We start from the raw sequence: 55,439 nt of genomic DNA, 5'->3' as shown, positions 1-55,439 counted from the left end.
TACAACGGACGACCATCGAGGGCATACCAGCGGGCGATGCCGTCGGTGCCGCGGGCGCGGACCTTGTTGGAGATCGCGACGTGGGTGTGCAGGCCGGGGTCCGAGGCGCGGGTGTCGCGGTGCAAAAACTCCGCGGTGATGAACCCTTCGGTGTCGACCTGGGCCACGCCCTGGGCGCCGATGCGGGTGTAGGCGGCCTGATCTTGCAGGAAATCCAACGCGTCCTGGACGGCCTTGCTGTGGCACTCCTCGATCTGCTTGGCGATCGGCTCCGGGCACAGCGCATAGAGCGCGGACACGCTTTTGACCGGAGTGAAGGTCATGTCGTAGCCGGCGACCGAGGTGGTTTGGTCGCGGGTGCCGCGGGCGATGAACCCGGTCAGTTCCCGCTCATCCAAGGGGGCGCGGCGGTGCTGTTCTTCGAACATCTCGGTCGCGATGTCGGTACGCATCTGCGCTCGCACCGACTCATCAATCGCGGCGTTCCAGTGCGCACCGATGGACAAGTTATGGTCCCGGTAAGCCAGCGCCAGGCGCTGCTGCAACTCGGTTTCCCCGGCATTGACCCGAAACGGCCGCCCCAGCGAAGTCGCGGTCAGCGCCGAGTTCTTGCGCGCCCCTTGAGCGATGAGCTGCTTGGTCAACGCTGAGGCGTTCGGGTGCACGCCCAGCCCGAACAACGCCTTCATCTGATCCTCGGTGACCTCCGAGCCCTCGGCCACCGACCACAGCCGGTCCCCGGCGTCGGTGCGCGTCCAGTTCTCCGAACCCGCCGACAATCCGGCCAGCCCGCGCCCACCCCAGCGGCCCGGGGTCTCACCCTTCGAGGAGTAGTAGTCGCCCAACGATTCCGGGCCATGAGTGCGGTCATGGGCAGCCACCTGCCGCACCAGGTACAAGTACCCGGAGCCAGCCGTGAGCTTATGGATGCCCGCATTCACCTGCCCAGCGCACCGATTTCTCACGACGAAACCAAGGCCGCTTTCCGCCAGCCCCCGAACGGACCGTTACCCAACCGTGACCTAAGTGCAAGAGGTGTGTGGGACCAAACCAGGCTGGAAAGCAACGATGCAGGTCAACGAGGGTGAGACGGTGGTGAGGGTGAAATGGCGAGTGGGTAGGGCGGTTGTGCGGGAAGCAAGCGTGATTGCGTCGTAAGTGATGGCTAGCATCCGGAAACATGGCAAACGCAACGACAAAACACGCAGTGAAACAACGGGTTCTGGAGGCGCGGCGCGCCGAAAAAGCCGCGCGCGAGGCGCGGGAGGCAGCCATCGTGGATGGCCTGTCGGAGTTTCTCGCCGAAGTGGATCGCGCGGCAGCGGTTGGGGCAAAGCTCGAAGGTCAGGTGGCGGCAGCGCGCGCGAAAGCGCTTGAGCGCGTCGAGCGGATTGAGCAGGAGACCGAGGAACGGATTGCAAAACTGACCGAGGCGGCGCGTGAGGAGACCGTACGATGCGAGCGTGCTGCCGGTGAGGCGGTGATGCGGCTGCGCGAGCAGGGCGAGACAGTAACGGCCATCGCGAGTCAGACTGGGCAGAGCCAAAATCGGGTGCGGGAGCTGGGCAAGCTGGCCACGACCGCCCAGGGCGCTACGGAGGTGGTCCCGATGGGCAGCGCAGATGCCTCGGGCGCGAGCGAGGATGCCGAGTCTGCCGGTGTGAACGCTGAGGAGCCTGACGTGGTGCCCGTGGCGGCCAGCGACGGCGCAGGTGATGGGGTGGGCGCCGAAGAGCCGGCGGTCGACGCAGCCACGAGCCTCAGCGCGTAGCGAGGCTCGTGGTGGGTGCGCTGGCGCGCGAGCTGTCAGTCGATCCGGACCGCGATATCGCTGAGGTGGCAAGGTTCTTCAGCCGAGTGGTCGCGGGTCCAGGTCGGCAGGACTGTTGGCTGTGGACCGGGGCCATCGGTGACGACGCGTACGGCCGGTTCGCGATTCGACGCGAGGGCAGGCTGCGGATGGTGCGGACACCGCGGTATGCCCTTGCGGTGGCCGCAGGCGGTCGAGCGCTCGAAGGGCATCTGCGGGCGCTGCACGAGTGCGATGTGCCGATGTGCGTCCGGGTGATCACGGCCGAAGAGTTGCGCAGCGGTGTCCGACCTCATGTCGTTGCAGGGACGCAACAGGAGAACATGGAGAGAATGGCGAGGGCGCGGCGCGGTGGAGGGACACCAGCAGTGATTGCGCGGCGTGCCGGGGTCAAGGCGCGACGTGAGCAGGCGCTGGCGCTACGCGCGGCCGTGCGCTCTGGGTGGGATGGCGCGGCGGTGGAAGCCGCGCTGCTCGGCGAGCAGCCCCGATTGTGGTGAGGATTGGTTAGCTCTCGTTGAGTGGCCCCCGGTATAACCGCGGCGGGGCGCCGCTCGCAGGGCGAGCTCTGGCTCCTATCGGGCGTGCGGCGAGTTCCTTCGCGATCTCGCCGCACGTCGCGTTAAGCCTGCACCCGCGTTACGTATTCGATCTCGATGACGCGGCTGCCGATTCTGAGGACATCATCACCCGACCCTGGTGACAACTCACCCGTGACGACTTCGCCATGGGAAAGCGTCACCTGAACCGGACCATACGGCCCATCGTCGGTGATGTCGGCGACCAGAGTTCGAACAAGGATGCTGAACGTTCCTACCCATCCCGCGCCGGATGACGCGAGGTCGAGATCGTAGGCGTCGGCGGTGGCGCGGTCGGAGGTCTTCTTCATCGGTGTGGCACCTTTCGGTATGGGCGGTGGGGGTAGGCCCCGGCGAGTGGGGGATGCACGCCGGGGGCCTACTGGCTTAGGTGGTGACGGTGGCGGGCTCGCCGGTGAGGGTTTCCACGACGAGTCCGACGAGATCGCGGGCGGCCGGTGGGGTGACGGCGTTGCCTGCCAGGCGGACTTGCTCGCGGCGGGTGCCGAGCATGCGGTAGTCGGTGGGAAAGTCCATCGCGGCGGTGATTTCGCGGGGCTCTAGCATCCGGAAGAACACGTCGTTGATATCGATGTGTTGCGGTGGCGCGGGGGCGGGTCCGCTGGTGATCAGACTGTGGTGCTCGACGGTGGTGACGGTGGGCAGTGCCTCGTCGGCAGGGATGCTGCCGCCTTTGCCGTAGTAGCTCGTGATCAGCGGTCGCGGCTCGGTGGGGTTCCAGCGGCCGTGGAACACGTCGCCGCGTGTGACGGAGCTGTAGACCAGGCCGTGGTGGTTTCCGGATGCGGTGACCGTCGATAGCGCTTCGGTGGTGCTGCGGGCATCGCTGGAGCCGCCGCGTAGTTCGGCGATGAAGGGTGCGAAGGCGATGCCGTCATTCTCGCGGGTGGTGCGGGTGGCGATGGGTTGGTCGGCGGCGACGGCCTCGGTGCGCCACGTGCCTCCGGTGGGGACCAGCAGCGCGGTCTCGCTGCGCGTGGTCATGGTTCGTGTCGGCTGGTCGACCGGGGCGGCGTTCTTGCCGTCGCGTCCTTCGACGGGCACCAGCATGGGCTGCCAGTAGCGCTGGATTCCGGCGGCGATGCGGGCCATGGTCTTGGCGGCCAGTGGGCGGCTGCGATCACTGATACGAGTGCCGGTCAGCGACCAGTCGATGATGTCGGCGGCCGGGCGGTAGGTCGGCTCGATCACCTGGTTGCGGCACGAGACGTTGGGGCAGCGGTAGACGTACTGGGCGCGGTACTTACCCCACGGTGCGCGGTCGGTGCGCTTGAAGCTCTGCACGGCGCGCACCGGCCCGCAGTCGGGGCACACCGCGTAGGGGGACACGACACGCTTGACGTCGGGCCGGGGGTCGCCCACGCGGGTGAAGATCGCGTAGAACCGGTCGCGTGACTGGGGGGCACCTCGGCCGTAGAGCTGGGCGTGCATGGAGTTGAGGTAGACGAACTGGGCGGTGTATCCGATGGATTCCATTGCCATGCGCCACGCCTGGAACGGTGGCCAGAACACGACGTCGACCACGTTCTCCACGATGACTGCGCGGTACATGTGGTACTCGGAGAACCGCACGACATCCCACATGGTGGCTCGGCTCCGTTCGGCCGCAGCCTCGGGGAGGATCTCGCCGAACAGATCGGGTTGGGCGTCTTGTCGTTTGCGGCCCTGGGCGATGCTGTGTTTGGTGCAGCTCGGGCTTGCCCAGAGCAGGTCGGTGGTGGGGAACAGGCGCGGGTCGATCTGGGAGAGGTCGGCCTGAATGTGGTCGGTGTTCGGGTGGTTGGCGCTGTGGGTTTCGATGGCCCGATCCCAGTGGTTACTGGCGACGGTGGCGACGACGTTGTTGATCATCACAGCGCCAGCGGTGGAGCCTCCGGCGCCGCAGTACAGGTCGCAGATCGTCAGCATGGGGTGGTCCTCTCAACAATGGATGATGGCTATAGCCTACCACATAAGGGGAGGCTATAGCCATCCATATGGGTGGGTTCTTGGGGTGCCCCGTGGCGGCAGCGTCTCACATGGCGGGGCGGTCAGATGAACTGGTCGAACAGGTCGAGCTGGGCACCGGCGTCAAGGTCGAGAACTCGACGCAGGAGGGCATGGGTCTTGTCGCGCATCTCATTGGCGCGGCGGTAGTGCTCGCGGTCTTCTTCATCTGAGGGGTGGTAGCGCGTGCAGGGTCCGCTGTGGGCGTTGCGCGCCTCGTAGGCGTAGGGGCACCGGCACCACTGCCATGTGCGGTCCTGCTCTGCCCGAGTGGCGGTGAGCAGGTCGGCAATCTCGCCGCGCAGTGCAGACGGTAGGGCCTGGCCGAGGCGTTGGATCTGGGTGGCGGTGACGGTGGCGCGTGTGGGGCCGGAACCGGGGCGCGGGCTGACGAACTTCGATCCGACGGTCCAGTAGCTGGTCATCCAGTCGGGTGCACTGTGGGGCGCGGTCGGACCGGACGCGCCACCTGCACGGGCCAGCAGGGATCGCAGAGCGCGTTCCTCGAGGAACGCGTCAAGGAGCGCGGTTCCCGAAGACCGGCCGACGAACGCCAGGAGGTGGCGTTGCTCGGATGTCAGAGTGGAGTGCACGCCTACGCCCCCTGCTCACTGATGGTCTTGAAGTCGGGACTCGCGGAGCTGCGAACCACCGGCTCGTGGGCGCTCATGCGGACAGTCCCGTTGCGTCTGGTGCGAATTCCGCTTCATCGCAGACGGCCTTGATGCGGTCGGGCCGGAAGCCGCTCCAGTGGTCGTCGCCGGCCATCACGACGGGGGCTTGTAGGTAGCCCAGGGCCATCACGTAGTCGCGGGCCTGGTCATCGGCGCTGATGTCGACCTTCACGTAGGTGATGCCTGCTTTGTCGAGCGCCTTGAACGTCGCGTTGCACTGCACGCAGTTGGGCTTGGTGTACACGGTGATGGTGGGCATTGCGCCTGCCTTTCTAAGTGGATGGCCATAGCCTACCATCACGGAGAGGCGGTGTCAACCTGATTATGGCTCTGAGCTGCTGGTTTCTGTGCGTCTAAGGGTGTGGCGGGCTCGGCGTGAGCAGGGGTGCGGTGTCCGTGACCTTCTTCTTATCCAGGCGTAGTTCTGCTGAGGGGTACGCAGGCCGGGACCCCGGTGGATTGTGGGCAAGTGGTGGGTGCGCCAGAGTGCATGACCGCAGCCGCGTCGGCGGTTGGGTGAGGCGGGCCAGGCTCATGCGTAGTCGAGACCGCCCCCTGGCGGGGTGGGTGCAAGAGGGTGAGTCCACGCCAACGGGTAGTCGACAAAGGTCGACTCGGCGCGAAAGGGACGACCCGTGACTCCTGGCTTTCACGCCGCATGTGCTGCGGTGAGTTCGGCTGCGATGTCGCGCGGTCACGCTTGCTACCGTTTCGGGATGGCCGATTCGACAGCGGAGGTGTTCTCAGCGGCCAAGTTCACCCTTCGGGCTGCACAGACCGGTGTGACGTGGAAGGAGTTGGCGTCCCGGCTTGAGGTTCATCGGACGACATTAGGTGCCGTTCGTAGCGGACGCAGTGCACCGTCCACGGAGTTGTTGGTGAAGATGGTTGAGGTCCTTGGGGGGACACCGGAAGACTATCTCGATCTCCCCGAACGTCCGTCATGGACCTTGAAGCTGTTTCGGATGGTGGCCGGCTATACGCAGCACGCGGTCTCGGAAGCTCTTGGAGTGGCTCCGGCTGCGGTGTCGGGTTGGGAAACGGGCCGCTATAAGCCTCCACGTTCGGTCGTGCCGAAGCTTGCGAAGATGTACAGGGCGTCAGAGGCGGAACTGGAGGCGGCAGTGAGCCGCCACGGCGAGGTTGCCCCGACAGAAGCCTTGGTGTTGTGCGCCGAATCTGTGGTGCGGTTCGCCGAAGTCGCCTTGGAGGCGGTCGCGGCTATGCCCGCGGCATCCCGGCGCGCTAGGAGCGCACTGGTTCGTGAACAGTTGGAAGTCTCGATGGAGTCCCTCTCGTCAGCGGTTCGCGAGCTTCCGGACGAGTCCAAGCGGGCCCGCCTCGTTGGCGTGGTGCGACGACTGGCCGAACTACACGCGTCCGCGGAACCGTAGCGACGTGTAACCAATACACTTGATACACTCCGCTGGTCAGACGCCAGCAAGGGGGTGGCCATGTCTGTCGACCTACCCGACCAGGAGGGTGTAGCCAGCCAAACAGCCGGCCGCACCCTCGACCTCGCGGCGGCGGGACTCGCCTTGGCCCGACTCGCGGTTGAGGCCTTCGCCGAAGGGGCATCCGAGGTGTCCAACGCCCAGGCCGAAGCGGTACAGAAGGCTTCCGAGCAGGTCATATCCGCCATTGGCGGCCTACCTGGAATGCCGCCTGGGCAGCGCAATATTGCCGCCGAGATCTCGTGCGAACTGTCCACGCTGGCGACTGATCTGGTGGATGACTCCGACGTAGGGCTGAGCCCGGCCTAGGTTTCGCCGGGCGCGGATGTGAGCGCTTGCCCGATGATGCGTTGCCAACATGTTGAATACACTGCTATCGTCCCCGTCAACAATCACTTTCTGGGCAGGGGACCCGACAATGACCACTCCGATCCCGCTGTTGCGGGCCAAGATCGCCGCAGGCACAGTCGCAGCCGTCACGCTGGCTTCGGTGCTGACCACCGCGCCGGCAACCGCTACCACCACTGACCGAGCCCGCCCAGTCCACGAGGTGGCCATCTCATTGCTGGCGGAAACCAGCAGTGCCGCACCAGTGTTCGGTGTCGCCGACTCGCATCTGTACGACCTCGGTCCTGATGAGCTAGCGGCACGGTTGACCGAGCTGCGCAACTTGGGCGTCACGGATCTGCGGATCGCGGTGCCGTGGGTGTACATGGAGCCCGTCAAGGGCACCTACAACTGGGCGAAGATGGACGCCCTGGTGTCCACGGCAAGCGAGCTGGGTTTCACTCTGACCGGCAGCGTGACGGCGACCCCGACGTGGGCGGGCCTGCCGCTGGCCGGTGCCCCGGATCCGGACACCTACGCCGCGTTCGCCGGAGCGGTCGCCGCCCGGTACGGGTCGCAGATTGCAGCGTACGAGGTGTGGAACGAACCGAACGGCGTAATCTTCTACGCCCCAGTCGATCCCGCGGGATATACCCGGATGCTCAAAGCGGCGTACACCGCGATCAAGACCGCCAACCCGGACGCAATGGTACTCGCAGGATCGCTGGGGGCGACAACCAATGTCGCCGGGATCTCGGTGACCCCGCAGCGATTCCTGGCTGACATGTACGCCGCGGGCGCCGCAGGCTATTTCGATGCTCTGTCGTATCACCCGTATCACTACACACTGCCATTCTCCGCCGGGGCGGGCACAGCCAACACACCGCTGGACCAGGTGCGCAAGCTCTACGAGTTGATGGTCGCCAACGGCGATGGCGACAAGCAGATCTGGGCCACCGAGTACGGCACAGCCACCACACCCGGATGGGGTGTCACCCAGGCCGAGCAGGCCGCGCTGCTGCGCGACTTCCTCACCGCGTGGTCCAAGCTGCCCTATACGGGTCCGGCGTTTGTGTACACCTCTCAAGACGCGCAGACCGGGATTCTCAACCACGAGTACAACTTCGGACTCTTCACCTCCGACGGTAAGCCCAAGCCCGCCGCGCAGGTGCTTGCCGAACTGATCGCGGCCAGCGGTGTCGGTGAACTGCCCGACTACACCGCACCGCGCATGACGGCCGCACGGGACCTGTACTTGCAGCTCGCCTCGGTCGGTTTTGGGCTGGCCAACCAGGCGCTCGTTATTCCCAACGCTGCGATCGCCGTGATCTACAACCTGATGCCAGGTCCGCTGCGGCAGGCGTTCACCGCCGTGGCTAACGCGGTGTCGGCGGTCGTGGCTCAGGTCGCGATCGCGGTGACGCCGGTCATGGAGGCAGCACTCGGGTTGGTGATCCGCGCACTGCCGCAACCCTCAGTGCCCGTCTCAGAGCCCACCGACGATGAAACAGACGAAACGACAACAGGTGTGGCAGAGAATGCCGCCGACCGGGAGGGCACGGGCGAGACGGCCGGCGACCCCGGTGGCGAAACCACTGCGGTGCTAGCCGACGATGCAGACGCCCAGCTCATCAACGTGCCCAATGATGACGGCGGCCACGATCTGGTCAGCACGACGAACCCGGACACCGCACAGGAGACGACAGTCGATCCGGTGGACGTCGGGGAATCCCTGACCGCGCCAGTCGCGGAAACCGAACCCATCGCCGACCCGACTGAACCGAGCGAACCCGATACCGCGACAGACAGCGGCGACTCGACAGGCGAGACCGAAACGGTCAGCACCGATGAACCGGTTGACGACACCGACACCACGACCGAGGCTGAGCCCGATACGGGGCACACGTCAGGCGTCGACAACGCCACGCAGGCAGGCAAGCGCACAGACGAAGCCAGCAGCGAAGACGGTGCCGTGCAGTCTGACCGTTCGCCGCGGCGCGGACCGCGCACGGCCACGTCGCCATCACGGCAGCGGGCTTCCACGGACCGGGCCGACCGCGCCGAGCAACGGTCCACCCCACGGGGATCGGGACGTGACAACAGCCGGACCGGAACCGGCAAATGACGACTCCCCACATCCGCCGAAATACGCACTGGGCCAAGCGGTGGGCAGGGGCCACGGTCTGTGCGGCGCTGATCGCGGCGCCCACGGTGGTCATCAGTCCTACACCCGCGCAGGCCGCTGACTCGGTGTTCTACCTCTCGGGCACACGCAACAATCCCGCACCACAGCAGATGATCGATCTGGCCGACATCGGAGCGGCCTTTACCTATTTCGGTGAGCAGGCATTGCAGATCGGCTACGCAGCGGCACTGTTTCCGTTCCAGGGCGCGACCGCGTTGAACGCCTCGGTAGCCGAGGGGTTGGCGAACCTCGTAGCGGCGTTGGAGGCCGCGCCGCCCGGAGATCGGCTGGTGCTGATCGGGGTCTCGCAGGGCGATATTGTGCTGAGCCTGTTGGAGCAGGCGCTGCTCGCGGCGGGCGAGGCCCGCGACGTGCTGTTCGTGCGGATGGCAGGCCCGTCCGGGGACACCGGGGTGATGGGCCGCAACTGGGGCTTCAACCTGCCTGGACTTTCATTCGTCACCCGGCCAGACGAATCCCCGTTCGATCAGATCGTGCTCAACCACGAATACGACGGGCTCGGCCACTGGCCGGTTAATCAGCTCAACGTGCTCGCTGTCCTCAACGCGGTCCTGGGCACCCTCACCTTTCACAATCCCAACAGCTACGCCGTGGATCTCGCCAACTTTCCCTTGGCCGATATCACCACGACCGTGAATTCGCTCGGCGCAACCACCACGACCTACCTGATCCGGGCGACCGGGCTATTGCCGTTGCTGCGGCCGTTGCAGGCGCTCGGTGTAGACGAAGGCCTGCTCAATGATTGGCACCGGAAGTTGAAACCGATCATTGACTCCGCTTACGAGCCCGGTCGTGCCCCCGTCCTGGCGCGGGTGGTGCAATCGATGGTGCGCGTGGTCGTCAACGGCTTGAGCAGGGTGGCCGAAGGCGTGGGAACGGTTTTGCGCCGCATTGAGGCTGCGCACCGGCCCGGTACGGCGACCGCTGTCGATGCGGTGGGGGACGCCGGCGACCAGGCGGCAGCGAGCCGTGCAGACCATGACCCGGGATCGCCATCACGATCGCAGACCGCGCTGGTGTCCTACTCTCAGGAGCCGGGTCTTGATCCAGTACCAGACACTGATCCCGCAGTGTCGCAGTCGAATACGGAAACACTCGGCGAAACCAGCAGTGAGCCGACCTCCTCCTCCAGCGCACCGGCCACACAGGACCCACTGTCAGAACCCGCCACCGCTCCCGCCGATGATCTCGATGCCGACAGCGACGAGCCAGGCACCACGGGCCCACCCGGCCCGCAGGAAGACGCGACGAGCATTACTCGCGGCAGCGACTTCCCCACAGGCCACGACGACACCGCGGTCACACCCGCCGACGCGCGTGTGACCACCACCAGCACGCGCCCGCACATGCGGACCTCCAGGCAGGCCGCGAGCTCCGAAGCGGTGTCGCGGCCGCGGTCCCCGAAGACGGTCAGTGTGTCGAGTAGGTCCGGATCCCCCGGCAGCGGCAGCGACCGCGCCACTTCCACATCGGCACCGCGCGCGGACACTTCCCGCACCACGAGAGATTCAGGAACCGAATCGTGACCCTCACAGCGCTGGCCTGGCTAGTTGGTGGCGCGGGCGTGCTTTTCCTGTGCTGGGAGGCGCGTCGCCGGGCTCAGGCAGCCTCGGCCCACATCCGCCACTGCATTGACTCCTTCGAGCCCCGCTCACCGACCGGCGCGCAGGCACCCGAAACTCGCCCTGACAGCACTGTGGCGCAAGGGGACACTTCGTGATCGGGCCGGTCACTTTCTTTCTCGCCGTCGCCGCCAGCACAGCGATCCTCACGGTGCTGTGGGCGCGGCATCGAAAGGCGTCGAAGTGAGCGGCGCCGCGTTCATCAGTGGCGTAGGGCCGTGGTGTTCGGTCGTGATTCTGGTCGTGTCAATACTTTCGGCGATGGCGATCCTTGCTCGCTACCGCCAAGGCACCGAGGTGTTGGGGCCCGCGCTTCTCGCTCTTGCGGTTTCCGTCGCGGGGGCGGTGCTGGCACTGCTGGTCGTCTTGGTGCCCTACCTCCTCGCAAGCCCGCCCATCGATGACCGGGCGCTCGCTGCCGCCATCGGAACGCCACATTGGTTGTGGCCGGCCACCTTGGCAATCGTCGCCTGGGTATGGGTGCTCGCCTATTCCACCTGGACTATGCGCCTGTTTCATCGCCAGCAGGGACCCTCATCGGCCACTGTCGGCCGTAAGCGGAGGGTGTCGCATGGCTGACTCCGAACGGCCACCCCGAGAGCAACGACGGTTCAGCGACCGATCTGCGCCCGCCGTCATCATGATTCGAACCCACTTCGCCTACGACGCGCCGTCTGGTCGGGCACCGCGAGTGGCCCGCTACCACAGCCACATCACAAACTGCGGCGAATTCGGCAACGACACAACGCAATACAACCATGTAGGCGATGTCTTTCAGCGCATGGTTGCCGCCTTCGGCGACGACGCAGACCTCGAAGTGGTGATCCGGCGGGCCGCCCCGAACACCGCGGAGACAGATCCCGCATCCCAGTTAGAGAACAGAGGTCCCGAATGACGACAACACAGACCGCTGCGGACGCAGCAGCTCGGTCGGACAGCTTTGCCGCACAGCTGAATCGGCTGTTTTCCAGCATCTACCCTCCTGGTCGGGGGCCGTACACCAGTCAAGAGTTGGTCCGTTGGTTGGGCATGCGCGGTCTGGCTTTGTCGGCGCCGTACTTGTCGCAGCTTCGCACAGGCGAGCGAAAGCGGCCCTCTGAGCAAACGGTCGAGATGATCGCCGAGTTCTTCGGAATCCGAAGCGAGTATTTCACCAGTCCCGAAAGCGGCTACGGGGAATGGTTGGACTCCGAATTGCGCTGGCTAGAGGTCGCGCACGACCCCGATGTGCGGCGGCTCACGACGATGCTGACCGCCTTGGACACCGATACCCGAGAGCAGCTCATGTCCGCTGCCGGTATCTGAACAGCCCCAGCCAAACACCCTCTAGGAGCGTCAATGTCCACCACCTCGCGCCGCTTGGCCGCCACGGTCGTAGCCGCGGCCACCGTCACCGCGCTGACCACCGCGGCAGCCGTCCCCACGCCGCCACCCGCCCCGACACGGCTCGTTGAGGCGCAGGTGAACCTCGCCGCTTCGACTGGCGTCTATCCGATCGGACCCATCCCGCAGGCGTTCCGCACCCTGGGCATGGGTACCGCGCAGGACTTCCTCAACGGGATGGCGGGGCTGGCGCAGATCGTCCCTGGCGAGGCGGGGCAAGGCCTCAAGCAGACGGTGGAAAACCTCGCCGCCCTGGTCGCCGCACTGCAGTCCGGTGTCAATCTGCCGATCTTGGGCAACATCTCCATCCCGGAGATCGCCGTGCCGCCGATGGGGCCGGCCGGGACCGTCGACCAGATCAACACGTTGCAGTGGTCGACCCTGACTCAGGGCACGCTGTCGGCGCTCAAGACCGCGCTGGCCGCCGGTGACGCGGCCGCGGTCATCATCGGGCTGCTCGGCGACATCACCGGCATCGACACCGAGATCATCGAAACCCTCGTGGGAGACCTGCCGCTGAACGTTCCCGGCACTTGGGACGGGCCGTTCTTCTCCGACGCCGGCAAGTTCGCTATCGTCCCGGCAATCGGCTTGGGCGGCACCAACTTCGCGCTCGCCTCACCGACGCTGCTCAACGATCCAGCCTTCGCCAAGACCGCGATCCTGGCGATCGCGTTGCGCAACCCGAGCCGCACCGGCGGCGGGATTCTCTCGCTGCTGGACCCGCTGTCGTCTACGGTCGGGCTGAATCTGTCGAATGCCGACGGAACGGCGTCGCACAAGGACACCAACAACTGGGGTATACCGATCACCGTCATGGACGGCAACGTCACGGTGTGGGACTTCGGGGCCGCATACGACATCATCTCCGATGCCCCGTCCACACTGCTCAACCCGCTGGCGTGGTTCAACAGCGGCGTCGGCCAGGTCGCGCCGACCTATCTGCTGCCCCCGAACGTCGATGCGTTCTTCGAAGTGATCAGCGATCTCACCGGTGGCAACCTGAGCGCCGGGACGATCAATCACCTGCTCGACACGGCGGACCTGATGAGCCTGCTGCACGTCGACGTCGGCGCGGACGGCAACCTGTATGTCACCTACGACTCGGGTCGTCTGCCGCTGCTGGAACCCATCCAATTCATCCCCCGCACACTGAGTTACCTGCCCGGATTCGGATTCTCCACCACTCTGTCGGACTCTTTCGCCGATGTGCTCACCCAACTGGTCGCCCAGGGTTACCAGGACGTCAACATGACCGTGGACGCCGAAGGGGTGGCCACCTTCACCCGCGGCTGGGACATGGCCGGCACCCAGGCGAAGTTCTGGCAGAACCCCATCACCTGGCAGATGGGCCTGGAGACCCCGCAAACCGTCTTCAACTCGATCATCACCGGACTGCAGACCAATCTTCTCGATCCGGACAAAGGCGAGTTCGAGATCTTCGGCAACAAAGAGATCGGAAACCTGGTCTACCGCAACGCAGTCAGCGTCGCCGTCGCGCAGCTCATATCGCAGGCGCTGGAGCAAGTACGCGACACGCTCAATCCGATCATCAACGACGTGCAGGGTGGGCTCACCCCGCTCGCGAAGGCGCTCGATGAGGCCACTGGGCAGGTGAACAAGGTCATCGATGACGGCCTGGGCGCAATGACCGGCCTCGGAGTGGACCTCAACGGGCCGATGCTCGACGCGAACCGACTTGTCAACGAGGTTGGCGATGGCATCAACAACGGCATCCGCAGCATCTTCAATCTCAAGCCGATCGACTCGCCACCAGCCCTGGAATCGACCAGCGACAGCGCACAACATTCGCCAGCGGTGGTGTCCACCGGGACGTCTTTGGATACCTGACTAAAACCTAGCCGGTGGGAGCGCGGGGTGGTTTTCGGCGGTGTTCGTGGCGTCCTGGTGTTGTTCCCGGCGAATTAGCTGGTCGTCGGGGAGTAGCGGGTGTGAGTGTAGCGGGCGCGACGATAGCCACGCGACGCGCTGGCGTCCGTGGCCGGCCTGAGTGAGCCTCGCTGTCGTGGTGGCGGCGTTAGGCAGTTCGCTCTTCGGGGTGTCGTCGGCGGTGCAGGTAAGCCGCTATTGCGTTTCGGCCCAAAGCGAATCCGAGCATCACGGTCAACTGGCGAACCGCAGCAAAAGCGATCATCCGCCCGCCATAGAGGGTGCGGTCGAGGGTGTTGTTGAGGCTTTCGCTGTCTTCGCGCCAGCCATAGCAACGGTCGTAGACGCTGCCGCGGTCGTCGGTCTTGACGTGCTGGCGTAGGTGCTCGGCGCGGTTGTAGCCGCAGCTGCGGTCGGCGTCGGTGGTGTCGATACGCGTACGATGCACCGTGCCGCAGGATGGGGTGGCGAACTCGATGTACCAGCGGTGGCTGTCGTCGGCGTTGCCGCGCGGGTAGATCTTGGCCACCGGGCAGGGCTGCATGTGTCTGTCGCCGGCGTCGAGGATCTGGCGTTCGCAGATCCGTCCATCTTCGGTCCACAGGTCATGAACGTCGCCGCACGAGCACTCGAGTCGGGCGAATGCGGTGGGTACGCGGGTGCTGTCGTGCATCGGTGAGAGCACGGTCAACCCGAGCTTCATGGCGCGGTCGATGTGCTTGCCGCGGAACGCTCCGTCGTAGCAGACGCCGTCACACCGTACGTCGGCGTCGGCGACGACGCGGTCGATCATGTCGAGAGCGACACGAGCTTCACCGCCGTAGCCCTTGCCCGCTGGCACGGCGTCGACGTCGAGGATGACCCTGTTGTTGCGGATGGTGTCGGGGCGGGTACTGAGCATGGCGAACTTGGTGCCGTAGCGGAATTCGGTGTCGCTGTCGCCGTTTTGGGCTTCGATGCCGGCGTGCACGTGGCGTCCGCCTTGTTCGGCCCAGTGGTCGGCGGTGGCCTTGCGCACTGGTGCGGCGACAACGGTGCCATCGCCGACGACGTACTGCCCGCGCGCCGGGCTGGTGTGGGACACCCCAGCGTCTGGGTCGAGACAACCGAGTTCGCGCGCGAGCCGCCGCGCGAGCAGGCGAAACGTGTCAAGCAGCTTGTCGGTGTACTCGTCGAGTAGCCGTTGGGCGTAGTTGTGGTGCCAGCGCTGTGGTGGGCGCCGCGGCGCCCTTGGTGGCTGATGTTTGGCGGCCCGGTGGCGGATGGTGCGCCAGTAGGTGGGGTGGGCCATCGCGCGGGCGGCCTTGCTGTGCGAGCCCAGCACCCCGGCTAGGGCCTTGTGCAGCACGTGCACCCATGGGGGGTAGTGCGGACGCCGGCCCGGGGTTCCCGGCTCGTGGACGGGCAGGACCGCGGCGAGTTGATAGATGACCTCGTGGGAGGCGATCGCCTCGATGGTGTCGATCTCCAGCAGCGTGAGATCCATTGGCGTTTCGACCCGGCGCAGCTCGCGTTGCTTGATGCGTTCGGCGCCGTAGGCGCCGGCCTTTTTACGGGACCGGTCTTTGGGGTTCATAACGGGCCCGCCCGGTCATGCCAGTGGTAGCCGATGAGGGCGGCGGTGGTGTCCAGCGAGGGTGAGCCGATGAGACGCGCGGCGTCTTCGATGCGGCCGGTGCGGTCGAACTCGCGGCGCGCCGCGAAGGCGGTCAGCGATGCCGGCCGCACCCCGGAGTCGTCGGATAGCTCGGCGCGGGAGAGGATTTCGCGCACGGTCACGCACACCCGGGCCTGCTTATGTGCGTCGCTTCCGCCGGCGCCGGTGCACAACACCGGCGAGGGTTTGGGGCTGGGTAGCGGGCGGGTGAGGTGGGCGGCGCGCTCGGAAAGCACTCGCATCGACCAGCGGTCCAGCGTCAGTGTGCGGGGGCGATACTTGCTCGAGCCGTGCATCCACACGGTTGCGGCCTGTGGATCCAGATCGGCGGCGGTGATGTGTCCCAGCTCGGAGGTGTGCGCGCCGGCGAGTAGCAACGCCGCGGTCGCGGCGTGCCGAGTCGGGGCGGTGCGTTCGGAAAACAACCGCACCAGCGCGGCCTCATCCTCGGACAGTGGGCGCTGGCAGGACGACTGTCGGGCGGGGACGGCGATGTCGATAGTCGGGTCGTCCAGCGTCAGCCGCAGCCGGCGCGCGGTGCGAAAGAACGCGCGCAGCGCCGCACGGCGGTTGTGCATGGTCGCCACCGCCGCGTCCGATACGACACCGTGGCGGGTACGGCCTTTGGCCGCAACGAATTTCGCGACCAGCGCGTGATCGACTGCGGCGAGGGTGGTGACGTCGTGCACTGCGGCGAATCGGCTGAATCGGCGGATCAGCAGACCGAACTTGTCCAGCGTCTGCGCGGCCAGCACCCCATCGGCGATCCACGCACCGGTCACCGCCTGCACCGCCGCGGCCAGGCTCCCGTCAGCCATGGCCGGCCCCCACTGCAGCGGCAGCAGCAGCTGCACCCCGGGCCTCAGCATGCGGCGCCGCCGTTGATGACAGCTGGATCATCATGGTGACCCCTTCCCAAGTGGTGCGTGTATGCACCATTGGAGCAGAGGGGTCCGACACGTCGGCCTGCGGCGACGGTGGGGCGGGATATCGTGGGCCTGTGTCGCGCAGCAATGGTGACCGCCCACCGAGCGCATACGTCTTGCGGGGGTTCTGGCCGGACGCCGACCTGGACCCCGACGCGCCACCGTCGGCACCTGCCGCGCAGCAGCTCGCGCGTGCATTGCGCGCAGCCATGACCGAGACCGCCACCGGCCAGCGAGCACTCGCGGCGACCAGCGGAGTGGCCCACACCACCATCGGACGGATCCTGGCCGGCACCGTGCTCTGCGACATCGGCTCCCTGGCCCGCCTGGAACAGGCCCTGGGCCGACGGCTGTGGCCCGAACGTGACGACGTGCAAAGCCGCCCCCGCTCCAAGCACCGAGCGACCACCCGAAAGGCGAGTGGCGTCTGACACGTGAGGCAGGTTACAGGGTTGTAGTTCGATTGCAGGCCCGCCGATGCGGTGTGTTGCGCTTGACTCACGTTACAAGTGGCAGAACACTAGGTGTCGCGCGAACATACAGACGCGTCAACAGACCGAGCTAATGGGCGGTGGGCTGACTATGGGTAAGACCAGCAGATCGCTGATCGATTTGATCGACGTCGCCGCGCAACGTTACGGTGGGGCGTCCGGGCGCAGGCTAGCCGAGCTGGCGCAACACGGCGGGCATGACATTTCGCACGCGACGCTGAACCGGCTGCGGCAGGGCACGTATGCCACCCGGCCCTCGGATGCGTCGATTCGGGCGATCGCCTACCTGGCCGACGTGTCGGAGAATACCGCGTTCGCGGCGGCTGGGGTGAGGGCGCCGGGTGCGGTGGGGTATGAGCCGCCGTCTGAGGCCCAGCGCATGAACACCCGCCAGTGCAAGGCGATCGACGAGCTGATTCGGGCATTCATCGCCGACGACACCGGCGCGGTGGCGACCCGCAGCGACCTGACCAACCTCGTCGATGCGCGGCAACGGCTTGGGGCCGCGTTGAGCGCGGTCGACGTTGCTCAGCCCGCGACGGGCCAACTCGTGGCCGCCGCACAGGATGCGATGCGCTGCATCGACGAGACGCTGGACATTTTGAGCAACACCAGCGCGATGCCTCCGTCCTGGCACGGCAAGCCGCCGGAGGAGATGACCGACGCCGAACTGGACGAGGCCGCCGCGGCCGGGGACCCCTGGCCTGCGTACATTCGCACCAGGACGAAGGAGCGGATCGACGTCGACGGGGGGTAGACATGCTTCCGCGCTGCATGGGCGAGCACGGAACACTACCGCCGGGCATCCATCGGGCGACGTTGGACGAGGTACGCTCTCGATTCGTCGATGACGCTGCCGATCACACGCGCGAGCGGCGTGGCTTGATTCTGGATGCGATCCGGATTCACATCACCCTTGTCAGACAGTTGTTCTATCGTCACGAGATCACGATTTGGCTCAGCGGCGGCTTCTGCACCTATAAAGACGACACGCCCGGCGACGGCGATTTCGCCTGTCTGGTGCCAGCTCACGCGTTGGAGCAGGTACACGGTGATGCCGCACTGCCGCTGTGGACTCTCGGCTCGGTCACCGGCACCCTCGGGCACAGTGACCTGGTTGTGCAGACAGACAAGCTGCATTGCATGGGCGGGCTCACCGACGCCCTGGTGGTGAACCGCGACAACCCATATGCCGTTGAGCGGCAACGCCGGTGGTGGTCACGGGTGATCGGCCCCGATGGTGAGATAATCGACAGTGCGACAAAGGGCTTCGTGGAGGTGATCGATCAATGACCGGTCTCGGCCACCTCTCCGGCCTCAGCGACGACGACCTGCTTCGAGCCGCCATCCGCTATGAATACGAGCATTTCCCCGACACCGCGGATTTCGCACTCGGCCAGCTGTATTCGGGCACGGTACAAGGTGATCCGGCCGCAGAACGCGTCTGGGCCGAAGAAACCGCGCCTGAACAAGTCGAGCTCGACCTGCACTTGGAGGGCGCCGGGGTGCGGGGCCATGCCACCCGCGCGGACAAACTCGCAACCTTCGTCGCCGGAGTCAACGACGCCACCAAAGCGATCGTTCGAGAGAGACTTCAACTGAACGCGCTGAATCGAAACCTTCTCATACACGGGCTCGGTCCCGGCTCGGTGCGGGTTGTGCTGCGCGCCGACGCCCCACTTGACGGAGATGCGAAGCATGTACCACTCGGCGGCACAAGCCAATTCGCCTCAAGCCCCGATTCGGAGGCGCTGCGCACAATCGCCCGGCTGTTCACCAACGCTAGCTCCAGTGCCGCCGGAGTCGGCAGCGACGTGCGTGACCTACCGATCAAAGCGCGACGAGGCCTGCTGCGCTCCACATCCGCAATGAGAACAGCTGGATGGGACATCGCCGGACAGATACGCCAGCGCGGCCTCGGATCTACCGAAGTCGCCTTCACCCAGGCCGGAGCCGCGCTGCTTGGCAGCGAACTGAAAAACTACAACTACGACAGCGAACGCGGATGGGCGATCGGCACCATCGACGGTTTCCGCCGCAGCCTCGGCAGCCTATACCTCACCCCGTCAGGCACCAAAACCCCTCTGGCGGTCAACGTCAGCGACCCCGACACCCTCGCCGCCGCCGCGCGGCTGGCCGCCGAGGAGGGAGTGGTCGTGCAGGTGCAGATCGAAACCGTGCGCGCGCTCAGCAGTGAGGAATCGACTCGCATGACAACCAGCCGCAGCCTGCTGCAGATCGAACGTGCCGCCGAATCACTGCCCTACCCCGAATAACCTTGCTGCTGTCGGGCACGCGACGCGGCGGGCGGCCGCTGCCGTTAAACCACATCGAGCGGTTCATGAGGCACATCAGCAAGTCATGGGGCAGCGCAGCCGCATTGGCCGTTACCGCAACCCTGCTCGCGGGATACGGCGGGGGGCCGCCAGGTGATGTCGCCGGTGGCGACAAGCGGCCGACCGGTGAGACGACGCTACGCGTGGTGCCCACGCCGCGCCGAAGCCCGGCTGGAGCAAGACCATCCACGCCTTCGCCGCCACGCCGGAGGGCAGGGGAGTGGCCGTGACCACGTTCTACTACGGCGCCTCGGGTGATCAGCCGCGCGCCGTTGTCGACCGCAAGCCCGCCGACATCGTCAACTTCTCGGTGGAGCCCGGTGTCACCCGACTGGTCAGGGCCGATGAGGTAGCCAAGGACTGGAACGCCGACAACATCAAGAGCATCCCATTCGGATCAAGAGCATCCCATTCGCGGGTGGGCTCTGGGATTTAACGCTTTACGGTGGCTGGCATACCACGCCCGAGGAGTGTGTGGTGGCAGTGAAGCGCTATGACCGCGACTCAGACAGCTCGAATGCGCGGCCGCGAGGACTGTATGTGCGAGGACGAGGTCTGTGAGCTGGAGCAGGTACGCCGTGCTGTCTGGTGTGTCGAGACCGTCTGACACTATCGGGCTTCGGGCCCGTCGGGCATGTGTTCCCCCTCGGGAGTCGACTCAGGTGGTGTGCCGTCTCCAAACGGCCTACCGCCTAACTCTTCCCGGCCGTGCGGCGTGAGCCAGTTTGACAGGTCAGGACCCTTCGGCACGACTTGTGTCGGATTGATATCCGTGTGCACGATGTAGTAGTGCTGCTTGGTCTGCACGAAGTCGATGGTGTCGCCAAAGCCCGGTGTCTGGAACAGATCCCGCGCGTAGGCCCACAGCGTCGGCATCTCTGTGAGTTTCGACCGATTGCATTTGAAGTGGCCGTGATATACGGAGTCAAATCGGGCCAGTGTGGTGAACAGCCGGATGTCTGCCTCGGTGATGGTGTCGCCTACGAGATAGCGTTGGGTCTGTAGGCGCTCAGAAAGCCAATCGAGTGCGCTGAATAATCGGTCGTAGGCTCTGTCGTATGCATCCTGTGAGCTCGCGAACCCGCATTGGTAGACGCCGTCGTTGACCTCGGTGTAGATGCGCTGAGCGACGTCGTCGATCTCGTCGCGCCGTCGCTCGGGATAGAGCTGGGGGGCGCCCTCGCGATGGAAATGGGTCCACTGCGTCGAGAAGTCCACGGTCATTTGGGCGAAGTCGTTGGTGACCACTGCGCCCGTCGGCGCGTCCACGATCGCGGGCACCGTGACTCCCTTCGGATAGTCCGGTATGCGCTTGTTGTATGCGTCGCGTAAGAAATGGATCTTCAGCACTGGGTCGAGGCCACCTGGGTCGAGGTCGAAGGTCCAGCTGCGTGTATCGTGCGTTGGTCCGCAAAAGCCAATAGACAGAACCTTTTCCAGGCCGAGCAGTCGTCGCACAATGATCGTGCGGTTGGCCCACGGACAGGCCCGCGCGACGATCAGGCGGTAGCGGCCTGGTTCGACGGGATAGCCGTCGCGGCCGTCAGCGGTGATGCGGCTGCTGATGTAGTTGGTGTCGCGATTGAATTCGCCGGCCGCGGCGACATAGCTCATGGTTTACTCGTCCTTTTCAAGGGGTTACCCGATCTGGAATCGTGTGGGATTGATGTGGCCGTAGGTTTAGACGAGGGGTGCCGGTCAGGGTTTCGACCTGCAATCGGTTAGCCACCTCCGGCGTCCAAAGAGCGTCTTCGACCGATTGGGTATTAATGCCCATCAACACATCTCACGTTTTTACCTAGAACATTGGTGTAGCTCGCATGCGCTGCGCTCCACGTCGGATCGATCAGTCACCACCGCGTGGGATGAGCAAGTCCTGCCACGCGCGCGGCCGCCCGTCCCGAGCGAGATCGGTCTGCGTGTACTGCTTACCGTCGGGCCCGGTGTACGTGCCGGTTGCGGGGTCATACTGGGCGACCGCGATGGGTGGCGGTGCGGGGGGACCGGCTGGTGGCGGCGTCCCCGGCGGCTGCTGGGGTACCGACTGGCCGGACAGCGTGGCATTCGGGTCGCCCTTCCAGTTGTAGCCGTCGTTGAGAGGCACATAGTCCTCGTCGCTCTCGCACAACTTGACGGTGGGTGCACGCTTGCCTGGGCGTGTGATGCATGGGGCGTTACGCGCACCGCGCACGTCCAACGCCGAGTCTTGCGGCACCCGGCAGTACATGTCGCCCGCCGGCCGTTCGGGATAGTCCACTTCGCTGGGCGAGCGTACCTGTTGAGCGGGGAGGAAACCGGTGGTGCACGGCGGAGGGAGGTTGGCGTTGAGGTTGAACGACAGGAACAGTCCCTTGTAGTCCTGCTTGGTATCGCGGTTGGCGAGTTGGGCCGCCTGGAGCATTTCGATGTCCTTGGGGAACAGGACAGGGATCTGTTCGAGACTGGGTTGGTAGGTGACTGCCACCTGTTCGAGGTTGACGAGGTTGGCCAGGACCACGGGCAGCGTGGGTTTGAGCCGGTCAATCAGCTGGCGTGCTTCGGTTGTTGCGGCAGGCCCTCTGTCCAGCACGCCTTTCAGCGCGGGATCCTGTTCTTGCAGTTGGCGGGTGACCTCAGCGACGTTGGCCGCCCAGGCCCGGATCGAGTCCGAGGAGTTGATCTGACTGTCCAGCACGGGCTTGGATTGATCGATCACGGTGGTCAGCGAGTCGAGGTTTGCGCGCGCATCGGCGGCAAGGGTAGTTGCCCCCTTGACGATGCGCGCCAGTTCTGGCCCTAATCCTCCTATCGCCGTGTAGGACTCGTCGATCACAGTCTTGAGATCGCCGTGGGGGATGGCTTGCAGTCCGGCGTTGGTCTGAGCCAGCAGGGTGTTGATATCGGGGGGCAGCGTTGCGTGGTCGGCAGGTATGACGTCACCGTCCTTGAGCTTGGGGCCGTCGCCGGAGCGGGGGACGAGCTCGATGAACAACTCGCCGACAGCTGTCTGACTGTGCACATTGGCGTCGACGTTGGCGGGAATCTTGGTGTCAGACTTCAATGACAGCACCGCGTCGACTCCGCCGCCGTTGAGCCGAACGTCCTCAACGCGGCCGACTTCAACCCCGCGGTAGGTGACGTTGCCGTCTTTGTACAGCCCCCCAGACGATGGCAGGTTCACCGTCACCTGGTAGTGGCCGATTCCGAACAGCGCCTTGGGCAGGTCGAGGTATCCGATGGCCATCGTGCCTCCGGCGACGACTGCGACGACGGAGAAGACCGACAGTTGGCGTCTGACCAGCTTGCTGAGATACACGGTTACGGTCCCTGGTTGTAGCGGTAGGGCGCCAGTAGGGGGTTACCGGCGCCGTTGGGCGGCGCACTGTTGGTGCACGGACTGGGCAGCTGGCCAATGGTTCGGCCCCACTGCATCTCCAGCCATGTCAGATCGCATTCCCATCTGGTTCCGGTGAAGATGGAGCTGTCGATCCGGCTCAGCGTCAGGTCGACGACCAGACTCACGTTGGCGTAGTCGCCGCGGAACCACTTGGTCAAGGTGGATTTCGGGAACGGGAACGTGGGTATCAGGTCCAACGCATGTGTCAGCGCCGGGCCGGCGTTGGCCAGTGATTCCAGCACCGGCCCAAGGTCTTTGAGTTCCTGGACCAACGGTGCTTTGGTCTTGTTGACCGAATCGGCAGCCAGCGCGCTGAATTTGCCCAACTGGTCGACCGCGTCGATGAGATTCTCCCGTTCTCGATTGACCACCGCCAGGGCGTCGGGGATTGTGTCAAGGCCCTTGTCGAGAACCGGCTTCTGCTCGGCGAATTGGCCCAGCAGGCGGTTGAGACTGTCGCTGGCCGCGATGATGTCGCCGGTTTGATCGTTGACCCGGGTGACGAATGTGTTCAACTGATCCATCAGGCTGCGGAGGTCTCCCTCCCGCCCGGATAACGCGGTGCTCAGCGCGGTGGTGATGTCCTGTACCTTGGCGATACCTCCGCCATTGAGCAGCAACGAGGCGGTCGCCAGTGTCTGCTCGGTCGATGGGTAGGCCTTTCCCGATGACAGCGGTATCAGCGAGCCCTGATGAAGCCTGCCCTCAGGCGCTTCGTCGGTCGGCGGCGCCAGCTCGATGTGCAGCGATCCCAGCAATGCCGTCTGGCCCAGTGTCACTGTCGAATTGGCGGGTAGCGTGACATCGCCGTTGAGCTTCATGGTCACCAGCGCGTGCCAATCCTGGCGCTCGATTTTGGTGACTGTGCCCACCGTGACGTCACCGACGCGCACGCGTGAATTGGGCTGGATGTTGTTCACATCAGGCATCTGCGCCTGGATGGTGTAAGCCCCGGGCCCACCGCCTTCGGTTCCGGGGAGTGGCAGGGAATTCAGCCCTCGCCACCCACAGCCTGCGACCGCGGTGGCCGCCAGGATGCACGTCAGGACAGCGGCCGGTATCCGTCGCCAGCTGCGCATCGTCATGACCCCGTCCCCGCAGGCAGCATCATTCCCGCCAGCCCGGCTGCCGGGTCGGTGGTCTGCGGCGCCGGCCCGCCGACTATGGCCGCCGCATCTGTGGGTGCTGCCTGTTCGGCGGCCAACGGGGGGCCGGGTGGGGCGGGCGGCGCAGCTGGAGCCGGTTGCGGCGGAACGTAATCCGGGCGCATCCAGTCCTCGCTGTAGGAGATCTCGTTCGGGCGTGCCGTGGCGCCGACGAACGGGTTGAAGCCAAGCGGCGGGAAGTTGTACTGGCGGTTTTTCACGATCGGCGCCAGGTACTGCACGCACAGCTTCGCCGACTGTTCGGCACCCAGGCGTGATGCCGCCTGAATGGCGCCGCACAGGAAATTGATGGGGTCGGCGAAGTTGTTGACCGCGGCGATGCCGGTGAGGCTGCCTTGTGCGGGCTGATAGAGGTTGGCGGCGTTGGCCGCCGTCGTCGGCAGGATATGCAGGAGCTGTTTGATGTCGTCCAGGCTCTCGTTCAGAGCAGTCGAAACCGATGCGAGTTTGTCGGAGGTGGTGCCCAGCGCTTCGCGGTTGTCTGCAACGAAACTGCTGACCTTGCCGACCACATCATTGAGGTCTTTGACGGCGCCGGCGACCTCGCCGGGCTCGTCCGCGAGCAGTCCGGTGACCGAAGCGAGGTTTCCGTTGAGGGTCTCGAGCAGTCCGGCGCTGTCCTTCAGCGCGGTCACCAGCGTTGCGATGTTCTTGACGCTGGTGAAGATGTCGCCGCTGTGATCGCCGAGCGCCGAAAGTGCCTGGGACAGTTTGATGACCGCGTCCCGGATCGCTGGGCCCTGACCGCGGAGATTGTCCGCGGCGGTGTGAACCAACGCTCCCAAGGTGCTGCTGCCGCCAGGCTCGGTGGGCTGCAACGCCTGGGTGAGGCGTTCAAGCTGAACGCGGACGTCGTCCCATTCCACCGGAACCGCGGTGCGCTCCTGGGGGATGACCGCGTCGTTCTGCAGGGTGGCGCCGCCGGTGTAGGGCGGGGTGAGTTGGACGGCACGTGCGGTCACCAACGTCGGCGATACGATCACGGCCTTGGCGTCGGCGGGAACCGCGTACTCGCTGTCCAGCCAGAAGCTGATTTTCACCCGGGTGGGTTCTGGCTCGATCTTGTCGATCTTGCCGACGTTGACACCACGGATGCGGACATCGTCACCGGGGAAGATGCCGTTGCTGTTGTCGAAATAGGCAACGACATGCGTGCGATTCGAAGCTCGAATGAATTGCACGACAACGTATCCCCCGACCACGACGAGGACGACCAGCGCCGCCGTCAGCGCTGCCTTGACTCTGCGGTTATTGATCATTGCCCGCCTCACTGGAGGCCGTCGGTTCGCCGGGTGCGGGTACGAACACCGGGCTTGGCGTCGGCGGCGTTGATGCGTTGGGATCGGGTACCTGCTTCGCCGGTGGACCGGGAGGTGGACCGCCAGGCGCAGGCGCGGGTGACGGCTCCCGGTAGGGATAGCAGCCGGGACCAGGTAGCGCAATTGCGGGCGGACCACATGCCTGGTCGCCGGGGTTTCCGGTGATCGCGTCGGGCAGCGTCATCCGCGGTTCGCCAGCCTGCCCGGTGCGCGGGTAGGGCGCCGGAAGAGCCGGGGTTCCCGGCTGACCCGTCTGCGGGTCGGTGCGTTGCGACGGCAGCAGGACGTTGGGGTCCAACCCGAGGTCGGAGAATGCGGAGTCGACAAATGGCTGAATGAATTGGCCTGGAATGAGATTGGCGATGTAGGCCTTGAAGAAGGGCCCCCCGGACAACACCTCGCCGAAACTCATCGCATAGGAGTTCAGTCCCTTGATCGACTGCTGGATCTCAGCTTTTCGGTTGTCCAGCGTCGCCAGTACGCCGTTGAGTTTGTCCAACGCGGGTTTGAGGGTCGCCCCCTCTCCCACCACATCCTCAGCACAAGTGACGAGAAACCCCTCCACCGTCATCACCTGACGAGACGTCCAACACCAGGCCATGTGGGGGGCCGCGCAGTTAGGTCGTTGGAAGTGGCATGACCCTGACGTGCACGTACCGCTGCTTGTCGACAATGACACCCGGTTGTGGGTCTACAGCCCATCCACTCTGACATGCAGTGATCCGGCGGCGATGATCGGCCATTGCGATCAGGCGCAGGGCTCGAATCGATCCTTTTATAACCACTACCGCAGCGCAGGCGGACGCAACGGGCACTTTGACATTGCCCAGGGTGGGCAACACGACTGGAACAGCTGGGCTCCCCAGCTGGCAGCCATGGCCCCCGACATGACCGCTACCATCCGATGACCATCGATCGCAACCGGGCGGCCCAAGTACTCCGGCGCGGACGAACTCCGGCCGCCACTACCGCAGGTGCGCTCGCCACGATTCTCACATGCGCGGCGCCGTCTACGGCACGCGCCGACACCGATAATCCGTGTTCGTTGGCGGCGACGTTCTTGTGCCAGTTCATACCAATCGTTCCGGAACTGGAGGACGACGTGGATCTGACTCAGGAAGAGCCACATATGCCGGTGGTCGTCCCCGGATCGGCGACACCATCGGCATCGCCGATGTGGCTCACGGGTGAGCACACAAGGCAACTGGTGGTAAGGCGGTTGAGGATAGGCGCCATGCACGAAGGGATGTCCGGTGGGTATTGATGTTTCGGTTGAGGGGTTGACGAAGTCGTTTGGGGCCCAGCGAATTTGGGAAGACGTCACGATGGAGATCCCCGCCGGTGAGGTCAGCGTCCTGCTGGGCTCGGGTACCGGTAAATCGGTGTACTTGAAGTCTTTGATCGGTCTGCTGCGCCCCGAGCGCGGCAAGATCATCGTCGACGGCACCAACATCATCGAGTGCTCGGCCAAGGAGCTCTACGACATCCGCACACTGTTCGGCGTCATGTTCCAGGACGGCGCGCTGTTCGGTTCGATGAGCCTGTATGACAACACCGCGTTCCCGTTGCGTGAGCACACCAAGAAGAAGGAAAGCGAGCTCCGCAACATCGTCATGGAGGAGCATGAACCACCAGGATCCTTCCCAACCCGGGGAACTCGATGTCGATCAGATATCTCGAGCCATGGACGCTCGACTTAATGCGTGATCCGTCGACGGTGCGGAATGGAGGAACCGATGGTCGGTTAGGCATGTGCCGACCCCTGGCGAGAACGTTGCGGTCACTGAATCATTCATCACCTCGTCGACCGCGCGGGTCGCGACCATGGGGTCAGCGCTTGGTCTGTTGTTGGACTTGCACTTTCGAAAGTATGGGAAAGTATTATGCCGAAATTCTCCGAGAAGACTGTGATCATCACGGGTGGCGCCGCGGGCATCGGTCTCGCCGCTGCTAAACTATACGCCGCCCAGGGGGCCAACGTTCTTATCACCGGCCGCCGACAGGACAGACTCGACGACATCGCACGCGATGACCGAGCCATCGTGGGGCTCGTCGCCGATGCTGGCGATGCTGACGACGTTTATCGGACCATCGATTTCGCGATGGCGCGGTGGGGGCGCCTAGACGTCATCGTGAACAACGCCGGAGCGGGCGTCCTCGCCGCGCTCGCCGACGTTTCGATCGAAGCAATATTCAACACATTCCGAATCAACGTGATCGGCCCTACTCTCATGGCTAAGGCGGCCCTTCCGCATCTGGCCCGATCACACGGCAGCATCATCAATGTGTCCAGTACATACGGGTCGAAACCTGCTGCTGGCTTGTCTCACTATGCGGCAAGTAAAGCCGCGGTCGAGCATCTCACGCGCTGCTGGGCGCTTGAACTGGCCTCCACAGGCATCCGGGTGAATGCGATCGCATCGGGGCCTGTCGAAACGGCATTTCTAAAGGAAAGGATGGGACTCAGCGAGGACGCGATAAAGGAAGTCAAAGCCCTGGAGACGGCAACCATTCCGCTGGGGCGGCGCGGCGTCCCCGACGACGTCGCAGCCTGGATCATCAAGCTGACCGATCCCGGTTCGGACTGGGTCACCGGTCAAGTTCTCGCCGTGGACGGCGGCCTCGCCGTCACATAGCTCCTCGTCACGGCTCCTTTTCGTACTCCACTATTGATTAAACCTTTGCACCCGAGTCCTATGACCGCGGCCCTGGCACGGCGAGTCGGTCGCGCTCGCTTCGAACAGCACAACACCTTCGAAGACTTCGACTTCACCCTCAGCCCCAAGCTGCCCGCCGCGATGCTCGATCTCCGCTGGGAGCTTACAGGTCACCGGGTTGGCAGTGTGCCCGGCGCGGCGCGGACGTCGTTGATGTAGTCGCCGAGTGTGAGCTCGAGTGGGCCGGGCTGTTGGAAGCCGTCTTTGAGTGCTTGGGCGATGATCGATGCGGCGGCGGGGCGCGCAAAGGCCCCGATGAGTGTGTCCATTTCGGAGAGCAGGGTCGCGTCGGCAGGTAGTGACGCGTTGTTCACGAACCGTTTGATGTCGGCGAGGGCGAGCAGGTCGAAGCGTGACACCCGATGTGCGAATGCGTCGACGAATGCGTCGAATTCGGCATCGGGGATGGCCCTGTTGACGTATCCGTAGCGCTCGGCCAGCTCACCGGTGAAATCGTGGCCGCCGAGGAGGATCTCCAGGGCCCGTCCGCGGCCGACTATCGTGGGTAGCCGGCTGGATGGACCACCGCCTGGGATGGCGGCGAAGCCGACTTCGAATTGTCCGAGGATCGCCCGTTCGCGGCTGGCGAAGCGGATGTCGGTGGCCAGCGCTAGCTCGCTGCCGGCGGCACGCGCTCGGCCGCGGATGGCGCTGATCGTCACGGCTGGCAATTTGCTGATCCGGATCAGCAGATTGGTCCAGTGATGAAACGGCGAGGGCGCGGTGGGCAGCGCCGTGAGTGGTGAGGGGTCGGCTGCGACGTCAACGTGGTTAAGGAAGAAGTCGGGGTTGGCGCTTTCGAACACGATGACGGCAACGTGGTGGTCTTGTTCGATTTCGGTGAGGAGTTGGTGAAGTTCGACGACCATCAGCGGGTCGACGAGGTTGATGGGCGGGTTGTCGAACGTGACCCGCCACAGTGCAGGGGTGGTGCGTGTGACGCTGAAGCGTGGCGAAGTGTCGGCTTGGGTGCTCATCGCGTTTCCTTGGGGTTGTGGGTGAAGTCCTGCGCGCCCGGTGGGCGTTGTTGATGGCGATCACTGTTGGCGTGCGGTGGCGAGTATTTCGTCCACCGTCCATTGGTCGTAGGCGTGGCTGCCGTACTTGGCGGCGAGGATTCGTCCATCGGGCCCGATGAGCAGATCGGCGGGCAGTCCGAGGTTGCCGTTGGTCGGTGAGGCGGGCAGTGGTGAGCGGCGTTTGGCGATCGCGGTCTTGATGGCGTGCCAGTATCCGCCGGGCAGCGCGCGCCAGGCCGCGAGTCTGAGGGCTTTTGTCGAGGCTTCCACCCCGAATCGGCGGTAGAGATCCTTGTCGGGGTCGCCGACCACCGCAAAGGGCATATCGTCTTGGTATTTGCGCAGCTCGGCGGCGGTGGAGTGGAACACCACCACTTCGCGGATGCCTGCGGTGTTGATCTCCTCGATTCGTCCGCTGATCGAGCGCAGGTGCAGATTGCATACCGGGCAGCCTGCGAAACGCCGGAACTGCAGGTGCGTTAGCGCGCCCGTGGGGTCGGGAATCTGTACGGGTTCGTCGTTGAGTCCCCTAAGCAGCAGGGTGGGGAACTGCTCGCCGACAGTGACGCGCTTGGATCGTGCTGGGGCCGTGCGGGCCATGATGATCTCCTTCTACTGATGGGCCGATGGTCAGGTCGGGCGAGCAGATGCCCACCGTCGACGATCAATTCGGTGCCGGCGGGCGTTCACTCGCCTCGTCGGCTCGTAGTGTGCCGGGCGGGGAGTTCGTTGGGGGGCCGGAGGGTCCACGCCCGCGTCGTCGTCGTCGACCACGTTCGGACCCGGCCCCTTTCCGCTAGGGCCACACCGCACTTCGATGTGTCTTGCCCCGATGTGTTGCTTTGGTTGCGGTGCTCATCCGGCTTCCGTTGGGTTGTGGGTGAAGTCCAGCGTGTGCTGGTTGGCGTTGTCGATCGCGATGACAAAGCACACGCGTCCGGGGCCGCGGCTCGGGAAGGCGGCGCCGGTGTATTTGATTGAGATCGGGTCCATGTAGTGGCAGGCGGCGTCGTCGCGGACTGCGATGACCCTGCCCTGCAGGGCGGCCATCCGGTAGGGGTTGTCGAACGCGGTGATCGACAGGCCGACGCGAGGGTCGCGGCGCATGTCCTTGGCCTTCGGGGCCTTGGCATGGGTGCAGATCAGGACGTTGTCGTCCTCGCGCGCGACCCACACCACCCAATTGCGGGGATGACCGCCGGCCGAAACTGTGGACAGGTGCGCGTAATTCGGTCCGTCAATAAGCACCCGGATGCTGGCCGGGATCGGGCTCGACATCCTCACCGCCCGCGCCGCTTGGCCGGGGAAGAGGCGGCGGGCACCAGGCGGCTCGGCTGCATGTGTTCCGTCGGGCTGGTCTGGCGGCACGGCAGCGGCCTGCAGCGGTGTGCGGCGTTGCTCATCGCGCGTCGGGGTGCTCGGACAGGTACCGGACGAAACCGATGACGTCGTCGGCAACCAGCCGCCCGATGGCCCCGCTCGAGTACACCGCGAGCCGCACCGTCCCATCAGGTGCCAGCACGAAGCCCGTCGATTGCAGATAACGGGGATGGTCGTTGACGTAGGCACCCGTCGCCGCAGCGATCGCGTCGGCGTCGGCGCTATGGCCAACCGGGAAACGCAGCTTGTGCTTGGCGACCAGCGCAGCCGAGGTCTGCTCATCATCCACCGACAAGGCGATCACCTTGACGTTGAGTTCACTGAGCGTGTCGAGCGCGCGGGAGAACCCGGCCAGCTGGGCATTGCAGTATGGGCACCACGACCCGCGGTAGATCAAGATGACGCCGTAGGACCCGGCGAGATCGCCGGGCAGGGAGATCGTGGCGCCGCCGACGGCGGGAACCTCGATCCGGGGAAACAGCTGACCATAATCGAGTCGGGACATCGGCATCCTTCCGAGGGGTTGGGTGGACTACTCGGTCCATCATGATGACATAGGAGTGGACTGGCAAGTCCAGTGTCGGTAGGCTGCGGTCATGGTGTCAACGGAGGGCCCTGCTGGTTCGCGGCTGACGGCTCGCGGCGCGGCGACTAGAGCCCGCATCGTCGCGGCGGCGGCGTCGCTGGTGCAGGAGCACGGGGTGGCCGGAACCAGCCTGGACGATGTCATGGCCGTCACCGCCACCAGCAAGTCGCAGCTGTATCACTACTTCGCCAACAAGGACGCGCTCATTCGCGAGGTGATCACCATCCAGCTCGGCCGCGTGATCGCCGCCCAGGAGCCCGACCTTCGCGAGGTCTCGTCGTGGGAGGGTCTGCAGCGCTGGTGTGATCACCTCGTTGCCATGACCCGCGCGAGGCAGGGTGTCGGCGGCTGCCCCCTTGGCTCGCTGGTCGGTGAACTCGCTGAGCGATCCGAGACTGCGCGACACGTGCTCGCGCAGTGCTTTGCCGAATGGGAATCGTATCTGTCCGCGGGCTTTGTGGCCATGCGCGACAACGGCGAACTGGCCGCCGAGGCCGACCCGGCCGAGCTCGCGTTGACAATGATGAGCGCGCTGCAAGGCGGTCTGCTGATGGCGCAGACCATGCGCAGCGCCCGCCCCGTCGAACTCGCCCTGAACATGGCGCTCGGGCACGTCAGTGCTTACCGGCGCAACCCATAGGCGCGACGGCGCTGATCAGCCAGCAGCCTGCGACTCAGTCGACGTCAGCTCGCCGGCAGGGCGGCCCCACCCGAGAGGCTGGTTCGGATCGGCAGCGACGCCACGGCCAACCCGACGCTGTTGTGCCGCGACCGTCTTGGATGGATAGGTGCGGCTCAACGGGCTGAGATCGCGAGGATGCGTTCGGCGTTGGCGTGGGCGATCTTTGCCCGGTCACCGGCACTGAGCGTTGTTCGCTGCAGCCGGGCGACGGCCTCTTGCGAGGACTCATACGGGTAGTCCACGGAAAACATGACAGCATCGGCGCCCACCTCCAGCACCGCCCCGGTCAGGGTCGCCGGCGAGAACACCCCGCTGGTGGTGAACACGATGTTGGTGCCGATGTAGGCCGATGGTGGTTGCTTGAGCGGTGTGCCGGGTTGGATGGTGCGGACACGCGAGTCGAGCCTGCTGCGCTGCAACGGCAAGAACGCGCCCATGTGGCCCAAGATCAGGGTGGCCGAAGGGATGGCGGTCGGAAAACTCCGGCGAAGAGTATCCGCAGGGCGTGGCCGCTGACCGCGGCGCCCCAACTCCCCGTCGGGCCATACAGTTCGCGCCGACCGTCCAGGGCATGCCACCGATCGGCCGGCGGGGCGCCCGGGTGCAGATACAGCGCTACGCCCAGCGCTTCCAAGGCGGCCCAAACCTCGTCGTACTCGGGTGCATCCAGGCAGTGTCCGCCCGGTCTGTGGATGCAGTCATTGACCAGCGCCCCGGACAACCCGAGCTGTCGCACGCAGCGTTCCAGCTCGACCGCCGCCCCGGCCGGGTCCTGCAGCGGCAAGGCCGCAAAACCGCGGAACCCAAGGGTGTAATTTCATCGTTTCGGCGCCGATTCCGTCTGAAGTCCTCACGCCCAACGGCTGTGTCGCCGCCGTGGTGGTGACTGCTGGGGCCGAAAGTACTGGCGCTCCTAAAATCCTTAGCGGTCGGGCGCGATGCGCTGATTGTGCCGTCGGCGCTGGCGAGTTGGCGGCGTGCACATTTTTGAACGAACAGCGGATGAGGTCGCACAGGGGGCTGGTGTCCAAGCGGGCGTAAGCATGTTTGGTCGCGGCCGACAGGCCGATCTTGCAGACAGCATGGCTTTTCGGCAGTCGAAGACGGCGACAGAGCGTCCGGGTTCGCAAACGGCGACGGCCAGCTGCAGGAGCGCGGCGCGAAGGACTTTAACGTGGTCGCCTATTCCCCCCTGCACGGGGCAACGCCGCGGCATCCCGATTCCGAGACCAATCTCCTTGTGCCGCTAGACCATACCGCGGCTGCCGCGAAGTCCAGTATCCACCGTGTCATCGGCGTCACCGTCACGATGTGCACGTCCGATTCGGATATCGAACTGGCACAGGCGTTCTGTTCACACCGCATCCCACTCGAAGCCACTGTGATGATGGTCAGCGGACGGCGGACGTTCGCGCTCAGCTGAAGGAGGCGGCGGTCGGGATTCCGATGCTGTCCTCGGTGTTGGCGCTTTTGTTGCTGTCGTTCGCCCGGCAAGCCAGGCCGGGCTGGCCGTGGTGGCGTGTCTGGGGGCGACTCGGTGAACGTCGATACCAGCCCGACTACTTCCGCTTCTCCGTAGGCCCGCGGTAAGACATTGTTCAAGCTTGCGGGAGGGGCGTCTGTGTTGCTTGTGGTGGCGAACCCCGCAGATTTCTAGGGCAGTGCAGGGCGGTGGACGAGGCCGGGTTTCGACTCGCGGTGATCATAACGGTGGCCGCTCGCAACAGGAACTGCAAACTTATTGTGCGGGCGCCACGGTTTGTTGTCGGGTGGGCGCATGGACTCTGACGATGCAGGAGAACATCGATACCCACCGCACTGCGACGTCCGCGTGGCCGGATCGTCTATCAGGTCATCGAGCGCTGTGCGGGACGGGAATGCGGTGCCAGCAGGCGCAGTTCATTGCGCAGACCCGATTGCGCAGACCCGTCTGCCTCGGAGGGTTGAAGTCCTTGGAGCCGGGCTTGTTGATCCGGTTCAGCGATACGAGTGCGCTACAGCTACGTAATGGATCCATAACCAGGAATATCTATCGTGCGACAGATTGGTAGCAAGGGAGTCTGCAGAATGTCGACGCTCCGAGTTCGCGGCGGCCGGCTAGCCCGGTTGGTCGGCCGCATTGGATTTGTTGTGGCACTCGTGCTCTTCGTAGGTGGCTGTGGCGGGGGCGGTGGTGCCCCGGATACAGTCCGGATTGGGACTTTCGCCAGCGCAGTCGATTACGCACCGTTCTATATCGCGCGCAAGCAACGGTTGTTCGAATCCGCCGTCGGCGCCGGCACGAAAGTCGACTACGTGGAATTCGACTCGGCGCCAGCCGTCACAGAAGCGTTGGCGACAAACCGGGTCGACATGGTCTTCATGGCCGAGCCGCCGGCTCTAATCGCCGCGGCGGCGGGAGTTCATTGCAGGATTGTGGCTCTGGGCGCGAGCCTGGTCCAGGACATCCTCGTACCGATCGACAGCAAGATCGCGAGCGCTGCCGATTTGGGCGGAGCGCGCGTCGGTGTGTTAGCGGGTACGTCGTCGCATTACGCCTTGATCAAGATCGCCAAGGATGCCGGCGTCGATCCCAAGTTAATTCAAGTGATCGATATGGCCCCGCCGGACGCGAAGGCGGCGTTCGAATCAGGTCACCTGGATGCGTGGGCGGTGTGGCCGCCGTTCGTGCAGCAGCAGCTTGTCCAGAAGACCGCCAGGCTGCTACCGGCAGGCGATGCTGCGATCCAGTCCATCGCGGTTGCACGGCCCGGGCTGGCCGAAGATGCACTGGCCGTTTACTCCGCTTTGGTCGCTGCCATCGGCAAAGCAAAGGAGTTCATCCGCGCATCACCGGCAGAAGCGAAATCGATTGTGGCCACTGAAGTTCGGGTCGATCCGGAGGTGGTCGAATTGGCCTGGCCGCGCCACGACTTCACCGCCACGCTGACTCAGGAGGTCATTGCCGACATCCAGGCGAAGGCCGATTTCCTGGCCGATGCTGGCTTCATTCAGCAGAAGGTCGATGTCAAGGACCTGGTCGGACCTCCGCGATGACGATGATGGTGACTGCGCCCGTGGCGACAAATGCGCCCCGTCGACGCCGGCGGTTCTTCGATCGTCTGACAAGCTGCGTACTTGCGCTGGCCGTACCGATCGGACTGGTCGTGGCATGGCACGTCGCGGTGGTCAGCGGCGTCCTGCCGCACACGCTCGTTGCTGGACCGCTCGACTCACTCGAAGCGTTCGTCAGGCTGGCGATGGATGGAACGCTGATCGAGCACGCGTGGGTCAGTGTGCGCCGCATAGCGATTGGCTTTGCCATCGGCAGCACGGTCGGCATTCTGGCAGGGGCGGTGATCGGCACCAGCCCGTTGGCAGCCAAAATCCTGGAGCCCACCGCCTTGACGTTGATTCCGGTCCCGGCGGTGGCGTGGATTCCGGTGCTGGTCATCGTGTTTGGCATCGGAGAGCTCTCAAAGGTGACCTTGGTGGCGATCGGGTCCGCCACCACGCTGATCCTGGCGACCGCTGCGGGGATTCGTTCTGCCTCGCAAGATCTCGTGGAGGTCGCGCAGCTCTACGAGAAGTCGCGCTGGACAGTGCTGCGGACGGTGTTGCTGCCGTCGGCGGCTCCGTCGATTGTCGCATCGGCGCGCGTTGCGATGGCGCTGTCGTGGACACTGTTGGTCGCGGCGGAGGTCATCGCGTCGGCTAACGGGTTGGGATGGCTCATCTGGGATTCGCGCAACTTCGCACGGCCCGCTGCCATGATCGCCGGAATGCTCGCAATCGGCATTCTCGGAAAGGCCACCGATGGGCTTCTCGCCCGCTTCGGCCGCTACCTCACCCGCTGGGACCGCTCCTACCGTGGCTGACGTGAATGGCGCGGAGGTGCCGGCCCTGCAAGTACGAATTCGCGAGAAACGGGTCACGGTCGGCAAGCGTCCCCTGGATGTGCTGAGCGAGGTCAACTTCGACGTCCGCCGTCAAGAGGTTGTCGGCATCGTGGGTGGCAGCGGAGCTGGCAAGACGTCGCTGCTGCGCGCGATCGCGGGCCTTGACACCACGTTCGTTGGCGAAATCCGGGCCTTCGGTCGACTCGTTCGGGGACCCGGCCGGGACCGGGGCCTGGTCTTCCAGGAGCACCGACTGATGCCGTGGATGTCGTTGTCTGACAACGTCGCCTACGCGCTGCCGTTCCGGAGACCGGCCGCCCAAATCGAAAAGCAAGTCGTCCATGCGCTCGACCTGGTCGGGCTGGCCGGTTTCGGCAAGGCGTGGCCGAATCAGCTTTCCGGCGGCATGGCGCAGCGAGCCTCCTTGGCCCGCGCCTTGGTCACCACTCCCGAGATCCTGCTGCTCGACGAGCCGCTGGGCGCGCTGGACAGCCTGCTGCGCAGTCAAATGCAAACCGAACTCGAGCGGATCATCCTCGACGAGGCGCTCACCGCGATCCTGGTGACCCACGACGTCGACGAGGCCGTGCTACTGGCAGACCGGGTGATTGTGATGGCTGGTCCACCCGGACGGATCATCGCCGACATGGCGCACCCCCAGCCCCGCCCGCGGGACGTGGCGGACCCAGCACTTCAGGCCCTCCGCGCCCAGATCCTCACTGTTTTGCATCAAGGAGGCAGGAATGGACATCTACTGGTACATCCCCACCCACACCGACGGCCCACACCTGTCGACGATGCACCGGGCGCGGGCGGCTAACCTGCGTTACATCACCCAAATCGCGCAGGCCGCAGACGATCTGGGCTATGTCGGAGTGCTGGTCCCGACGGGCTCGGTGTGTGAAGACGCATGGATCACCGCGTCGTTTCTGGCACCCGAGACCACGAGCCTGCGATTCATCGTCGCTGTCAGGCCCGGGCAGTCGACCCCGTCGATGACGGCTCGAATGGCCTCGGCCTTCGACCGCTACAGCAGGGGTCGGCTCACCGTCAACGTGGTCTGTGGAGGCGATCCGGTCGAACTGGCCGGCGACGGTGTCTTCCTGTCGCATGGCCAACGCTATGAGCAGGCCGACGAGTACATCCAGGCGTGGACCGACCTGCTGCAGGGCAAGACCGTGGACATGAACGGCCGATATGTCCGCATCGAAGGGGGGCAGCTTCACTACCTTCCCCTGCAGGAGCCGCACCCTCCGCTGATGTGCGGCGCCTCCTCTGGCGCTGGGCAAGCGTTCGCCGCGAAATGGATCGACACCGTGCTGACGTGGGGCGAACCACCGGAGCAGGTGCAGCCGAAACTCGACGAGATGCGGGCCAAGGCACACGCTGCCGGGCGACGAGTCACCTTCGGCATCCGGCTACACACCATTGTGCGGGAAACGAGCAGAGAAGCGTGGGCGGCCGCCGATGACTTGATCCGCTACGTGCGCGACGAGGACGTCGCCGCCTCCCAGGCGGCGCTGGCCCGCTCTGAGTCGGAAGGCCAACGCCGCATGGTGGCCCTGCACCGTGGCTCGAGGGAGCACCTCGAGGTGAGCCCCAACCTCTGGGCAGGCGTCGGTCTGGTCACCGGCGGGGCCGGCACCGCGCTGGTGGGCAGTGTCGAGGAGGTCCGTGACCGGATCATGGAGTACCACGACATCGGCATCGACACGTTCATCCTCTCCGGGTATCCGCACCTCGAGGAGTGCTACCGGGTCGCTGAGACGCTGTTCCCGCAGCTGCCCTTCGAACCGAAGGTGAACAGCCTACAGCCGAAGGTGATCCCCGGCGGCTGGTGATCGACTGTCAGGACAAGGTGTTGGCCTCGCTGACCACAGCGGCGCCCGCCAGGTTGACCGGAAATCGCCTCAGCTGCAGTCGCTTCCGTCATGGAGCGGGTATTCAGGCCCACTCGCCGCGACACGATGGACGTGTGACGACGTGGGCGTGATAGCCGTCGCCGTCAAGTATCGGGCTCGGATTCTGGCGCCTCTCCGTTTCACATCGGAGAGGCCGCCCTGCCGCGGTCTTCGAGGATGACCCCGGCACCGCACGTGTCGTGTGACGGCTGGCCTGGCGGGCCGCGGTCGCGTGACCCGCCAGGCCGTGCGGTTCACGGCTGCACGATTGGGAAGTCGATTTCGGTGTGCGCGACGTTGTTGAAGTAGTTCGTCAGCACGTTAAGGCCCACGTGGCCAATGACTTCGGCGATCTCGGCGTCGGTCAGACCTGCGCGGCGCGCGTTTTCCAGATCGGCGTCATCGATGTGGCCGCGGTGTTCGTTGACGGCCACCGCGAATGCAAGGATCGCGGCGGTTTTGGGGTCGTCCGCATCTGCTTTGCGCGCCGACCCGATTTGATCGGCGCTGAGTCCCGCCGCCTTTTCACCCAGGTAGCTGTGTGCGGACAGGCAATACGAGCACCCATTGGCCTGTGCGATGGCGATGGCGAGGCGTTCGCGGGTGGAGCCCGGCAGCGTTCCGCGGTCGAGAGCGCCGGCCAAACCGAGATATCCGCGCAGCAGCGCCGGACTGTGCACCATCGCGCGGGTGAGGTTGGGAATCGTGCCCAATGCCTGCTGCACGGAGGCCAACGCCTCGGCCTGGTCGTTGGTCGCGTCGGCGTCGGTGACAAGGGACAGCGTGCTCATTGGTTCTCCTCCAGTATTGTTCGGGTTGATGGCCTTACACCGCATGCCAGATCGATGAGGCCACTGGTTAGACGCCCGTGCAGCTGATCTGTTACACGGGCCGCAATTTCGGCTGGGGAGCGGTGCTGGGTAATGGGCGAACACATCCGCACGGTCGTCGACGACCGGTGGGCTAGCGAGGACGAGTTCGTCGACGCGTTGCGGGCCGGGGACACCGAAGCATTCCGCCTACTGGTCGACACGATGCATGCACCCCTGGTCCGCATGGCGCGGATCTACCTGTCGGCGTCCATTGCAGAAGATGCCGTGCAAGACACGTGGACGTCGGTGGTTCGCACGATCGGGAGCTTCGAAGGTCGTTCGACGGTCAAGACGTGGGTGTTCCGCATCATGCTCAACCGAATACGGACGCTGGCCCGAACACAGGGGCGCACCGTGCCATTTGCCGTCGCAGGTCCGGAGGCGGATCCGTACCCGTCGGTAGATCCCAACCGGATGGTTCACGCCGAACTGGGTGCCCACCACTGGTCTGACGTGCCCGCAAGGTGGGACCTGTTGCCAGAGCAACGACTGCTTTCTCGCGAAGTGCGCACCTTGATCTCGCACGCCTTGGCCAAACTGCCAGACGCGCAACGCGAGGTGGTCTCGATGCGCGACGTCGAGGGCTGGACGAGCGAGGAAATCTGCGACGCGTTGGGGATCTCGGCGGTCAATCAACGCGTGCTGCTGCATCGTGGGCGCGCCGCCCTGCGGGCTGCGCTGGAGGAGTATCTCGATGACTGACGAATTCATCACCAACGAACTGCAACTGGCGTGCAGCGACGTGATCGAGCTGGTCACGACGTATCTCGATGACGCACTGAGTAACACAGACCTGCGCCGGTTCGAACAACACCGACGCGGCTGCGAAGCCTGCCGAGTCTTCATCGACCAGATTCGCCGCACCGTCAAGATCACTGCCGCCGCGCGCGACGACGCGGTGCAGGTGCGCCCGGCGAACTTCGACGCTCTGGTCGCCGAGCTGCGACGGCGGGGCCGTAGCTAGGGCCATCGTGTGCAAATCCACGCCGAACTCGATGCCCCCGAACGTCGCATGCCGCCGATGATGGCCCATGGCTGCGCGGGGGACAACGAAACTCGAGTCCCCGCCAGTTGTGCGTTCGGACCCGACAGGGCTTGGTGCTCAAGCGAGTTCATCGTCTGTACTGTTTGGTACACTAGGCGAGATCGCTGTCGACAGGCTCGATGACACCACCGACGGGGAAGGCGTGCTATGACAAGCTCTAAGTTCACCACTTTCAGCGAGAAGGTCGCAGAATTGGCGGAGCAGTTGGCCGGCGTGGCTCCGCCTGAGGTGCTCGAGGTCTTCGCCGCCGACCAGCGCGAGCTCCAGGCGGCCGGGGTGCCGGCGTCGGTGGCCGTGCCTGGGACGCGATTCCCGATCGCTGAGCTCATTGGGGCGGACGGGACGTCAGTCTCGTCGGCCGACGTGCTGGCCGGAGCACCCACGGTCGTGGTCTTCTATCGGGGGGCGTGGTGCCCGTATTGCAACATCGCGCTGCGCGTTTACGAACAGGATTTGGTGCCGGCGCTGGAGGCCCGCGGCGTTCGTCTGGTGGCCATCAGCCCGCAGAGCCCGGATGGTTCGGTGTCGATGCAGCAGGCCAATGAGCTGAGCTTCGCGGTGCTCTCCGATCCGGGCAACCGCATCGCCGCCGCGTTGGGCATCGTTATCGCGCCCAGCGACGAAGCGCAGGCCGCGCAGAAGCAGCTGGGGCTTGATCTTGCGGCGGTGAACGCCGACGGCACCGTTGCGCTGCCGATGCCCACGGTGGCGATCGTCGATGCCGAGTCGGTGTTGCGGTGGATCGACGTGCATCCTAATTACGCCACGCGCACCGAGCCTGAAGACATCTTGGCGGCGGTCGACCGTGTTCTTGGCCGCGCGGCCACGTCAGCGGCGACCACACCTTCTCTTGCCCCGGTGGCGCCCCGCCTGGAAGAACTGGCCGACGAACTCGGTGTCAAGTCCGTTCTGGTCATGCGCTCGGACCCCGATTCCATGGTCGTCGCGGCGACGGCGGGCCCGGGCACCGCCTTCTATCGGGTGGGCGCCGCAGGCTCCAAGGCCGGCGCCGCACCGGATCGGGTGCCGCTGTATTGCGAACGGGTGGTCGACGGCGGGGAGGCGATCTTCGTGCGTGACTCCCGCCTCGATGACACCTTCGCGGGCAACGAGGATGAGACCGAGTTCGGCTTGAGTAATTACCTCGGGATGCCGGTCCGAGACGCCGGCGGGCACGTGGTGGGGACGGTGTGTGTTCTTGATGACCACGCACGCGACTATGACGGGGCCGCCCGCGACCACCTCGACGCGCTGCGCATCGAGGTGGAGGCGATCGTGGCAGCCGACCCGTCGGCGCTTGTCACCGATGATCGGTAGTCAGCGAGCGGCGGCGACAAATCGGTGGATGGCTTCGTCGGCGCGATCTTGGATCGTGGTGTCGGCGAAGTCTGCCAGGATCGTCGCCTGGTCGACGACGGGCCCGGTGAGCTTCCCGGCGCCACTGGCGTAGAACACTCCGCTGCGGTACGAGTCATCGACGATTGCGTCAACCAGACGTCGCGCGCCGACGTCGAGCTTGTGCGCAAGGCCGAACAGCGGTGCGATGTAGGGCATCACGACGCGGCTCATGACGGTCCTCACTATCGGGTTGGTGTGCTCGAACGCGTTGGTGCCTGCGGTGTTGCCCGGGCTCACGGTGAGCAGACGAAGGTCGGGATGGCGGCGTGCCAGGGCCGATATCCACAGTGCACCAAGATATTTCGCGTGGGCGTAAGCCAGCATCGCGGTGGCGCGCCTGCCGGTGTAGAAGGATCCGTCGATGACGCCGGCGAACTCGTCGGCGGAATGGTGGGCGAAGGTTGGGGGTGGGATGCGCAATTGAACAACACCACGGGCAGCCTCGCTGCCGGTCAGCACGGCGGCGGCGGTTAACATTTCACGCTGGATCAGCGCCTCCAGCAGCATCACGTGCCCCAGCACGTTTGCGGCGAAGACCTCGGTGACACCATGGTCGTTGAGCGCCAATGGTTTTGGCCCGCCGAGGCCGCCAGCGTTCAAGACGACGGTGTGCAGCGGTTTGGTGATCGTGTCGAGGGCCGATTGCACAGATCCGGGATCGGCGACGTCCATGTGCAGGATTTCGAACAGCGCGGTGTTCGTGGCGCGCTCGAGGTCGGATCGTGCCGACGCGGCTCGCGTGAGGTTGCGACACGCGAGGAAGATTGTCGAAAATGCGCCGCGCAGTGCCAGTTGCCGTGCGATCTCCTTGCCGATCCCGGAATTCGCGCCCGTGATGAGAATGGCCCGATCCGTCCGTGTCATCGCCGCTCCGACCGCCGAAAGTCTGACTTTACCGTTCGGTACACTACATCACGATCACCTGCCTCACACCTGGAGCTGCCCGATGAGCGTTGGCCTGCCTGAAGTTTTTCGGACCCCGGAGGGCCGATTCGCCCACCTGCCTGGCTATGACTTCACGCCGCACTATGTCGACGTTGACGGTCTGCGGATCCATTACCTCGACGAGGGCCCGCGCGAGGGCACGCCGATCGTGTGTTTTCACGGCGAGCCGAGTTGGGTTTACCTGTACCGCAAGATGATCGGCCCGCTGGTGGCCGCGGGCCACCGTGTCATTGCGCCGGACTACGCCGGCTTCGGGCGCTCGGACAAGCCGACTGACCCGAACTGGTACACCTTCGACCGGCACGTGCAGATCGTCAGCGCGGTGCTCGATCGCCTCGACGTGCAGCAGGCGACGGCCGTGGTGCAGGACTGGGGCGGCCCGATCGGCCTGCGCTGGGCCGTCGAGCACTCCGATCGCGTGGCTGCACTGGCGATCTTCAACACCGGGCTGTTCACGGGGCGGGTGTCCAAAGGGTTCCTGTCCTGGCGCGAGTTCGCCGAGAAGAACCCCGACCTCCCGGTCGGAATGGTGATCCAGGGTGCGACGGCCACCGACCTGGCCGACGACGTCGTCGCCGCCTACGACGCGCCCTTCCCCACGCCCGAGTCCAAAGCCGGGGCGGCCCGCTTCCCGCTGCTTGTCCCCATCACGGGCGACGACGTCGGGGCCAACGAGATGCGGGCGGTCATCGACCAGCTGTCGCGGTGGCAGAAGCCGGCCCTGGTGGCGTTCTCCGACCAGGACCCCATCTTCCCCTTCCCCCGAGCTGGTCAGGTGTTCTGTGACCTCATCCCCGGCGCCATCGATCAGGTGCGCATCGAAGGCGCATCGCACTTCCTGCAGGAGGATCGCGGCGAGCTCCTCGCCCACGAGGTGCTCAAGGTGGCGCCGTGACGAAAGTGTGACGGCTGGTGGCAACGACCCGTTGGCCGTGTCACGCTGAATTCATCGGCCCGGCATTCCGCCGCGCCGACCGGGGATCTGGGGACCCGATGATTGTCGAGGGCGAGAAATGACGTCTAAGGCTGGCCGGATGCGGTGGTGGTGGCGGCGGCGCGGGGTGATGCGGTCGCGCCCGCTGCGGTGCGAGGAGATGGTCGAGCTGGTCACGGCGTATCTGGAGGACGCGCTCGATGCCGACGATCGCGCGCGCTTTGAGACGCATCTGCACGGATGTGAGGGCTGCGCCGCTTATTTGGACCAGTTGCACGCCACGGTCGGCACTCTGGGCGGCATCCGTGAGGAGCACCTCGATCCGGTCTACCGCGCCCGGCTGCTGGCCGCCTTCGCCGAGACGGCGGGCTCATGGTAACCCGGATCGCCGGTGAGCAGGCGTTGGTCACGGGGCTTCGCGCGGGTGATCAGCGTGCCTTTGCTCAACTGGTCGACGAGCACACGCCCGCCCTGTTGCGTGTCGCACGCGCCTACGTCTCCGATCACCCGACAGCCGAGGACGTGGTGCAAGAGACTTGGATCGCCGTGGTGAAGGGCATTAGGGGTTTTGAGGGCCGATCCTCGCTCAAGACGTGGCTCTTTGCGGTGTTGACAAACATCGCCAAGCAGCGCGGGGTTCGCGATCATCGGCGCAACGAGACCCTCACCGACTTCGGTGCGGCCACCGTGGATCCAGCGCGCTTTCACCGTCCCGGCGAGCCCGGCGCCGGCTCGTGGAAACAGCCGCCGGCGCCGTTCCCGGACAGCCCGGAGGGCTCGGTTCTGCATCGCGAGTTGTTGGAGGTTGCCCGGCGTGAGCTGGACAAGTTACCCGAGGGACAACGCGCCGTGGTGACCCTGCGCGACCTTCTCGGGTTCGACGCCGCGGAGGTCTGCGAGGTGCTCGACATCACCGCGGGCAATCAACGGGTGCTGCTGCACCGCGGACGCGCAGCGATCCGTCAAAGTCTTGAGGATTACCTCAGCGCAGGCCAGCGAGAGTTCTGACGGCTCAACGGGTTTGGCGCTTGCGGCGGGCCGATCCGGGTTTGGCGGGTGCTGAAGTAGCCGCCCAGCGGTGAAGTTCGGTGACCGCGCCGTCGAGGGTGTCGCGTAGCACGGTGACGTTTCCGCGCACACGGGCGAGCAACATCCCGCCCTGCAGGGCGGCGATGACCATGGCGGCCAGGCGCGCCGGTTTCGCCGTGTGCACCAGGTCGCCGCGATCCTTCATCGCCTTCAGCCCGCGCGCCAGGGGGGGCTTCCCACCGAGCGAACGCGGCATCCAGGCTGGGGCCAAACGTGTCATCGTTTTTCAACTCGGCCGCGATCGTTCCCAACGGACACCCGAACGGGCCGCCCCTTCGGGATTGCTCGCGCACGATGCGGGCCATCCACGCGTCGATGCCCTGCCAGGAGTCGGTGTGGTCGAGTTCGGGTTGCTGCGCGGCGAGCACCAACTCCAGTTGCCGCTCGATCACCGCGGCCACCAGGTCGGCCTTGCCGTCGAAATAGTGATACATCTGGCCCTTGCCGGCGCCCGCGGCGGTCAGCACGTCGTCGAGGCTGGTGGTGCTCACGCCGTTGTGATACATCAACGTGGCCGCGGCGTCCACGATCTGTGCGCGCGCACGCTGACCGCGCGCGGTCGCTGGGAGCGGGCGCGCCGTGCCGGTCGGTCGCAATGCGGACATCCCGAAAAGGATATAGAAGCAACCCTGGCCGACCGGCACGGCGCGACCGCGGCCGGTGTCACCGCACGTGGGCCAGCAGTTCGTCGACCGACCACTGGTCGTAGGCGTGGATTCCGCGTTTGGCGGCGACCACTTTGCCGTCCGAGCCGATCAGGAAGTCTCCCGGCAGCCCCAGGGTGCCTCCGATCGGGTCGTTGTTGTAGACCGGTGTCGGGGTCGGGTCGCCCCGCTTGAGGAGTTGGCGAATCCGCTGGGCCACGACCGGGGCGAGGGCGCGGGGGTCGAGGATGGCCCGCCGCGAGGAACCCACACCGAACTCGTCGTAGAGCAGCTTGGCCGGATCGCCGATGACCGCGAACGGCAGCTCGACCCCGTGGCGGCGCAGTTCGTCATCGCTGGAGTGGAACACCACCACCTCACGGATGCCGGCCGCGGCGATCTCGTCGTAACGCCGCGCCATCGACTGAAGGTGCACGTTGCAGATCGGGCAGCCCGCGAAGCGACGCAACTGCAGATGGACAAGGCGGTCGGGATCCGGGATGCGCACCGTCTCTCCGGATACGGTGACCAGTTCCCGGGGTGCCACCACAGTGCCCGGGCCGACGACGTTGGCTTTTCTCATGAGAAGTACTGCCTTTCAGAAAGTTCGTGGCGGGCCCGCAAGTGACAAAGATAGTGTACTAAACAGTACAGTCGAGGCTGCGGTGGGTAATGGGCGATTTCGCGGCTGTCGGCGTTTCGTCACCATGACCTGACGGTGTACGACAATGCTTGCCGCCCAGGGCCGAATCGCACTTCGGTGGTGGCGTGCCGAGTCGGCGTCGACCATGGCGCCCATCGTCGATCGCGTGGGGGTCACCCACGTAGGGTGTCGGCCAGGGTCCACAGCGACACCCCGAGTAGGACGACGTCCTTGAGCAGGAACTGACCGGTCGACGACAATGCGGGGAATCCGCCGCCGGCCGCTTCGGCGACGCCGGGGGTGCTGAACAGGAAGCTGATCGTCGTCAGGAACAACAGCGTCGCCAGGACGCTGCCGAGCACCGAGAGTTTGGGCGCGATGGGTTTGGCGGCCAGCAGGATCGCGGTGAGGATCTCGAAAACCCCCAGCAGATTGGAGAAGGTCTGCACCGAGAACAGGTTGTAGAGCCAGCTCAACAGTGGGCTGTTGGCGACCAGTGGCTGGATGCCCTCGGCCTCGTAGGCGGTGAACTTCAGCGCACCGATCCAGGCGATCACGACGACCAGGCCGTAGCGGGCGACGAAAGACGCGAGGCCTTCGAGCCTCGCGTGGATGCCCGGATTGGTCAGGACATTGTTGGTAGCCACGAGTTTAACCTCCAAACGGGAGTCTGCTGTCGTTGGTGTGGTGTCGGCCAACCCGGCTTCCGTTACACAGAACAGGGTTTCGGCTCCAAGTTGACCGAATGGTCAACTACGACTCAGGCGCGAGGCGCCTGTCCGCGTGGTCGCTGCCTGTGTGTTTGACAAGGAGTGGACGCGGGCGCCGTAACGGCTGTTCGTGGCGACTGTCAGGTTCGCAACGGTGTCGGGTTTACCGACGCTGTCCGTCAACGGCCGAAGCGAGACGGCAGACGGCGTCGGCGATCTGTTCTGGGTAGTCCTCTTGGAGGAAATGTTTGGCGGGCAACAGGATCGGGTCGTCGATGCCTGATGCCAGTTGCGCGTGAATGCCGTCGTGGCGCAATGTCAGGGCGTGGTCTCGGGCGCCCCAGACGATCTGCACCGGATACGGGGTGTTCCGTACGGCGGACACGTAGCGCCGTTGCTTGTCGGCGGTCGGCTCGAAGCCTCGCATGATCTTCAGGAACGCCCGCCCGCCGTCGTCGCCGAGCAACAGCGGGACATACGCGGCGATTTCGGCCGCCGGAACCTTGCGGCTGACACCCGTGTAGCGCATCAACGACAGGAACACACCGGGCAACTGCAGCGACGCCAGCCACGCCTCGCCCACGCCCGTGTGTGCAAACGGCTCCATCATCCACGGGCGCTGAAAGCTCTCAACGGCCACAGTGGTGTTGAGCATGGTCAACGACCGGATCCGGTCAGGCTGTGCTGCGGCGACTTCGAACCCGATCGGCCCTCCGATGTCGTGCACCACCAGGTGGAAACGTTCGAGCTCCAACGCGTCGACGGCCGCGAGCAACCAGCGGCCAAGGCCGGTCCAGGTGTAGTCGAAGTCCGCCGGACGTTCGGCGTAACCCAGCCCGGGCAGGTCGACGGCAATACCGCGCAGACCCCGGTGCGCCACGGCCGCTACGACCTTGCGGTAGAGATAGCTCGACGCGGGAACCCCGTGCACGCACACCACCGGCTCGGCGTCCGGCGCACCGGCATCGAGGGCAAAGGAGCGCACCCCGGCGGCGGTGAACTCTCTGCCCGATGCCCGGTACCCGGCCAATAATTGCTCGACGGCAAGCGACATTATCCTGTGGATCCGTTCATCTCAGCCTACCCTGTACTGGACAGTACACTACCGGGCGCTGCATACCGTCGCACCGTAGCGTCCGGTGCGGTTGGCGGCCTCGTCAGCAGCCGGTCGGGCAAGAAATGTCGACGTAGGCGGTCGGGTTGGCGCCCCCAGCGTCCTTCTTGACGCCGGTGACGGTGCACGCCGAGAGGTTGGCGCTTGGTGTCCCGTTGATTTGCACGTTGTAGCCCTCGGATTTCAACGAGTTGACGGTGTCGTCGGCCGTCGCCCCCGCGGGTCCGGCTGTGGCAACACCGGCCACGGCCAGCAGGCTGGCGCCGACGATGGAGAATGCGATTCGATTCATGAGGGAACCTCCTTGGTTGGCATGCGTTGGTTGGTTGGCATGCGCTGGGGCCGGCGCCTTCGGCAGCAGCCCTGATTGTCGCACCGCGGCAAAGCAATTGGATCACGCCAATTGTGACGGAACGGTGACCGCCAAGTCTCGACCGGTGGTGAGCGCGTAGGGTTCGATTCAAGACAGCACGATTTTCGAATCAGTGAGTTGATCAGATTCCTTCGGCTGCAAGGAGTTACGGACATGCATACCCTCGCGTCAGCATCGCTTGCTCCAAGACGAGTGTGCTCGCGATGCCCGAAAGACGTTCTGCCTCAGCCGACATCCAACTTTGACCGATCGGTGAACCATGGATGATCTGATGATGAACGACTCGTCGGGCGCTTCCGCTGCGCGACGCCCGCGAGCCTCGGGCACCCTTGGGCGCCGGCTGGCCGGGCGTGCACGGTGGTGGCTGGGTGCGTTGAGTGTGGTCGCGGTTGTGGTGGTGCTTGCTGTGGCCGGTATCCACCATTCGTCCGAACCACAGACGCAGCACGGTGCGTCACGATCCACCGCCGCGTCCTCGGCGATTCAGACGTGGCGCGGCGCGCATCAGCCGTCCGAGGGCGATGCCCTCGCGAGGGGATCGGTGTCGGCGCCGGTCGTGGTGGCGGAGTGGGGTGATTTCCAGTGTCCGTTTTGCCGGGCGTTCGATCTGGACAGCCAGCCGGTGCTGATCGGCGATTACGTGCAGACCGGCAAGGTGCGCTTCGAATGGCATGACCTGGCCAAGTTGGGTCCGGAGTCGGTGCTGGCCGCGCGCGGCGCGCGCGCAGCAGCGCGCCAAGGGGCGTTCTGGGCGTTTCACGACGCGTTTTACCGCGACCAGGCCCCGGAAAACAGCGGGGCGGTGACCGAGCAATCGCTGATGGCGATGGCGCGCAACGCGGGACTCGACGTTGACAGGTTCGTCGCCGACTTGGCTGACCCCGCCATCGCCGACGCGGTCGAGCGCGACCGCAGCGACGCACGGCAGCTCGGCATCACCCACGTGCCCTCCTTCCTGGTCAACGACGAGCTGCTCATCGGTGCGCAATCCTTGGACACGCTTCGTCGGGTCATCGATGCCGCCGCGGTGAAGGCGCCTTGACGTGCTCGACATCGGCTACCTGGCTGCGTTTCTGGGTGGGGTGCTGGCGCTGCTCAACCCGTGCAACGCGCTGCTGTTGCCGTCGTTCTTCGCGTACGCCTTTTCTAGTCCGACGATGATGGTGGCGCGCACCGGTGTCTTCTATCTCGGCCTGGCCGCGGTCCTGGTCCCGTTGGGTGCGGGCACAGGCGGACTGGCGGCCATCCTCACCGAGCATCGGAGGGTGTTGATCGTTGCTGCCGGGACGGTGGTCATCGTTTTCGGCCTGGTTCAGATCCTCGGCGGCGGGTGGACTCTGGCGCCGGTGGTTCGCCTTCAGGCGCGAATGGCCCAGCGCAGCACCTGGATATCGACCGCCGGCCTGGGAGCGGCATACGGCCTGGCCGGCTTCTGTTCCGGCCCAATCCTGGGTGCGGTACTCACGGTGGCGGCCGCCGGCGCGGCCCCAGTGCGCGGTGGCGTGCTGCTGGCCGTCTACGCCGCCGGTATGACCGCGCCGCTGTTCCTATTGACTGCGGCGTGGCAGCGGTTCGACCTCGGGCATCGGAAATGGTTGCGTGGGAGGGCATTTCAGGTCGGTCGGCTGCACCTGCACACCACGTCTGCCATCGGTGGGCTGCTGTTTGTCGCGACCGGGGCGGTATTCGTCTTCTTCGGTGGCAGCACCGGCATCCCCGCCGTCGATCCCAGGATCGCACTGCGGGGCGAGACGGCCGCCGCGGCTCTGGCCGCTCACGTTCCCGACACCGTCGTGGTGCTGGTCGTGCTGGCCGTCGCGGTGCTCACGCTGCGGTGCCGGCGGCGACACCCGCGGGCGGGGGCCGCCGACTCGACACAGCCGCCGGACGGCAGGCCCGCGATCGTCGGTGGTGTCGAGCACTCGGTCCGGCACACCGCGGTGGCAGACCCCGACTGAGGCCGCGGGCTCGACGAATGCGGGTTTCGCTGGACATAGCATCTATCGCATTGACCGTCGGCCTGGCCGTCGGTGTGACGGTCGGGTGTGGCCGCGATGCCGGCTCGCCGGTGTCCACGTCGAGTCCGCCTCCGACATCGGGCGCGGCGCGGCCGGCTGAGCCCGCGACCGCGGGTCAGTTGCGCACTCCGCCCGCGGGCCGGGTGGTGTCGATCGGAGCTGCGCCGGAAGGAATCGTGGTCGGGCGGTCCGGAGTCGGGGCCGTGGCGGTGCGCAATCCCGATGGCGTGGTGTTGTTCACCGCTGCGACAGGTGTGGTGCGTCGACGGATCTCGACCACCGCAGCGGCGCGGCACCTAAGTCTGGCCGGACCGGACGGGCCGGTCCTGGTGCCGATGGAGGGGTCCAACGAGCTGCTGCAGGTGTCGCTTTCGCAGGGCGCGGTTGTTGCCAGGACGACCGGAGTCGGCCACCAGCCGCACGACGCCGCTCAGACCGCGGATGGAACCATCGTGGTCACCAACGAACTCGGCGGCGGTGTCGTTTTCGTCCGCGACGGCCAGGTCATCGGTTCGGCTCCTGGCGGCCCGGTGCAGCCGGGAGGCGTTGCGGGCGTGGGCAAGTACGCGGCCGTCGCCGATGTGCGGGGAAACGGATTATGGGTCTACGACGGCGCCGCGCAGCGGCTGGCCGCGCACGGCCCGGCCGGTGTGAAACTGACCCACGTGGTGGGGTTGTCCACCGATCTGGTTGCACTCGCCGACACCGACGGTGGTGCGGTACTGATCGAGCGAATCGAGCCGCAGATCTCGCAGGTCTCCAGGATCGAGGGTCCCGGCAACCCGTACGGGCTGGCCTACGATGCGCGCCGTGCCCGCCTTTATGTCACCCTGACCGCATCGAACCTGATGCGCGTGATCGACACGACCGACGCCGCGACGCCGCGCATCATCGCTGACGTCCCCACCGTCCAACAGCCCAATTCTGTTGCAGTGGATCCATCTTCAGGCACCGTGCTGATCACCGGCAGCCACCCCGTCGGCCAGGACAACTTGCAGATCGTGTCGCCCGACCGGCTGCCTGCCGGCTAGCCGACCGATTTTCGGCAGGTCCAGAGCCGATCACCGGGTGAACGTATCGCGCCGCTGTGGCCGACGCGCGGCTCGCTCATCGAGTCTTGCTGTTGGCCGGCAGAACATTCACTGCCGCGGTCCTGCCTCGCCGATGGCCAGAAGGTCATCAGGGGTTTGCATCAGCTGCCGCGCCGGGGTGCAGGCGTTGTGGTGGGGGACCGATGGCGGGCGTGATGCTCAATGGTGACCGCACCGTGACGTCGAAGCGGTGTGCGAGCGAGCCACCACGACGGACCGACACCCTTGTGTGTAAACCCTGTCGGCCCGATCCCGAAGGGACTGCAGACTTGGAGTCACAGCGTGCACGCGAGGCGACTCCCGGCTGGCTGGCTCTGCTTGTCGGCCTCGTGGGCATCGTTGCCGGCCTCGCGCTGCCATTCTGTCCGGTGCGGGCCCAAACGACGACGCTGACCTGGCCGGTGCCCGGCCAGCCGGTCGTCTCCAGCAGCGCGATCGTGGTGCCCTACCGACCGCTGCACCTGCAGGCGACGATCCCCTGCGCGGCCCTGCGCGCCGCGACCGCATCTGCCGTACGTGTCATTGCGCTGAGCACCGGTACCGGGCCTGCAGGCCTGACCGTCGGCGGTGATCGCACCGGGATCAGTGTTGCCGCCGACGGGCGCAGCGTGCATTTGCCGGTCGCGCGCCACGACGTCGCATGTGACGTGCACGTCGCAGCCGGACCGGCCGGGATGTCGGTGCGCGACGCCGACTCCGGGCGCACGATCGAGCTGCCCGGCCACCCGGTTCCTGAGGTGTTCGGGTTCCGTACGGACCTCGACGCGGCCGATGCGACCGGGATGCAGGTGCGCCTCGAGGTCGGTGATTCCTTCACCACGTCTCCCGGTCCACTGAAGAACGCCCTGATCGGGGTGCAGCTGATCGCGGCTGCCGCGGCGCTGTGGTTGTTGCCGCGACCCACCGCGCCGCGTCGACGGTGGCTGCGGCAGCGGGATCGACTGTGGTGGGTCGACGTCGCGGTGGTGGCGGTGCTGGCCGGGTGGGCGGTGATCGGTCCGCTGGCCGTCGACGACGGCTGGGCCGCCATGATCGCGCGCAACCAGGCCGAGACGGGCAACCCGGGTAATTACTATCGATGGTGGAACGCCGCCGAGGCGCCGTTCGCGTTGAGCCAGCAGCTGCTGGCACCGCTGACTGGGGTCAGCGTGGCGCCGTTTTGGCTGCGGGGCCCCAGCACCGCATTGGCGATCGCGACCTGGTTTGTGTTGACGCGGGGGGTACTACGCGCGGCTTTGCCCGGGGTCGCGGCGAGCATGCGGGTCCGCAGTTTGGCGGCGTTGTTCCTGCTGGCGACCTGGCTGCCGTTCAACCTCGGTACCCGTCCGGAACCGTATGTGGCGCTGGGTGTTACGGCGGTTCTTGCGCTGGCAATACGCGCTCGCAGTCCGGCCGGTGTGGGCTGGCTGCTGCTGGTCGTCGCAGTCACGGTGCCGATCAGTGCCAACGGCCTTCTGGTCGTGGCCCCGATGATGGTGTTCGCCCCGCGGCTGATCGCGGCAGTGCGCGCGGCATCCGCTCGCATGCACCTGTCGGCGGTTGTCGCGATGCTGTGCTGCGTCGCGGCTGTGGCTCTTACCGTCGTCTTCGCCGATCAAACCTGGGATGGCGTGGTGGTGGCCACCGACTGGCACAACTTTTTCGGGCCGTCGCTGCGGTGGCACGAGGAGCCACTGCGCTATCGGTACCTGTTGGGGTCCGACCAGCAGGGCAGCTTCGCCAAGCGGCTGCCCGTCTTGTTGTCCGTCGCGATGGTGCCGATCACCTTGTGGGCGGGGCTGCGCCGCGGCGATCGGATCGGCCGGCCCGGTGCTCGGCTGGCGGGGGTGGTGGCGACGGCGCTTGCGTTGCTGGCGCTGTCACCGTCGAAGTGGTCCTACCACCTGGGGTCAGCGGCGGGACTACTCGCCGCGCTGCTCACTGTGGGCGTCGTGATGCTCGTCCAGCGAGTCGCTGCGGCCGATCGTTACGGCGTTCTTGCCGGGGTTGTGGGATCGGCGCTGGCCGCCGGAGCGGCGGCGCTGGCCTTCGCCGGGCCGAACGCTTGGTGGCTGCCTGCGGTCTATGACGTCCCGTGGGCCGACACGGCGCCCCGACCGCTCGGCCTGCCGCTGGCTCATCCGGTGTTGTGGCTTGGGCTGGTCGCGGCGCTGTCGGCTGCAGCGGGGATCGCCGCTCGACGGCCGGGTGCCCTGCGGGTGGTGGTCGCGGGTCCCGCCATGATCGCCGTGACCGCTGTCGGTATGGCGCTCGCCCTGCTGGTTGGCTCGTTTGTCGCGGCGCCCATCCGCCGTCCGGCCGGTTCACTGGCCCTGATGAACACGCACTGGATCGGCGGCAGCCGGTCGTGCGGGTTGGCCGATGACATCGAAGTGTTGCCCGACGGCGCGATCCTGGACACCGCGCCCGACCCCGGCGGCGCGATCGCCGGATTCACCGCCCACGGCGGCTTCGTGCCCGGCGCCCCGCCGCCCGACCCCCCGGGGCGAGGCACGTCGACTTTCCTGTGGGGTAGCCGCGCGGCCGGTGTCGCAGCCACGGCAGCCATGACCAGCCCCTGGTTCGTGTTGCCGGTGCTCTCGCCCGACGCCGGCATCGCGGTGTCGGTCTCGGGGCGCACCAACGGCGGCAACGCGCTCGCCTTCGAATTCGGCCGCAGCCAGGGGGCGGAGGTCAGTGTGCTCAGCGACCGCGCCCCGAACGACCGGCCGGCCGCCGGCGAGGATCCCGACCATCCACTGTGGCGCACGATCGGTGTCGATGCCGCCGAGGTGCCCCGCGGCGCTGACCGGGTACGGATCCGGGCGGTCGACGCCCGCACCGACGCCTTCGGTTGGCTGGCGTTCACCGGACCGCGGCTGCGTTCGATCGTGCCCTTGAACCGGTTTCTTGCCGGCCACGGACCGGTTCTGCTCAGCTGGCCGCAGTCGTTCGTGTTTCCGTGCGTGCGCGACATCGCCACGATCTCTGGCGGCGTCGCCCAGACACCCGTCGTGGTGATCGAGTCACCACGACCCTGGCTCACCGAGGACAGAGACCCCGACGTCGGGGGCACCTTCACCGAGCTCGCCCAGTTCGGGAACCTCTACGAGATCCCCAGCCGTCTGGTCGGGCACCCAGAGGTCGACTGGGGAACGGTGAAGGTTTCAGGGGACACAGCCAGCCGCGACGCCTACCAACGCACCGTCACCGAGGTGATCGTCCCCGGCAGCGGAGGTGTCGCGCATCAACGACCCGAACGCTGAGCGCGCAGACTGCCGCCCGCGCGCGATACCGACCGTTGCTGACGGAATCCTCACATGCCCGGCGCTCGCCAGGCAACCAACGCCACCCGGACATAACAATGACCGTGCGCGTCAGGCACCGCGATTGGGTGCAGACGCATCCCGAGCCGACGACCGATCGGCGACTCAACACCACGGGCGTGCCACGCCCTCTACTCGTACCTGGAGGGTGGATGCTGGGACCGCAGTACGAGCGCGCGCTTCTGGGGGAGCGCTGCTGGCTTCGCCACGACGACGGTGAACGCGTAGAGCTGCCGGTGGATCTCTGGCTCGGCCATCACGGCGCGGACCACTCCTTCGACGAAACGGTGGTGTCTTTGTGCACGGGTCCGACGATCGACCTCGGCTGCGGACCTGGACGTCTGGTCGCACAACTGATTCGACGCGGGCTACCCGCACTGGGAATCGATCAATCCGCGACCGCCGTGCGGATCGCCAACCAGCGTGGCGCGCCTGCCCTGCGCGGCGACGTGTTCAGTGCGTTGCCCGGCGAGGGTGGTTGGGGCACCGTGCTACTTGTCGATGGCAACATCGGCCTCGCTGGCGATCCCGTGCGGGTGTTGGCCCGCGCCGCGCGGTTGCTCGCTCCCGGCGGGCAATGCCTTGTCGAGTTCGACCCGGCGACATCGGGTGTCAAGCAGCGACGGGTTCGCCTGGAATCCGACAGCGGGATGGGTCGCTGGTTTGACTGGGCCTCGGTCGGCCTCGACAGCGCCTCGGAGCTGACCGAGCGAGCGGGCCTGACCTTGACCCATACCCACCGCGTGGGCGCACGATGGGTGGCGCAGGTGTCCAAGCCGCGATGATCGGCCCACAACCCGCGACGGACGAAAGACCGGCGCGGGCGGACATCGCGGGTTCTCACGATATGGTTGCTATCGGCCGCCCGATGAGTCATCGAGACTTCGTGTTGAGCACAAGCAGTGTGTTCGCGGTGGCGTCTCGGCATGCGCGGCCGGCGAAGTTGGCATCGGCGCGGTTGGCCGGGGCCCGGGTCAGTTGCGGTGGTGGCGGTGGTAGTGCCGGGCCACTCGTGTCCTGTTGGCGCAGATGTTCTGGGTGCAGAACTTGCGGCGGGGGTCGGAGGCGACGAAGAGCATGCTGCAGGTCGGGTTCTCACATCTGCGCAGGCGATTGTGCGCAGGCCCGACCAGCAGATCGATAAGGCTCTCGGCGACGGCAGCTAGCGCGAGTTCGTACAACCGGTCGGCCGGTGGATGGCGAGTGGTCAGGGCGGCCCACCCGGCTGGGGTCTGCACCAGCTGCCGGGTGCAGGCCACGCTTGATGCGATGTCGTTGACGCGATTGACGACCGCTGCGCTGGGACTGATCCCGGCGATGTGTGCGTCGAGTATCTCGCGAACTGCTTGACGCAGCTCAATGGTGAGCGCAAGTGACGGAGCCGGCGTCCCGTCGGGTAGTCGATCCTGCTGCAGGCCCCACCAGAACCGACACGCCGCCTCGTCGGCAAGCAGATCGACGACTGGATCCCGACTGGTGATGATCGTGTCGGCCAAGTCCACAGCCAAGGGCTCTCCCGCCACGACGAATCCCGCCGCCTGCGCCCTTTGGAGCCGTGACCCGGTATTCATTTAACTAATGCTATCAAGATGTTGACAACGTTAGGCAGCGCGAGTACAAAATCTAACGGTAAACATTGCTGTCAAACGTTAGTTGACGAAAGGAACTCGGATGAACTCGTTGGACCTGCTGCAACAGGCCGATAAGCGCCTGGTCGACCTGGTCTCCACTCTGAGCGTGTCGAATCTGGACGCCCCCAGTCCGTGCTCAGGGTGGAGCGTGCGGTCGCTGCTCAGCCACACTGTCGCCACGATCGACGCCTTTGCGGCGGCCCTCGACGGACAGGGCGGCCCGACCGAGCAGGAACTTTTCA

Annotated in this window: 58 protein-coding genes and 6 pseudogenes (1 of these 64 running past the window's edge); 38 read left to right on the top strand and 26 right to left on the bottom strand. The window is 65.7% G+C overall.

The window, feature by feature from the left end; genetic code table 11:
- Positions 1-941, bottom strand: partial view of a MobF family relaxase gene (mobF, locus tag BST47_RS26245; protein WP_083128763.1) — the 5' portion only. 4,918 nt of this gene lie to the left of the window's left edge; 941 of the gene's 5,859 nt are visible here — the first part of the coding sequence; its start codon is at positions 939-941; the stop codon falls past the left edge of the window.
- 239 nt (positions 942-1,180) lie between these two features.
- Here mobF and BST47_RS26240 point away from each other — a divergent pair, with 239 nt between their 5' ends.
- Together BST47_RS26240 and BST47_RS26235 are read left to right on the top strand one after the other, a co-directional pair.
- Complete coding sequence (locus BST47_RS26240; RefSeq protein ID WP_125939770.1) at positions 1,181-1,771, top strand: hypothetical protein; 591 nt, start codon at positions 1,181-1,183, stop codon at positions 1,769-1,771.
- Between the two features lie 11 nt (positions 1,772-1,782).
- Positions 1,783-2,310, top strand: coding sequence for a hypothetical protein (locus BST47_RS26235; protein ID WP_234809869.1), 528 nt, complete (start codon positions 1,783-1,785; stop codon positions 2,308-2,310).
- Between the two features lie 122 nt (positions 2,311-2,432).
- On the opposite strand, the gene BST47_RS26230 is transcribed toward BST47_RS26235, so the two are convergent.
- From BST47_RS26230 to nrdH, 4 genes are all read right to left on the bottom strand, one after another.
- Entirely contained in the window at positions 2,433-2,699 is a 267-nt protein-coding gene (locus BST47_RS26230) for a hypothetical protein (protein WP_068920327.1), read from the bottom strand.
- A 76-nt stretch (positions 2,700-2,775) separates the two neighbouring features.
- A complete protein-coding gene (locus BST47_RS26225) occupies positions 2,776-4,317 on the bottom strand; it encodes a DNA cytosine methyltransferase (protein ID WP_068920328.1) in 1,542 nt (513 codons plus the stop codon).
- A 122-nt stretch (positions 4,318-4,439) separates the two neighbouring features.
- A complete protein-coding gene (locus tag BST47_RS26220; RefSeq protein ID WP_068920329.1) occupies positions 4,440-4,988 on the bottom strand; it encodes a hypothetical protein in 549 nt (182 codons plus the stop codon).
- A 73-nt stretch (positions 4,989-5,061) separates the two neighbouring features.
- Positions 5,062-5,328, bottom strand: coding sequence for a glutaredoxin-like protein NrdH (nrdH, locus tag BST47_RS26215; protein WP_068920330.1), 267 nt, complete (start codon positions 5,326-5,328; stop codon positions 5,062-5,064).
- Between the two features lie 457 nt (positions 5,329-5,785).
- Between nrdH and BST47_RS26210 the strand changes: the two genes are divergently transcribed.
- The 8 genes from BST47_RS26210 to BST47_RS26175 all read left to right on the top strand — a co-directional run bounded on the left by BST47_RS26210 (position 5,786) and on the right by BST47_RS26175 (position 13,912).
- Positions 5,786-6,463: a helix-turn-helix domain-containing protein gene (locus BST47_RS26210; protein ID WP_068920331.1), complete on the top strand. Its 678-nt coding sequence runs from the start codon at positions 5,786-5,788 to the stop codon at positions 6,461-6,463.
- Positions 6,464-6,523: 60 nt separating this feature from the next.
- Complete coding sequence (locus BST47_RS26205) at positions 6,524-6,832, top strand: hypothetical protein (protein WP_125939771.1); 309 nt, start codon at positions 6,524-6,526, stop codon at positions 6,830-6,832.
- Between the two features lie 109 nt (positions 6,833-6,941).
- Positions 6,942-8,975, top strand: coding sequence for a cellulase family glycosylhydrolase (locus BST47_RS26200; protein ID WP_165799852.1), 2,034 nt, complete (start codon positions 6,942-6,944; stop codon positions 8,973-8,975).
- A complete protein-coding gene (locus BST47_RS26195) occupies positions 8,972-10,582 on the top strand; it encodes a PE-PPE domain-containing protein (protein WP_083128755.1) in 1,611 nt (536 codons plus the stop codon). The genes BST47_RS26200 and BST47_RS26195 overlap by 4 nt, the downstream gene beginning before the upstream one ends.
- A 279-nt stretch (positions 10,583-10,861) precedes the next feature.
- Positions 10,862-11,257, top strand: coding sequence for a hypothetical protein (locus BST47_RS26190; protein ID WP_070354486.1), 396 nt, complete (start codon positions 10,862-10,864; stop codon positions 11,255-11,257).
- Positions 11,250-11,573 (top strand): hypothetical protein, encoded by a 324-nt coding sequence (locus tag BST47_RS26185; protein ID WP_083128752.1) that lies wholly within the window; start codon positions 11,250-11,252, stop codon positions 11,571-11,573. The genes BST47_RS26190 and BST47_RS26185 overlap by 8 nt, the downstream gene beginning before the upstream one ends.
- Positions 11,570-11,983 (top strand): hypothetical protein, encoded by a 414-nt coding sequence (locus BST47_RS26180; protein ID WP_068920337.1) that lies wholly within the window; start codon positions 11,570-11,572, stop codon positions 11,981-11,983. The genes BST47_RS26185 and BST47_RS26180 overlap by 4 nt, the downstream gene beginning before the upstream one ends.
- Before the next feature lie 33 nt (positions 11,984-12,016).
- Positions 12,017-13,912 carry a PE-PPE domain-containing protein gene (locus BST47_RS26175; RefSeq protein WP_083128747.1) on the top strand — a complete coding sequence of 632 codons (1,896 nt, stop codon included), beginning with the start codon at positions 12,017-12,019 and terminating at the stop codon, positions 13,910-13,912.
- A 187-nt stretch (positions 13,913-14,099) separates the two neighbouring features.
- Here BST47_RS26175 and BST47_RS31315 read toward each other — a convergent pair whose 3' ends face one another.
- Positions 14,100-15,527, bottom strand: a complete 1,428-nt coding sequence (locus tag BST47_RS31315; protein WP_023363492.1) for a hypothetical protein — start codon at positions 15,525-15,527, stop codon at positions 14,100-14,102.
- Positions 15,524-16,477 carry a site-specific integrase gene (locus BST47_RS26160; RefSeq protein ID WP_225332378.1) on the bottom strand — a complete coding sequence of 318 codons (954 nt, stop codon included), beginning with the start codon at positions 16,475-16,477 and terminating at the stop codon, positions 15,524-15,526. Before BST47_RS26160 ends, BST47_RS31315 begins: the two co-directional genes overlap by 4 nt.
- 131 nt (positions 16,478-16,608) lie before the next feature.
- On the opposite strand from BST47_RS26160, the gene BST47_RS26155 reads away from it, so the two are divergent.
- From BST47_RS26155 to BST47_RS31710, 6 genes and pseudogenes are all read left to right on the top strand, one after another.
- Positions 16,609-16,965: a helix-turn-helix domain-containing protein gene (locus BST47_RS26155; RefSeq protein ID WP_023363488.1), complete on the top strand. Its 357-nt coding sequence runs from the start codon at positions 16,609-16,611 to the stop codon at positions 16,963-16,965.
- Between the two features lie 151 nt (positions 16,966-17,116).
- Positions 17,117-17,782, top strand: coding sequence for a hypothetical protein (locus BST47_RS31310; protein WP_023363487.1), 666 nt, complete (start codon positions 17,117-17,119; stop codon positions 17,780-17,782).
- A gap of 17 nt (positions 17,783-17,799) precedes the next feature.
- The gene (locus BST47_RS26145) at positions 17,800-18,318 is read left to right on the top strand and encodes a DUF6932 family protein (RefSeq protein WP_023363485.1); all 519 of its coding nucleotides are present in this window, start codon (positions 17,800-17,802) and stop codon (positions 18,316-18,318) included.
- Complete coding sequence (locus BST47_RS26140) at positions 18,315-19,301, top strand: hypothetical protein (protein WP_023363483.1); 987 nt, start codon at positions 18,315-18,317, stop codon at positions 19,299-19,301. The genes BST47_RS26145 and BST47_RS26140 overlap by 4 nt, the downstream gene beginning before the upstream one ends.
- Positions 19,302-19,366: 65 nt before the next feature.
- A pseudogene (locus BST47_RS26135) lies at positions 19,367-19,770 on the top strand (sulfate ABC transporter substrate-binding protein); the annotation flags it as partial.
- Positions 19,722-19,922, top strand: a complete 201-nt coding sequence (locus BST47_RS31710; protein WP_418303276.1) for a deazapurine DNA modification protein DpdA family protein — start codon at positions 19,722-19,724, stop codon at positions 19,920-19,922. The pseudogene BST47_RS26135 and the gene BST47_RS31710, both read left to right, overlap by 49 nt.
- Before the next feature lie 48 nt (positions 19,923-19,970).
- Here the strand turns inward: BST47_RS31710 and BST47_RS26130 are convergent, their stop codons facing one another.
- The 5 genes and pseudogenes from BST47_RS26130 to BST47_RS26110 form a co-directional block, all read right to left on the bottom strand.
- Positions 19,971-20,975 (bottom strand): glutathione S-transferase family protein, encoded by a 1,005-nt coding sequence (locus tag BST47_RS26130; RefSeq protein WP_023363479.1) that lies wholly within the window; start codon positions 20,973-20,975, stop codon positions 19,971-19,973.
- 232 nt (positions 20,976-21,207) lie between these two features.
- Positions 21,208-22,656 (bottom strand): MCE family protein, encoded by a 1,449-nt coding sequence (locus tag BST47_RS26125; RefSeq protein ID WP_083128744.1) that lies wholly within the window; start codon positions 22,654-22,656, stop codon positions 21,208-21,210.
- Between the two features lie 2 nt (positions 22,657-22,658).
- Positions 22,659-23,816 carry a virulence factor Mce family protein gene (locus BST47_RS26120; RefSeq protein WP_079457956.1) on the bottom strand — a complete coding sequence of 386 codons (1,158 nt, stop codon included), beginning with the start codon at positions 23,814-23,816 and terminating at the stop codon, positions 22,659-22,661.
- Positions 23,817-23,818: 2 nt separating this feature from the next.
- On the bottom strand, positions 23,819-25,162 hold the full coding sequence (locus tag BST47_RS26115; RefSeq protein ID WP_023363473.1) for an MCE family protein: 1,344 nt from the start codon (positions 25,160-25,162) through the stop codon (positions 23,819-23,821).
- Positions 25,152-25,736: pseudogene (locus BST47_RS26110) on the bottom strand (mammalian cell entry protein); the annotation flags it as partial. The pseudogene BST47_RS26110 and the gene BST47_RS26115, both read right to left, overlap by 11 nt.
- A 70-nt stretch (positions 25,737-25,806) precedes the next feature.
- Here BST47_RS26110 and BST47_RS26105 point away from each other — a divergent pair.
- The 4 genes and pseudogenes from BST47_RS26105 to BST47_RS31770 form a co-directional block, all read left to right on the top strand.
- Positions 25,807-26,130: pseudogene (locus tag BST47_RS26105) on the top strand (alpha/beta hydrolase-fold protein); the annotation flags it as partial.
- Between the two features lie 345 nt (positions 26,131-26,475).
- Positions 26,476-26,859: pseudogene (locus BST47_RS26100) on the top strand (ATP-binding cassette domain-containing protein); the annotation flags it as partial.
- Positions 26,860-27,105: 246 nt separating this feature from the next.
- A complete protein-coding gene (locus BST47_RS26095) occupies positions 27,106-27,858 on the top strand; it encodes an SDR family NAD(P)-dependent oxidoreductase (protein WP_023363468.1) in 753 nt (250 codons plus the stop codon).
- 63 nt (positions 27,859-27,921) lie between these two features.
- Positions 27,922-28,059 (top strand): annotated as a pseudogene (locus BST47_RS31770) (ATP-binding protein); the annotation flags it as partial.
- Here BST47_RS31770 and BST47_RS26085 read toward each other — a convergent pair.
- The 4 genes from BST47_RS26085 to BST47_RS26070 form a co-directional block, all read right to left on the bottom strand.
- Entirely contained in the window at positions 28,050-28,916 is an 867-nt protein-coding gene (locus BST47_RS26085) for an enoyl-CoA hydratase/isomerase family protein (RefSeq protein WP_023363464.1), read from the bottom strand. The pseudogene BST47_RS31770 and the gene BST47_RS26085 overlap by 10 nt on opposite strands.
- 60 nt (positions 28,917-28,976) lie before the next feature.
- Positions 28,977-29,558, bottom strand: coding sequence for a peroxiredoxin-like family protein (locus tag BST47_RS26080; protein WP_023363462.1), 582 nt, complete (start codon positions 29,556-29,558; stop codon positions 28,977-28,979).
- Positions 29,559-29,813: 255 nt separating this feature from the next.
- On the bottom strand, positions 29,814-30,236 hold the full coding sequence (locus tag BST47_RS30800) for a pyridoxamine 5'-phosphate oxidase family protein (RefSeq protein ID WP_023363460.1): 423 nt from the start codon (positions 30,234-30,236) through the stop codon (positions 29,814-29,816).
- A gap of 121 nt (positions 30,237-30,357) precedes the next feature.
- Positions 30,358-30,843, bottom strand: coding sequence for a peroxiredoxin family protein (locus BST47_RS26070; protein ID WP_033718792.1), 486 nt, complete (start codon positions 30,841-30,843; stop codon positions 30,358-30,360).
- 91 nt (positions 30,844-30,934) lie between these two features.
- Here BST47_RS26070 and BST47_RS26065 point away from each other — a divergent pair, with 91 nt between their 5' ends.
- A complete protein-coding gene (locus BST47_RS26065) occupies positions 30,935-31,564 on the top strand; it encodes a TetR/AcrR family transcriptional regulator (protein ID WP_023363456.1) in 630 nt (209 codons plus the stop codon).
- A 155-nt stretch (positions 31,565-31,719) separates the two neighbouring features.
- Here BST47_RS26065 and BST47_RS31490 read toward each other — a convergent pair whose 3' ends face one another.
- Together BST47_RS31490 and BST47_RS31485 are read right to left on the bottom strand one after the other, a co-directional pair.
- Complete coding sequence (locus BST47_RS31490; RefSeq protein ID WP_023363454.1) at positions 31,720-32,043, bottom strand: amidohydrolase family protein; 324 nt, start codon at positions 32,041-32,043, stop codon at positions 31,720-31,722.
- 11 nt (positions 32,044-32,054) lie between these two features.
- Positions 32,055-32,402, bottom strand: a pseudogene (locus tag BST47_RS31485) (amidohydrolase family protein); the annotation flags it as partial.
- A gap of 378 nt (positions 32,403-32,780) precedes the next feature.
- Between BST47_RS31485 and BST47_RS26050 the strand changes: the two are divergent.
- The 5 genes from BST47_RS26050 to ssuD all read left to right on the top strand — a co-directional run bounded on the left by BST47_RS26050 (position 32,781) and on the right by ssuD (position 37,325).
- Positions 32,781-33,029 carry a hypothetical protein gene (locus BST47_RS26050; RefSeq protein ID WP_023363451.1) on the top strand — a complete coding sequence of 83 codons (249 nt, stop codon included), beginning with the start codon at positions 32,781-32,783 and terminating at the stop codon, positions 33,027-33,029.
- A 683-nt stretch (positions 33,030-33,712) separates the two neighbouring features.
- The gene (locus tag BST47_RS26045) at positions 33,713-34,642 is read left to right on the top strand and encodes an ABC transporter substrate-binding protein (protein ID WP_052552041.1); all 930 of its coding nucleotides are present in this window, start codon (positions 33,713-33,715) and stop codon (positions 34,640-34,642) included.
- Positions 34,643-34,662: 20 nt separating this feature from the next.
- On the top strand, positions 34,663-35,463 hold the full coding sequence (locus BST47_RS26040) for an ABC transporter permease (protein ID WP_157859006.1): 801 nt from the start codon (positions 34,663-34,665) through the stop codon (positions 35,461-35,463).
- 1 nt (position 35,464) lies between these two features.
- Positions 35,465-36,304: an ABC transporter ATP-binding protein gene (locus tag BST47_RS26035; protein WP_063840604.1), complete on the top strand. Its 840-nt coding sequence runs from the start codon at positions 35,465-35,467 to the stop codon at positions 36,302-36,304.
- Positions 36,228-37,325, top strand: a complete 1,098-nt coding sequence (ssuD, locus tag BST47_RS26030; RefSeq protein ID WP_023363445.1) for an FMNH2-dependent alkanesulfonate monooxygenase — start codon at positions 36,228-36,230, stop codon at positions 37,323-37,325. Before BST47_RS26035 ends, ssuD begins: the two co-directional genes overlap by 77 nt.
- Positions 37,326-37,639: 314 nt before the next feature.
- Here the strand turns inward: ssuD and BST47_RS26025 are convergent, their stop codons facing one another.
- A complete protein-coding gene (locus BST47_RS26025; RefSeq protein ID WP_023363443.1) occupies positions 37,640-38,176 on the bottom strand; it encodes a carboxymuconolactone decarboxylase family protein in 537 nt (178 codons plus the stop codon).
- 132 nt (positions 38,177-38,308) lie between these two features.
- Between BST47_RS26025 and BST47_RS26020 the strand changes: the two genes are divergently transcribed.
- The 3 genes from BST47_RS26020 to BST47_RS31295 all read left to right on the top strand — a co-directional run bounded on the left by BST47_RS26020 (position 38,309) and on the right by BST47_RS31295 (position 40,619).
- Positions 38,309-38,959, top strand: a complete 651-nt coding sequence (locus BST47_RS26020; RefSeq protein ID WP_023363441.1) for an RNA polymerase sigma factor — start codon at positions 38,309-38,311, stop codon at positions 38,957-38,959.
- Complete coding sequence (locus tag BST47_RS26015; protein WP_023363439.1) at positions 38,952-39,221, top strand: anti-sigma factor family protein; 270 nt, start codon at positions 38,952-38,954, stop codon at positions 39,219-39,221. Before BST47_RS26020 ends, BST47_RS26015 begins: the two co-directional genes overlap by 8 nt.
- A 228-nt stretch (positions 39,222-39,449) precedes the next feature.
- The gene (locus BST47_RS31295) at positions 39,450-40,619 is read left to right on the top strand and encodes a redoxin family protein (RefSeq protein ID WP_023363437.1); all 1,170 of its coding nucleotides are present in this window, start codon (positions 39,450-39,452) and stop codon (positions 40,617-40,619) included.
- On the opposite strand, the gene BST47_RS26005 is transcribed toward BST47_RS31295, so the two are convergent.
- Positions 40,620-41,564, bottom strand: a complete 945-nt coding sequence (locus BST47_RS26005) for an SDR family NAD(P)-dependent oxidoreductase (RefSeq protein WP_023363435.1) — start codon at positions 41,562-41,564, stop codon at positions 40,620-40,622.
- 82 nt (positions 41,565-41,646) lie between these two features.
- Between BST47_RS26005 and BST47_RS26000 the strand changes: the two genes are divergently transcribed.
- The 3 genes from BST47_RS26000 (at position 41,647) to BST47_RS25990 (ending at position 43,587) form a co-directional block, all read left to right on the top strand.
- Positions 41,647-42,540 carry a haloalkane dehalogenase gene (locus BST47_RS26000; protein WP_033718784.1) on the top strand — a complete coding sequence of 298 codons (894 nt, stop codon included), beginning with the start codon at positions 41,647-41,649 and terminating at the stop codon, positions 42,538-42,540.
- Positions 42,541-42,658: 118 nt separating this feature from the next.
- Positions 42,659-42,958, top strand: a complete 300-nt coding sequence (locus tag BST47_RS25995; RefSeq protein WP_306341108.1) for an anti-sigma factor family protein — start codon at positions 42,659-42,661, stop codon at positions 42,956-42,958.
- Positions 42,952-43,587 (top strand): RNA polymerase sigma factor, encoded by a 636-nt coding sequence (locus tag BST47_RS25990; RefSeq protein WP_023363431.1) that lies wholly within the window; start codon positions 42,952-42,954, stop codon positions 43,585-43,587. Before BST47_RS25995 ends, BST47_RS25990 begins: the two co-directional genes overlap by 7 nt.
- Here BST47_RS25990 and BST47_RS25985 read toward each other — a convergent pair.
- The 5 genes from BST47_RS25985 to BST47_RS25965 form a co-directional block, all read right to left on the bottom strand.
- Positions 43,557-44,273 (bottom strand): TetR/AcrR family transcriptional regulator, encoded by a 717-nt coding sequence (locus BST47_RS25985; RefSeq protein ID WP_307188177.1) that lies wholly within the window; start codon positions 44,271-44,273, stop codon positions 43,557-43,559. The two genes, BST47_RS25990 and BST47_RS25985, sit on opposite strands and share 31 nt — an antisense overlap.
- A 58-nt stretch (positions 44,274-44,331) precedes the next feature.
- Entirely contained in the window at positions 44,332-44,895 is a 564-nt protein-coding gene (locus tag BST47_RS25980; RefSeq protein ID WP_023363428.1) for a peroxiredoxin-like family protein, read from the bottom strand.
- A 233-nt stretch (positions 44,896-45,128) separates the two neighbouring features.
- Positions 45,129-45,602 carry a YkgB family protein gene (locus tag BST47_RS25975; protein WP_023363427.1) on the bottom strand — a complete coding sequence of 158 codons (474 nt, stop codon included), beginning with the start codon at positions 45,600-45,602 and terminating at the stop codon, positions 45,129-45,131.
- A 226-nt stretch (positions 45,603-45,828) separates the two neighbouring features.
- Positions 45,829-46,719 (bottom strand): alpha/beta fold hydrolase, encoded by an 891-nt coding sequence (locus tag BST47_RS25970; protein ID WP_023363425.1) that lies wholly within the window; start codon positions 46,717-46,719, stop codon positions 45,829-45,831.
- Between the two features lie 103 nt (positions 46,720-46,822).
- Positions 46,823-47,071: a hypothetical protein gene (locus tag BST47_RS25965; protein WP_023363423.1), complete on the bottom strand. Its 249-nt coding sequence runs from the start codon at positions 47,069-47,071 to the stop codon at positions 46,823-46,825.
- A gap of 340 nt (positions 47,072-47,411) precedes the next feature.
- Between BST47_RS25965 and BST47_RS25960 the strand changes: the two genes are divergently transcribed.
- From BST47_RS25960 to BST47_RS25940, 5 genes are all read left to right on the top strand, one after another.
- Positions 47,412-48,194 carry a DsbA family protein gene (locus BST47_RS25960; protein ID WP_023363421.1) on the top strand — a complete coding sequence of 261 codons (783 nt, stop codon included), beginning with the start codon at positions 47,412-47,414 and terminating at the stop codon, positions 48,192-48,194.
- Position 48,195: 1 nt separating this feature from the next.
- On the top strand, positions 48,196-49,110 hold the full coding sequence (locus BST47_RS25955; protein WP_023363419.1) for a cytochrome c biogenesis CcdA family protein: 915 nt from the start codon (positions 48,196-48,198) through the stop codon (positions 49,108-49,110).
- Between the two features lie 50 nt (positions 49,111-49,160).
- Positions 49,161-50,201: an NHL repeat-containing protein gene (locus tag BST47_RS25950; RefSeq protein ID WP_225337107.1), complete on the top strand. Its 1,041-nt coding sequence runs from the start codon at positions 49,161-49,163 to the stop codon at positions 50,199-50,201.
- Positions 50,202-50,530: 329 nt separating this feature from the next.
- Positions 50,531-53,506 (top strand): arabinosyltransferase domain-containing protein, encoded by a 2,976-nt coding sequence (locus BST47_RS25945; RefSeq protein WP_023363415.1) that lies wholly within the window; start codon positions 50,531-50,533, stop codon positions 53,504-53,506.
- 212 nt (positions 53,507-53,718) lie between these two features.
- The gene (locus BST47_RS25940; protein ID WP_023363553.1) at positions 53,719-54,351 is read left to right on the top strand and encodes a class I SAM-dependent methyltransferase; all 633 of its coding nucleotides are present in this window, start codon (positions 53,719-53,721) and stop codon (positions 54,349-54,351) included.
- 189 nt (positions 54,352-54,540) lie between these two features.
- Here the strand turns inward: BST47_RS25940 and BST47_RS25935 are convergent, their stop codons facing one another.
- Positions 54,541-55,137, bottom strand: coding sequence for a CGNR zinc finger domain-containing protein (locus BST47_RS25935; RefSeq protein ID WP_023363551.1), 597 nt, complete (start codon positions 55,135-55,137; stop codon positions 54,541-54,543).
- A 100-nt stretch (positions 55,138-55,237) separates the two neighbouring features.
- Between BST47_RS25935 and BST47_RS25930 the strand changes: the two genes are divergently transcribed.
- On the top strand, positions 55,238-55,439 hold a 202-nt coding region (locus tag BST47_RS25930; protein ID WP_182872718.1), incomplete at its 3' end, for a DinB family protein.

The sequence above is a fragment of the Mycolicibacterium tusciae genome, from assembly GCF_002086795.1.
Taxonomy (GTDB): domain Bacteria; phylum Actinomycetota; class Actinomycetes; order Mycobacteriales; family Mycobacteriaceae; genus Mycobacterium; species Mycobacterium tusciae.
Note: the sequence above shows the minus strand (reverse complement) of the source record. Positions and strands in the feature narration are given on the sequence as shown.

What these genes read in the sequence shown, in the direction of transcription:
- BST47_RS25935 (WP_023363551.1), bottom strand. Translation starts at nt 55,137, where the DNA reads ATGAATACCGGGTCACGGCTCCAAAGGGCGCAGGCGGCGGGATTCGTC.
- BST47_RS26085 (WP_023363464.1), bottom strand. Translation starts at nt 28,916, where the DNA reads ATGAGCACCCAAGCCGACACTTCGCCACGCTTCAGCGTCACACGCACC.
- BST47_RS26160 (WP_225332378.1), bottom strand. Translation starts at nt 16,477, where the DNA reads ATGCTGAGGCCCGGGGTGCAGCTGCTGCTGCCGCTGCAGTGGGGGCCG.
- BST47_RS26140 (WP_023363483.1), top strand. Translation starts at nt 18,315, where the DNA reads ATGACCGGTCTCGGCCACCTCTCCGGCCTCAGCGACGACGACCTGCTT.
- BST47_RS26180 (WP_068920337.1), top strand. Translation starts at nt 11,570, where the DNA reads ATGACGACAACACAGACCGCTGCGGACGCAGCAGCTCGGTCGGACAGC.
- nrdH (WP_068920330.1), bottom strand. Translation starts at nt 5,328, where the DNA reads ATGCCCACCATCACCGTGTACACCAAGCCCAACTGCGTGCAGTGCAAC.
- BST47_RS26225 (WP_068920328.1), bottom strand. Translation starts at nt 4,317, where the DNA reads ATGCTGACGATCTGCGACCTGTACTGCGGCGCCGGAGGCTCCACCGCT.
- BST47_RS26000 (WP_033718784.1), top strand. Translation starts at nt 41,647, where the DNA reads ATGAGCGTTGGCCTGCCTGAAGTTTTTCGGACCCCGGAGGGCCGATTC.
- BST47_RS25985 (WP_307188177.1), bottom strand. Translation starts at nt 44,273, where the DNA reads ATGTCCGCATTGCGACCGACCGGCACGGCGCGCCCGCTCCCAGCGACC.
- BST47_RS26205 (WP_125939771.1), top strand. Translation starts at nt 6,524, where the DNA reads ATGTCTGTCGACCTACCCGACCAGGAGGGTGTAGCCAGCCAAACAGCC.
- BST47_RS25940 (WP_023363553.1), top strand. Translation starts at nt 53,719, where the DNA reads ATGCTGGGACCGCAGTACGAGCGCGCGCTTCTGGGGGAGCGCTGCTGG.
- BST47_RS26080 (WP_023363462.1), bottom strand. Translation starts at nt 29,558, where the DNA reads ATGGCCCGCACGGCCCCAGCACGATCCAAGCGCGTCACTGTCGGCGAG.
- BST47_RS26025 (WP_023363443.1), bottom strand. Translation starts at nt 38,176, where the DNA reads ATGAGCACGCTGTCCCTTGTCACCGACGCCGACGCGACCAACGACCAG.
- BST47_RS30800 (WP_023363460.1), bottom strand. Translation starts at nt 30,236, where the DNA reads ATGTCGAGCCCGATCCCGGCCAGCATCCGGGTGCTTATTGACGGACCG.
- BST47_RS26195 (WP_083128755.1), top strand. Translation starts at nt 8,972, where the DNA reads ATGACGACTCCCCACATCCGCCGAAATACGCACTGGGCCAAGCGGTGG.
- BST47_RS26210 (WP_068920331.1), top strand. Translation starts at nt 5,786, where the DNA reads ATGGCCGATTCGACAGCGGAGGTGTTCTCAGCGGCCAAGTTCACCCTT.
- BST47_RS26130 (WP_023363479.1), bottom strand. Translation starts at nt 20,975, where the DNA reads ATGAGCTATGTCGCCGCGGCCGGCGAATTCAATCGCGACACCAACTAC.
- BST47_RS25990 (WP_023363431.1), top strand. Translation starts at nt 42,952, where the DNA reads ATGGTAACCCGGATCGCCGGTGAGCAGGCGTTGGTCACGGGGCTTCGC.
- BST47_RS25970 (WP_023363425.1), bottom strand. Translation starts at nt 46,719, where the DNA reads ATGTCGCTTGCCGTCGAGCAATTATTGGCCGGGTACCGGGCATCGGGC.
- BST47_RS31315 (WP_023363492.1), bottom strand. Translation starts at nt 15,527, where the DNA reads ATGAACCCCAAAGACCGGTCCCGTAAAAAGGCCGGCGCCTACGGCGCC.
- BST47_RS25965 (WP_023363423.1), bottom strand. Translation starts at nt 47,071, where the DNA reads ATGAATCGAATCGCATTCTCCATCGTCGGCGCCAGCCTGCTGGCCGTG.
- BST47_RS26095 (WP_023363468.1), top strand. Translation starts at nt 27,106, where the DNA reads ATGCCGAAATTCTCCGAGAAGACTGTGATCATCACGGGTGGCGCCGCG.
- BST47_RS26120 (WP_079457956.1), bottom strand. Translation starts at nt 23,816, where the DNA reads ATGCGCAGCTGGCGACGGATACCGGCCGCTGTCCTGACGTGCATCCTG.
- BST47_RS26200 (WP_165799852.1), top strand. Translation starts at nt 6,942, where the DNA reads ATGACCACTCCGATCCCGCTGTTGCGGGCCAAGATCGCCGCAGGCACA.
- BST47_RS26145 (WP_023363485.1), top strand. Translation starts at nt 17,800, where the DNA reads ATGGGCGAGCACGGAACACTACCGCCGGGCATCCATCGGGCGACGTTG.
- BST47_RS31490 (WP_023363454.1), bottom strand. Translation starts at nt 32,043, where the DNA reads ATGGGCGCGTTCTTGCCGTTGCAGCGCAGCAGGCTCGACTCGCGTGTC.
- BST47_RS25980 (WP_023363428.1), bottom strand. Translation starts at nt 44,895, where the DNA reads ATGAGAAAAGCCAACGTCGTCGGCCCGGGCACTGTGGTGGCACCCCGG.
- BST47_RS26230 (WP_068920327.1), bottom strand. Translation starts at nt 2,699, where the DNA reads ATGAAGAAGACCTCCGACCGCGCCACCGCCGACGCCTACGATCTCGAC.
- BST47_RS26005 (WP_023363435.1), bottom strand. Translation starts at nt 41,564, where the DNA reads ATGACACGGACGGATCGGGCCATTCTCATCACGGGCGCGAATTCCGGG.
- BST47_RS26020 (WP_023363441.1), top strand. Translation starts at nt 38,309, where the DNA reads ATGGGCGAACACATCCGCACGGTCGTCGACGACCGGTGGGCTAGCGAG.
- BST47_RS31310 (WP_023363487.1), top strand. Translation starts at nt 17,117, where the DNA reads ATGGGTAAGACCAGCAGATCGCTGATCGATTTGATCGACGTCGCCGCG.
- BST47_RS26115 (WP_023363473.1), bottom strand. Translation starts at nt 25,162, where the DNA reads ATGATCAATAACCGCAGAGTCAAGGCAGCGCTGACGGCGGCGCTGGTC.
- BST47_RS25995 (WP_306341108.1), top strand. Translation starts at nt 42,659, where the DNA reads ATGACGTCTAAGGCTGGCCGGATGCGGTGGTGGTGGCGGCGGCGCGGG.
- BST47_RS26240 (WP_125939770.1), top strand. Translation starts at nt 1,181, where the DNA reads ATGGCAAACGCAACGACAAAACACGCAGTGAAACAACGGGTTCTGGAG.
- BST47_RS25960 (WP_023363421.1), top strand. Translation starts at nt 47,412, where the DNA reads ATGGATGATCTGATGATGAACGACTCGTCGGGCGCTTCCGCTGCGCGA.
- BST47_RS26015 (WP_023363439.1), top strand. Translation starts at nt 38,952, where the DNA reads ATGACTGACGAATTCATCACCAACGAACTGCAACTGGCGTGCAGCGAC.
- BST47_RS26070 (WP_033718792.1), bottom strand. Translation starts at nt 30,843, where the DNA reads ATGTCCCGACTCGATTATGGTCAGCTGTTTCCCCGGATCGAGGTTCCC.
- BST47_RS26065 (WP_023363456.1), top strand. Translation starts at nt 30,935, where the DNA reads ATGGTGTCAACGGAGGGCCCTGCTGGTTCGCGGCTGACGGCTCGCGGC.
- BST47_RS26175 (WP_083128747.1), top strand. Translation starts at nt 12,017, where the DNA reads ATGTCCACCACCTCGCGCCGCTTGGCCGCCACGGTCGTAGCCGCGGCC.
- ssuD (WP_023363445.1), top strand. Translation starts at nt 36,228, where the DNA reads ATGGACATCTACTGGTACATCCCCACCCACACCGACGGCCCACACCTG.
- BST47_RS26185 (WP_083128752.1), top strand. Translation starts at nt 11,250, where the DNA reads ATGGCTGACTCCGAACGGCCACCCCGAGAGCAACGACGGTTCAGCGAC.
- BST47_RS31295 (WP_023363437.1), top strand. Translation starts at nt 39,450, where the DNA reads ATGACAAGCTCTAAGTTCACCACTTTCAGCGAGAAGGTCGCAGAATTG.